Here is a 57,671-nt window from a genome sequence, read left to right as displayed (position 1 = left end):
ACGGAAATGCAAGTTTTTCGTTTCAAGTAGCAGAAGCTGCCAAAAAACATAATGTTAAATTCAATACAATTAGCACAGATATTTATCGGAAGAATCGACTAAATGGGCCTGTATACAGCTTAGCTCATGTATTATCTAAATTTCTTTATTTAGGATACAGCCTTGAAGAAGTAGTAAATGGCGTTACTGTTAATGCGGCAAAGTGGCTTAATAGACCGGAGCTAGGAAGGATACAAGTTGGAGACCGTGCCAATTTAACTCTTTTTACTATAGAAGACAAGCCTGTTCTGTTTGTTGATTCCGAAGGAGAGAAGAGAGAAGGTAAGCAAATAATTAAAGCAAAAGGAGTAGTTGTAAATGGAACGTTCATTGAATGCTAAATATGGCTTGAAACGAGTAATTAACGCGAGCGGTCGAATGAGTATTTTAGGTGTATCAGCACCGACTGATACAGTAATGGATGCAATGAAAAAAGGAGGACAAAATTACGTTGAAATCGCTGATTTAGTTGATAAAGCAGGCGATTATATTGCTGAGATCTTAGGAGCAGAAGCAGGTGTGGTTGTTAACTCAGCTTCAAGTGGAATTGCTCTCTCTGTAGCTGCTCTTGTTACACAGGGAAATCGCCGCAAGAGCGAGCGTCTTCATCAAGAAGAAATTCCTAAAAGAGAAATTATTATTCTGAAAGGTCATAACGTACAATACGGGGCACCAGTTGAAACAATGGTTTATTTAGGTGGAGGAAAGCTTATTGAAGTTGGCTACGCTAATGAAGGAAGAGCAACTCATATTGAAGAAGCGATTTCTGAAAACACAGCCGCCATTCTTTATGTGAAATCTCATCATACAGTTCAAAAAAATATGATCTCTGTGGAAGAAACGTGGGAAATTGCACAGGAAAACAATGTTCCGTTAATTGTGGATGCTGCCGCAGAAGAAAACCTTCAAAAATATGTAAAGTACTCAGACCTTGCAATCTACAGTGGCTCAAAAGCAATTGAAGGACCAACTTCTGGAATTGTTGGAGGTGAACGTAAATATATCGAATGGCTGAAAGTTCAACTACATTGTATTGGAAGAAGTATGAAAGTAGGAAAGGAAACAATATTTGGGTTACTTCAAGCACTTGATGAGTATGGAGAAAAGAAAGATAAAAGTGCAAAAGAAAAAGAGAGTTTACAAGCGCTACTGTCATTAAAAGACATAGAAGGCGTTAACGTAACAATTGTTCAAGATGAGGCAGGCCGAGCTATATTCCGTGCTAGAATTCAAATCATTCCAGAACAGGCTAATATAACTGCAGAAGAAGTTGTAAAAGAGTTGAGTGAAGGTGAAATTGCTATTTATACACGTGATTACGGGATAAGACAAGGATATTTTGACATCGACCCAAGACCTTTAAAGGGCGATGATATACATGTAATTGAGTCTAGAATACGCGAAATTGTAGGAGGAAACTGACATGTCAAACATTACAAAACGTTTTTATAAAGAGCGTGCAGCATTAAACGTATTAGCAAACAGTGTCGAAAATGCCAAAGAAGTATTTGAGGCTGCAGAAGGGCATGTATTAGTAGGCGTGTTATCCAAGGATTATTCTACTGTAGAAGAAGCAGTAAAAGCAATGAAAGAATACGGAAAGGAAATTGATGGAGCAGTATCAATTGGTTTAGGTGCTGGAGACAATCGTCAAGCAGCTGTAGTAGCAGAAATTGCAAAGAATTATGCTGGCAGCCATATTAATCAAGTATTTCCTGCTGTTGGAGCAACACGTGCTAATCTAGGTGAAAAGGATAGCTGGATTAATAGTTTAGTATCCCCAACCGGCAAAGTCGGCTACGTAAATATTTCGACTGGCCCAGTTAGCGCAGCGCATAATGAACAAGCTATTGTACCAGTCAAAACAGCTATTGCCCTAGTACGTGATATGGGAGGAAACGCGCTCAAGTATTTTCCTATGAAAGGGTTAAGCTATGAAGAGGAATTCCGAGCTGTGGCACACGCTTGCGGGGAAGAAGAATTCGCTTTAGAGCCAACTGGAGGAATTGATAAAGAAAACTTTGAAACAATTTTGCGTATTGCTTTGGAAGCCGACGTCCCAAAAATTATTCCGCATGTTTATTCGTCAATCATTGACCAGAAAACAGGAAAAACAAAAGTAAATGATGTACGTGAGCTCCTCGAAAAGATGAAAAAGTTAGTTGATCAGCATGGCTAAGAACTTTGCAGCATTTGGAGAGGTAATGATGCGTTTACAAGTACCAGGATATGAATTACTCTCTCAAGCTCATACATTAAGCTATTCGTTTTCTGGTACAGGGGTAAATGTAGCGGCGGGGTTGGCGAACTTCGGATATACGGGATATTTGATCACTGCTTTACCGGATAATGCTGTGGGAGATGCGGCTGTATCTTATCTTAAAAAGTTAGGTATTTCGCAGTCATTTATTAAACGCAGCGGAAAACATGTCGGTATGTATTTTTTAGAAAACGGATTTGGGTCCCGATCTAGCCGAGTTACATATACCAACCGTTCAGAAAGCAGCTTCAACAGAGCTCCTGAAGGCATATATGATTTTGAGAATATTGCGGAGAAAGTAGATGTGGTGCATTTTTGTGGAATCTCTCTAGCAATGAATGATTCCGTCCGATCCTATATGAAATCATTTGCCAAAGCGGTAAAAGAACGCGGTGGTATGGTCGTATTTGACTGTAACTACCGCCCGTCTCTATGGGGAGATGAAGGATATGAAAGCGCAAAACCTCATTATGAAGATATGCTGTACCTTGCAGATATCGTAATGATGAATGAACAAGATGCTATGCACATTCTTAAGATGGAAACAGAAGAAATAAGCAGAAGAAAGCAGCTGATGAAACTAATTCCAAAGGTAGCAAAGAAGTACGGTCTTTCTGTCGTAGCCGGTACGCACCGATCTATTAATAAGAACAATAAGCACTCTTTATGCGGTTTTATATATAAAAATCATACATTTACATTTTCTGATACGATTACTTTTTCTGTCTATGATAGAATAGGCGCAGGAGACGCCTATACAAGCGGCATTTTATATGGCGAGTTAGAGAGCTTTTCAGCAGAAAAGACTGTGGCATTCGCTGTAACAGCGGGAATGCTTGCTCATACAATCGTAGGCGATACTCCTATGTCATCCCAGTACGATATACAAAAAGCGATGACAGAATCAGTAGGCGATGTAGAAAGGTAGAGGATGTAATAGTGAACGTATCTCGAAAAAAAGGACCACTGTATTTACAAATAAAAAATATCTTAAAAGATCGAATTTTGCATGGCGTGTATCCCATTCAAACAAATATTCCTTCTGAGCCGCAGCTGGAAGAGGAATTTCAAGTAAGTAAAATTACGGTTCGAAATGCTATTAAAGAACTTGTGAAAGATGGATATTTAGAAACAAAAAGCGGTAAAGGAACAAGAGTTATTCGAAATACATCTATTTCAAGGCTCTCAAAAGGAAAACGCTTTACCGAAGTGTTGGTGGAAAAAGGGCATATCATTCAGAAAAAGTTGCTTGGGGCGGAGACAATTGAAAATGCACCAGAAACAACTTTATATACGCTGTTTGGTGAGCAATGTATTCAAATAGAACGTCTTTACTATTTAGATAATGAACCTTATATTCATTACACGCATTATTTAACCATGCAACGTATGGAAGGGATAGAATTAACACACTTAAATGCACAGTCGTTATACGATTTGATTGAAGAACAAGATATTACATTGGAGAAATTTCGAGATCAGTTTGCTGTTGCAAAAGCTGATTCTTATGTAGGCGAAAGACTGAATGTGCAGGCCGGAGAAGCGCTATTAAAGAGATCACGGTATTCATATGATGAAGAAGGAAATATCATCGAATACAGTGAGGGCTATTATAATACAGAGATGCAGCAATACATTGTGAATTACGATATTTAAGAAGTGCGAGAAGAATACATATTCTTTTCGTCTGAAAAATGAGAGCGTTTACTAAATGGGGGAAAAGAGGAATTTAGTATGGATATGTATCTATTGCTTGTGACATGCCTAGCAATTGTTATTGTTGTATTAGGAGTCTCTTGGTGGAAGTGGCATGCTTTTATTAGCTTAACCGTTGCCAGTTTATTTCTGGCTATTATGTCAGGGCTTTCGATGGACAAAATTGTGGGGGCTTATGAAACAGGAGTCGGCAGTGTTTTAGGTCACCTTGTTGGAATCTTGGCGCTTGGAACGATTTTAGGGAAAATGATGTCAGACTCAGGGGCTGGCATGCAGGTGGCGGAGTTTTTCATTAGGTTTTTTGGAATCAAAAAGTTGCCATGGGCGATGCTCTTTGCTGGTTTTATAATAGGTATTCCAGTTTTTTTTGAAGTTGGAATTGTTATTTTACTGCCGTTAGTGATTTCTATTCATAAAACAACAAGACAAAATATTCTATTAATTGCACTGCCTGTAATTGCAGGCCTATCGATTGTACATGGTCTTGTGCCCCCCCACCCGGGAGCGATGACAGCCATTGGAATATATAATGCAGACTTAGGAAAAGTTTTGCTCTATTCATTGATTATTGCTCTTCCAGCAGCAATAGTAGCAGGGCCTGTATTCGCAAAATGGGTGCATAAACGTGTGATTCCTGAAGGGGAACCTGAATTAATTCGTATCAGCACTTCATCTGAAAAATTACCTAACACAGGTATTTCATTTTTCATTATCTTATTACCTGTGTTATTAATGGTGTTATCTGTTATGGCTCCGTATATACCGCTTTCTAGCTTTTTAACTAAATTTTTTGTATTTATCGGCAGCCCTGTCATCGCACTTTTAATTTCTTGCTTTGCCGCATTTTATCTTTTGGGCATGCGTCAGGGAATGAAGAAAGATATAATTAAAAGATTAGTAGAAGAATCATTGCTTCCGGTTGGATCTATTATTTTAATTATTGGAGCTGGAGGGGGATTTAAACAAATTTTAATTGATAGCGGTGTAGGTACATCAATTGCTCAAATGTCTGAGCAAATATCGCTTTCTCCTATTGTCTTAGCATTTATGGTAGCAGGATTAATTCGTATTGCTACCGGATCGGCAACCGTTGCATTAACAACAGCTGCCGGCATTGTTTCACCAATCATTGTGCATATGTCTGGAGTCAATCTGGAACTGCTGGTTATTGCGACAGGAGCAGGATCACTAATGTTCTCTCATGTAAATGATGCAGGCTTTTGGCTAGTAAAAGAATATCTAGGTCTAACAGTAAAAGAGACGTTTAAAACATGGACGGTACTAGAAACACTGCTTTCGTTTATTGCTTTTGGAGGCGTTCTATTATTTGATGTTTTTATTTGAAAATTTCCTCCTTCTGATTATTTTGGAAGGAGGTTTACTAGTTGACTTGATATATAGTATTTGTAGAATAAGGAGGCAATGTATATGACCTGGTTAAAAGAAATACTTGGAACAGAAAAAGCTATTATTGCTATGTGTCACTTGTTACCGCTGCCTGGAGATCCATATTTTAATAGTGAAAAAGGTATGGACTATGTAGTAGAAATGGCAAGAAAGGATTTGCATGCTCTTCAAGAAGGCGAAGTAGATGCTATTATGTTTTCAAATGAGTTTAGCATGCCGTATTTAACGGATGTTAAAACAGAAACTGTAGCTGCGATGGCACGAATTATAGGTGAATTGATGTCGGAAATTAAAGTGCCCTTTGGAGTAAATGTATTGTGGGATGCTAAGAAATCTTTGGATTTAGCGGCTGCTACTGGTGCTAAGTTTGTTAGAGAAATTTTTACAGGCGTATATGCAAGTGATTTTGGTACTTGGAATACCAACGTTGGAGAAACAATTAGACATCAGCATCGAATTGGGGCCAAAAACGTTAAATTATTATATAATGTTGTTCCTGAATCTGCTGCGTATTTGGCTGAGCGGGAAATTGAAAGTATTGCTGCATCTACGGTATTTAACAATCGACCAGATGCACTATGTGTATCTGGATTAACAGCAGGGGCCAAGACGGATGTGCAGTTATTAATGCGCGTAAAGGAGGCTGTTCCTAATACAATTTTACTTGCTAATACAGGAGTTAATTTCACTAATTTCAAAGAACAGTTATCTATTGCTGATGGGGCAGTTGTAGGTACAACATTTAAATACGACGGTAAATTTGAAAACCATGTGGATGTTGACCGTGTAAAAAGATTTATGGACAAAGTAAAATTTTTTCGTGACAATCTTTAAACGACAAAAAGGGTAAAGGTGAATCAGTTAGCTTTTAGTTTTGATACGGATGCTGTAATTGTCCACAGTGCACCTGTATACCTCATCTGTAATAAAGACATATTTAAAAAGAGATAGCAATAGATGAGAATATACAGCTTAGTTTCATTGGAGTAATAGCTAAAAGAAAATGGACAATATTAAAAGAGAAATTTTCATTGATCCCGCCCAATCTGAAGAATACAAATTCTCTGTTTAATTAATTTTTATTATAGTGGTGATCTAATGAAAAATGAGCCTTTTCATATTAATTAGTATCTTAACTGTGCAAATCAAACGTAAGAAGCAGTTCTGTAATTAGAGCTGTTTTTTTATTGCCCAAAAGCTATAGGTCAGGGGGGAAATAAAAAACAGAATGTTGGATAGCATAATGATAAGTAAATGTACAATGAGTATGCTCTATTTTCAAAGAAACAGACGTACTCAACAAAGCTGAAGAAGCGGAGGGAAGTAACAGTGCCTGACAAACCTAGTATTACCTCAAGCGAAATTGGGACGCTGTGGATGACATATCAGCAGAAAACGTTAATTATTTGCTTGTTAGATTATATGATTGAACATGCGGATGATGAAGATGCTAAAACAATTATGACGGACTTGCGTGAGCAGCTCATTATATACATACGAAAAATAAAAACAATATTTGAAAAAGAAGGAGCGGTAGTGCCAACGGGGCTTTCATCTCAAGACGTAAATGTACAGGCTCCAAAACTATTTACTAACGGATTTGATATTATGTTTCTTCGTGTCATCAAAGAAATTAGTATGGGGATGTATACATTAAGTTTAGGCAAGGCCTACAGAGAAGATGTGGTGAAATTTTATCAAGATTTAACAAAAATTACGCAAGAGTGCTACGATTCCTGTACGCAGTACTTATTGAGAAAAGGAATTTTATCACGCCCACCCTATATTCCGATGCCAACTACCGTTGAGTTTGTTTCGGATAGAAAATATCTGAGCGGCTTAAATGTATTTGCGGACAAAAGAGTACTAAATACGATGGAGCTAGCGCAGATTTATCATGGAGTCGAAACAAACATTGTCGGGATGAAGTTAATGAAGGCTTTTTCTCAAACGGCTAAAGATACCGAAGTGAAAAAGCATTTTTTGAAAGGAAAAGAGCTTAGTAAAAAAATTATTACGCGACTTGAAGAAATAGTTATACAAGACGATATTTCACCTTCTGTTGCCTCAACAGGAAGCATAACGACTTCTGAAACGCCTGCTTTTTCGGATCGTTTGATGCTGACATGCGATATTTTACTAAGTAACTTCAGTATCGGAAGTCAGGCGTTTGGAGCAGCATTTAGTTTTCGAAGAGATATTGTGGCTAAAATGATGCTGATAGGAGAAGATGCGTTTCAATATGCAAGCGAAGCAACAGAAATTATGATCAAAAAAGGCTGGCTTGAAGTTCCGCCAAGTATTGATTAGCTAAAAGGAAAGCCTCTTTCATGCATTGTAAATGGAAGTTTATATATCTTTACACACCTTTAACCTTTTATTTAAGTTGATTTAACAGACTGCGTGTACAGTTAAGTTATGTCAATAATAAACAGTAAAGGGTGTAAACAATGAAAAAACGTGCAATTGGAGCGGCAGTATTATCAGCGGTAACTGTAGCAGCGCTGGCATTTGGAACAAATTCACCAACAGATGCTAAAGCAGCTAAAGGCGTAAATAACCAAAAAGCTAAAAATGTTATTCTTTTTGTTGGAGACGGTATGGGTACCGATCATCGTGATGCGATCCGACTGGCCGCCGTAGGAGCAAATGGAAAGTTAGCAATGGATGATATGCCGGCAGTAGGGAGAGTCCATACATCTTCAGGAAATTCATTTGTTACGGATTCTGCTGCAGCTGCTACAGCCATGGCTTCAGGAGTTAAAAGTTATAATGGCGCTATTGGCGTAAATATGAAAGGAAAGCCTGTTCAAACAGTTTTAGAAAAAGCAAAATTAGCTGGGAAAACGACGGGGCTTGTGACAACAAGTCAAGTAACAGACGCAACTCCAGCTGCTTTTGGCGCACATGTTAAAGATCGAAGTGCTCAAAGTGACATCGCGAAGCAGTATCTTGAAAACAGTAAGATAGATGTGATTCTAGGTGGCGGAGAAGATTATTGGTACACAAAAGGAAATGAAGGTGCACATCCAGATGCCCCGCCAGAAGATAAAACTGAAGGAAGCAAAGGAACGCAAGGAAACTTAGTAAACAAAGCACAAAAACTTGGGTATACATACGTTAATAACGAAAATGAATTAAAATATGCTAAAGGAACAAAATTGCTTGGTCTGCTTGCTAATGAAGAAATGTTTCAACAAGCTCCTGAAGGCCAAGATGATGTGTACAACCCTCAAGTATCTCTAAAAGACATGACAAAAAAAGCAATCAATACGCTATCACAAAATAAAAAAGGGTTCTTTCTTGTAGTAGAAGAGGAAGCCATTGATGAAATGGCTCATAATAATAATGCTGAACTCATGATTAAAGCAGGTAAGCAGCTTGATGATACGGTGAAGATGGCTAAAGCTTATGCTAAAACACACCCAGACACTCTCGTATTAGTAACAGCTGACCATGCAACCGGAGGTTTAGCACTTGAAAAAGTAGACAATAAAGATAACGGTGGAGATGAAGTATCAAAAGAAGATGGGCCATTTGCAATCGCTCATTCAAAAGAGCAGTTCGTTGCGGATTGGACAACTGAAGAGCATACGTCATCAGACGTTCCTTTAAGTGCAATGGGTGCCGGCTCAGAAAGATTTACTGGAGTATACGAAAATACGTATTTACATGATGCTCTTCTAAAAGCAATGAATTTAAAATAAGTGAGATAAAAGTACGGTGTTGATTTAATATACTTAGTATGTAAATCAACACCGTATTTTTTGCTTTGTGTGAGCAAGTTATGATGGAGTTTCTTCAAAGGTATGCTACGATAAGAATTATCTTGAATTGAAGAGGTGTCACGATGAAAATAGAAGTATGGTCAGATTTTGTCTGTCCTTTTTGTTATATTGGAAAGCGCCGATTAGAGCAAGCGCTTCAGCAATTTGCACACAAAGATGATGTGCAGGTTGAATTTAAAAGTTTCGAGCTAGATCCAAACGCCCCAGTTAATACTGGCAAAACAATTAATGAAGCTCTTGCTGCTAAATATGGAATGACGATTGAACAAGCGAAGCAAGCAAATGAAGGAATCGGACAGCAGGCAGCTAGTGTGGGCTTATCCTTTAATTTTGACGATATGAAGCCAACTAATACATTTGATGCTCACCGCTTAGCTAAATTTGCAAAAGCTCAAGGAAAAGAAGCAGCTATTACAGAAAAACTCTTATATGCATACTTTACTGAATCAAAACATCTAGGTGAAGAAGAGACGCTGGTTGCTGTTGCAGAAGATGCAGGTCTTGACCGAGAAGAAGCACGTCAAATTCTCGCGGATAAAAACGCATACGCAAATGAAGTGCGCAGTGATGAAGCAACGGCTCAGCAATATGGCATTAGCGGTGTTCCATATTTTGTTGTTAATCAAAAATATGCGATTTCAGGTGCACAGCCAGTCGAAACATTTGTAGGAGCTCTCCAACAAGTATGGAAAGAAGAAAATCCGACTCCGGCTTTGAAGAGCCTTTCTCCAGAAGGCGCAGATGATGCCTTTTGTGCAGATGGTCAATGTGCCGTTCCTGATTCCTCTAAAAACCAACAATAAATAAAAAGCAGAAGCGGAAATTCCGCTTCTGCTTTTTATTTATTTGCAAAAAAATTCACAAAAATACAAACATGTGTTCTATTTTTGTGTTATAATAAGTTTAGAAGCAACAAACCTCGATGAGTAAGCTCCAAAAATAAGCGATTAAAAGTGATCCCACCATGAACTAGCTTCCATTTAATCCTGCAGGGGGAATCTGAATGAAGAGCAAAGTGCGCATTATCCCATTTCAAGTAGTTGAACAATTGAATCAATTTAATGAAGTCCCAGAAGGAGTCGCTCTAATTGGAGCAGAGCAAGTATGGAAGCAAACAAAGGGACGGGGAATAACCATAGCGGTTTTGGATACCGGCTGTGATGTTACACATCCAGATTTGCAGGAGCGGATTATTGGAGGAAAAAACTTTACACAAGATGATCAACAAAATCCAGATATTTTTCAAGATTATAATGGTCACGGCACTCACGTAGCAGGCACAATTGCAGCAGCGCATAATGGAACGGGTGTTGTAGGAGTGGCTCCTGAAGTGGGCTTACTTATCCTAAAAGTACTTAATGGAAATGGTTCAGGTCAATACGAGTGGATTATTCAAGGTATTAACTACGCCATCGAGCAAAAAGTAGATATCATTTCGATGTCGCTTGGAGGTCCGTCGGATGTGCCTGAGCTACATGAAGCGATTCAAGATGCTGTTGATCAGAATATTTTAGTTGTCTGCGCAGCGGGAAATGAAGGAGATGGAGAAGGCTCCACAGATGAGTTTGCGTACCCAGGCTCATATAATGAAGTGATTAGCGTAGGAGCTGTTGATTCAGAGAAACGATCTTCGGTATTTTCCAACTCAAACAACGAAGTAGATGTAGTAGCTCCGGGAGAGAAGATCGTATCAACTTACTTGAATGGAAAGTATGCCGCACTGAGCGGAACCTCTATGGCAACACCTCACGTAGCAGGGGCCTTAGGATTGATAAAAGTTCTTTCAAATGAAATGTTTGGAAGAGAACTTACAGAACCAGAGCTTTATGCACAGTTAATCAGAAGAACCCTTCCATTAAATGAATCACCAAGAGAAGTAGGAAACGGATTTGTGCACTTGACCGTTGTTGAAAAGCTGTTGCGTGAAATTCAACGTCAAATGACTTCAGAGGTGATTGGATGAGAAGCAGTTTAGATATGCTAATGATGGAAAAGCAGCAGGCAAAAGCTCTTTATCACGAATACGCAAACAATCGAAGTTATTATGATGAAAAGACAGATGAAGAAAATAAAAATCTTTATTATCAAGATACGCTCTTTGAAAGAGAAACCATGCAAACGTTGTTAAAGGAAACGCATCAGCATTTGCTAAGTTATTCGCCGCATAAATATGTATATCCCTGGGTGGATCTACAGGAGAATGGGGAGCTGAAAAGTCTGTACTCAGGGAAAGGGATGGATCCGTTAGAAACTATACAGCAAGATATTGATCAACTTCAGTCGCTTAGTAACTCCTCTCTTTCAAGCAATGATATACTGCTAAACTGTGAGCACGTTGTCCCGCAATCTTGGTTTGGGAAACAAGAGCCTATGAGAGGCGATTTGCATCATTTATTTGCGTGTGAACCTTCTTGTAACAGTCGAAGAGGTAATTCTTCTTATATTGACTTCGCGGATTATACGCCCGAAGTAAAGCAATCAGATGTGAAAGAAGGATGTGGCAAAGCAGAAAAAGGTAAGTTTGAACCTGAATATGGAAAAGGAATTGTGGCTCGATCAACTCTTTATTTTTTAATTCGCTATCATAATAAAATTGACTCTTCGCGAGTAGATCTTCCTCTTTTACTAAAATGGCATGAGGAATTTACTGTTTCACTTTATGAAAAACATCGCAATGAAGCAATCTTTGAGTTGCAAGGCAACCGAAATCCTTTTATCGATTTTCCTGACAAAGCAGGTGCGTTAATGAGTTCTGCTTTCTAAAATAGCGAAGAGCTCCGCTTCAATTCGAAGCGGAGCTCTTTTGGATAATCTAATATGAAAATCCATATTTATCACTTAAAAGGGTGTCCATTTTATTTAATAAGCGAAAATATTCTTCTTGTTCTTCTACACTTAGAGCTGCTAGCATATCTTTTAAAAATCCATTTCGCTTCTCTGTAATCATTGAAACAAGTTTCTTTGATTCATCGGTCAGTGAAACCCACACGACTCTCCGGTCTTTTTCGTCTCGCACGCGCTGAATGAGAGATTCTTCTTCCAATTGATTTAATAAGCTAGTTGTAGCGCCTGAGGTTAAGTGAAGTTTATTTGAAATATCTGCTACCATATACTTTGTGCCGCTGGCAATGTAGTTTAAGATATAAAATTTAGTGGGTGTTAAGTGATAAGGCTGTGTTTTTAATGTTTCTTCGACTAAATGCCGCATATATTGAAAAAAAGATGTGTTAATTTGGTAAAGGTGTTCAATTTTTGAATCTAAATTGTTATCCATGCTAGCTTCCATCTCCTTGTACACTACGAACGTATATAAACTAACTCTAAAATAAAATGAAACAATTGTAAAGGATGGCAATGATTATCTTTAACCACCATTATTATTTTTAAATTAATATCTTTACGAAAAAATATCTTTATGATAAAGTTATTTAGGTGGTTAACCAAATAGATGATTGTAAAGAAACATATCTCATAATAGATGGAGATAATATCTTTATGAAAAAGCTATATAAAAAAGTAATTTTATTAGTGAAGTATTAAGGAGGAGTAATGAATGTCTAGAAGTCGCTTAATGGTAACAAATTTTATTGGAATTATCGTTATTTTAGCTTTATTAATTGGAGGAGGATATTATTACGTTCAAAAATCGAACTATATTACAACGGATAACGCTAAAGTATCCGGAGATGTATACAATGTAGTTGCACCTGCAGCAGGTAAAGTAGCAAGCTGGACAGTAGAAGAAGGAAATGATGTATCAAAAGATGCTGAAATTGCTAAAATTCAAGCTGAAAAAGGGTCTGTAGCTGCTAAAGTGCCAGCAGATGGAAAAATTATTCAAACAAACGTAAAAGAAAATCAAATGGTTCAAGCTGGACAGCAAATTGCAACGGAAGTAGATATGAAAGACCTATTTATCGTAGCAAATATTAAAGAAGATCAGCTTAAGGATATTAAAGAAGGCGACGATGTAGATGTAACGGTAGACGGAGACAGCAGTGCAAAAATCGACGGCAAAGTCGAAGAAATTGGATATGCAACCAATTCACTTTCATCTTTAACATCGAACTCAAGCTCAGATGGAAACTACACAAAAGTGTCTCAAACGGTTCCTGTGAAAATTTCTATTTCTAATTATTCAGAGCATGTACTGCCAGGTATGAACGCAGAAGTGAAAATTTCGAAAGACTAATTCTTACTACAACAGTTCAAGAAGGGAGGAAATATGATGACAGCCAGTATAGAAAACACAAGTGATGGATCCATCAAAAAGCATATTCCGCTATTGATTGTTTTAATGCTTGGTTTGTTTCTTGCGATATTAAACCAAACGTTACTGAACGTAGCCATCCCGCATTTGATTACTGAGTTTGGCGTAACGGCAAATACAGCTCAGTGGTTGTTAACTGGATATATGCTTGTGAACGGGGCATTAATTCCGCTTTCAGCTTTTTTAATTGAACGATTTGGTGTGCGTCGCTTGTTCTTATTTGCAATGTTTTGTTTTACAGTAGGGTCATTGATTTGCGGAATTGCACCTACGTTTTCGATTATGCTTACCGGCCGTTTAATTCAAGCTATTGGCGGAGGTGTCTTATCGCCTCTTGTTATGACCATTATTGTGTTTATTTTCCCTCCTCACATGCGAGGAAAAGGGATGGGGATTTTTGGTTTGGCCATGATGTTCGCACCGGCTATTGGACCAACGTTATCTGGATGGGTTATTCAAAACTATGATTGGCACATCCTTTTTAACGGCATGGTGCCATTAGGTGCCATTGTATTAATTATTGCTTTCTTTCAATTAAAAGACATTCAGCCTCCAAAAGATGTAAAAGTTCACATGCCTTCTGTTGTGACATCACTTGCAGGTATGGGATTATTGCTTTATGGATTCAGTGAAGCTGGAAATGACGGCTGGACGGATTCAGTTGTTCTTTCTACAATCATTGGCGGGGCAGTTCTTTTGATTATATTTGTTCTTCAACAAATTAAATCTGAAAAGCCGCTATTGGATATGCGTGTGTTTAAATATAATATTTTTTCACTATCAAATATTATTAGTATTGCGATTACAATCAGTATGTACGCAGGCATGTTCTTGCTTCCAATTTACTTGCAAAATATCCGCGGATATTCTGCTTTTGATTCAGGACTGCTGTTGCTTCCTGGCGCACTTGTTATGCTGGTTATGTCGCCGATTTCAGGTACATTGTTTGATAAAGTGGGACCTCGTCCGCTAGCAATCGTTGGTATGCTCATTACATCTATTTCAACGTTTGAATTTACGAAGCTGACGATGGATACACCGTTTAATCATATTTTAGCGATTTATATTATCCGTTCGTTCGGTATGTCACTCTTAATGATGCCGATTATGACAGCCGGTTTGAATCAGCTTCCGCAGCGACTAAGCAGTCACGGAACGTCAATGTCTAATACGCTTCGTCAAGTAAGTGGTTCAATTGGTATTAGTTTAATGACGACCATTTTTACGAACCGTACAACGTATCATGTAAATGAAATCAGCAGTTCCATGAATACGTCTGATCCATTCTTTATGAACAGCTTTCATTTATTTGTACAAAAAGTAGCTGCTACTTTGCATTTATCACAAGATCAGGCTCAGCAGCAAGCGCTGAAGGTTTTATCTGGAAAAATGACGCAGCAAGGTACGATCCAAGGTATTAACGATGCCTTTTACTGGGCAACAGCAATTTCTGTTATTGGTTTAATTTTAAGTTTCTTCCTTCGTGACGTACGTAAAGATAAAGTAGTCGAAGAAAAGAAATCAAAAGCTCAAGAGGAAGATATTCGTATGCTTCCAGCTCCGAAAAGTATAAATTCATAAGGAGCTATAGAAATCTAAAGTTCATCATAAAAATGTTGGAGAGAAAGGGGCAGTGAGGTGGATGGATCCATTGATATTTGGTGAAGAAATTCAAAGAATTTCAATATCTTTAAACAAAAAAGTAATGACAAATGTAAAAAGCCTTTTACAGCATTACGGAATTACCCCTTTTCAATATCATATTTTACTGATTGTTGAACGTGCAGATACAATGCCTGTCACCAAAGTGGCAGACGAGATAAAGGCGAGCCCAAGCGTTATTACAGCATCGATTACACGTTTGTATGAACTGAATCTTGTGGAGCGCTACCATTCAAAAAGAGATCGGCGTAAAGTTATGGTCGAGCTTACAAACAAAGGGAAGCAAGTGATTCAAGCTGCTGAAAAAGACATGCAGCAAGGGGTTGAAAAACTGTTTGCTTGCTATAAAGAAGAAGAACAGCAGCAATTTCTCACGCTCTGTCGACAGCTAGATGAACATGTGACTTGAACTTGAGTAGAAAAAAGTATATTGAGTTAAGCGGAGTGAGTGTAAATGAATAAAGAAACGGTAAAAAACATTCGAAAAAACTACAATATGAATCAGCGAAACTTCGCTCAAGCAGTAAACTGCAGTTTTTCTTTAATTGCACTGGTTGAAGTGGGGAAGCGAAGAGTAACAAAAAACTTGGAAGACAAAATTAAGCAAGCATTTCAATTGAACGATCACGATTTAAAAACACTGCAAGGGTAATACAAAAAGTAGGTGTGAAACGAGCGCACCTACTTTTTTTCGTCTTGTTTTTTTGTAAGCGGATCTACCGTATGTTTGTAATCGTAAGCTTTCGAAGTAGTAACTATGCATAGCAGTAAAATAACAAATACAATGATAATAGAGAGCGTAATAATGATGATCATATAAAACTTCCTTTCTTTTTCTTATTACGTATGCTTTCGGTCTTATTGGTGAAATTCCTTCTTTCTCCACATAGTGCAGAAACGACAAACGCATACTAGTAACAGCCTAAAATAAAGGAGTGTTTATAATGAATGAAAAAGAGTTGAAAAAACAATTAAAAAAGGTAGCGGATTATCCTGCATCTAAAGCAGATGGAGTAGACGAAGAGTTTTCTCGTGAATTAGCAGACCAAGACGATTTAGAAGCTCAGGCTAGAGCGAACGCTGCAGATGAAAGACAAAAAAAGCAAAACTAAAGCTGAGATAAAAGTATTTTAGCCCAAGTGAAAAACGAACCACTAATCGAAATGTTTGATTAGTGGTTCGTTATTTCTCAGCCTCATTTATTATTTTTTCAAAAGTAAATAAACAAAGTAAGGAGCACCGATTACGGCGGCAATAATTCCTGCTGGTACACCGTTAGGATCGGCAATGTTATGTCCTATTGTATCTGCAATCAGCAAGAGCCAGCCGCCAAGTAAAATGGCAACGGGAATAAAAAGCTGGTTTCTCGGTCCGACTAAGCCTTTGGCAATATGAGGAGCAAGAAGCCCAATAAAGGCCACGCCGCCTGTAACTGAAACTGCGGCTGCCGCTAATGCAACCGCGGCTAGAAGCAATGTGATACGCTCTTTCTCCATAGCGATACCGACTCCAATAGCTGCAGCTTCATTTAAGTTAAAAATGTTTAATGAATTTGCTTTGTACAATATAAAAGGAATCAAGACAAGCAGCCAAGGTAGAAGTGCCCATATAAAAGGCCAGTCTGTCCCCCAAATGTTTCCTGCAATCCATTTAGCAATAAAATCAACTTTAGCACGATCAGCTGATGACATAATCACCACCATCATTCCAGAAAGAGCCATCGAAAAACCTACGCCTGTTAAAATAAGTTTTACAGGCTGCAGTCCTTGGCTTTTACTATATGCACAAAGGTAGATAAGACTAGCTGTAAACAAGGCACCGATGAACCCTACTAACGGAAGAGCATACACGAAAGAGCCAGCTTCAATTGGAAAAAATAAAAAGAATACGGCAATTGCGACGCCTGCTCCTGAATTAATTCCTATAATTCCAGGTTCCGCTAAGTCATTGCGCGTAACCCCTTGTAAGATAGCGCCTGATAAAGCTAGAGCCATTCCTGCTAAAAGAGTAATGATAATTCGCGGAAGTCGAATTGAAAAAAGAACAAACTCATCTGCAAAATTCCCTTTGCCAAACAGAGTAGGAAATACTTTATTATAAGGAAGGGAGGCATCCCCAAGCCCCATCCCTATTACAATCGTTCCAAGAATCAAAACAGTGAGCAGCATCATAATTATTCGTTGTTTTCTAATAAGCGCTGGGTGGATCATGAGAATGCTTTTCCTCCTTTACGAACAATGACTAAAAAGAAAGGTAAACCAATCATGGATACAACTGCTGCTATCGGTGTTTCATAAGGCGCACTTACGGTTCGGCCCAACGTATCAGCGAGCAGCATAAACGCTGCGCCAGTGACAGCGGACATAGGGATAATATAACGATAGTCGGTTCCTACAATTCCTCGTACAATATGAGGAATCATCAAGCCGATAAACACCATGTTTCCGACTAGCGCAACAGAAGCACCTGCAAGAAGAATCATGACAACAAATAAAATGGTTTTGACCTTTGTTGTTTGCTGACCTACCCCCACAGCGACTTCTTCATTTAAGCTTAAAATAGTAAGCTGCCGAGAAAGCAAAAGGGCAATGAATATACCTCCCACAATAAAAGGAACAATGATTTGAAGCTGTTCCCAAGAAGTGCCTACCATTCCGCCAGCAGTCCACATCGATACATCTTTTGAAATTTTAAAATAAATACCGACGCCTTCTCCGATCGCATAAAGAAACGCTGAAACGGCAGCCCCGGCTAGTACAATTCGAAGCGGAGAAAAACCGCCTCTTTTTATAGCAGCAATTCCAAATACCAAAATTGCGCCAACTGCAGCTCCGATAAAGCAAGCAATCGTAATACCTAAATAATTTACAGAAGGGATAAAGGCAATGGTTACAGCTAAAGCTGCATTTGCGCCAGAAGTTAAGCCTAAAAGTCCTGGATCTGCAAGAGGATTTCTTGTCATACCTTGCATAATCGCCCCTGATACTGATAAAGCAGCGCCAACAAAAACAGCGGCGATTTCACGAGGTAAACGAATATCTCGGATGATCGAAACCTGTTCGTTTACACTGCTTGATGAAAGTGCTAGCCACACATCTTTTATCGATATATCAGCAGCGCCAAAAATCATTGAATAACCAAACATTATGATGAATACGAGCAAGGCACCTATTAATTTATATAAAAAAGGAATGAAACGCTGATTGTCTATTTTCATAAAACACCCATCTTTTCATGTAAGAATAAATTTAGTAAAACAAAGCAAGAGGAATTCTAAAAAGAATTCCTCTTGAATGAGTTACTTGCCAAGAAATTTTTGAGTAAAGAAATCTAGTTGATAATCTAATGTGATTGGATCATTAAAATAAAATTCTTTTGCATTTGCTTCAAATACGTGATTATTCTTTACAGCAGGAATATTTTTGTACGTATCTGTTTTCTCAAATGATGTATCTCCATCTTGGTTTTTACTGAAGATTAAATAATCTCCGGCATATTCAGGAAGAACTTCTGGTGAAATTGCATAGTAACCATCTTTCAAAGCCATGTCTTTTACTTTCTCTGGCATTTTTAATTTCATTTCTTGATAAAGAATCTCCGTTCCGCGTCCCCAGTTATCGCCAAATACATAAAGCTGCTTGTCAAAGTTCTCAATAACTGAAACCGTGGTATCGTCGCCAATTTTAGCTTTGATGTCAGAACCAGCTTTTGCCGCACGCTTTTTAAAATCGTTTACCCATGACTGTGCTTCTTTTTCTTTATTTAATAGTTTTCCGATTTCTACATGCTGAGTAAGGTAGTCTACTTTATCGTATGTATACGTGACGGTAGGAGCAATTTTTTTCAATTTATCAACGTTTTTTGTAGTAGATAAGCCAATAATTAGGTCAGGCTTTAATTTAATAATCTTTTCTAAATTTTCATCTGATACTTCTTCAACGCCTTTTAATTTCTTTTCAAAGCGGGGATTCATTTTAGACCATGAATCAACTCCGACAATATTGACACCTAATGACATGACGTTACCTGCGTAGGAGCCTAACACTACAACACGTTTCGGGTTAGCCGGAACTTTTACAGGGCCGTCTTCAGATTGATATATGATTGTCTCGGATCCGCTGTTTCCTTTACTAGAATCGTTTTTGCTTTCAGTTGAACTGCTACTGCAGGCACTAATAAGTAGTACGAATATGAGCATGAATGGAAGCAGTAATTTTTTCATTTAGTTATCTCCTCTTAATAAGTTATACGTGATGCACATTGGTTTATTGGTTCTCGGGTCTCGTCCGATTTCAGCGTCGATATGAAACACTTTTTTTAAAACGTCATGCGTGATGACTTCGTCACACGTTCCGGCTTTAACAATTTCTCCATCTTTTAAAGCGATAATATAATCTGCAAAACGAGCGGCTTGATTTAAATCGTGAAGTACCATTACGACGGTACGTTCTTGCTCTTTGTTTAGCTTTTGAAGCAGCTCAAGCACTTCTAACTGATGAGCCATATCCAAGTAGGTAGTCGGCTCATCGAGGAATATAATATCTGTTTCTTGAGCTAAAGCCATTGCAATCCACACTCGCTGACGCTGACCGCCTGAAAGAGAGTCAACGAGACGAAATTTGTAATCTTTTGTTCCGGTTACTTCAAGCGCCCAGTCAATCGTTTGATAGTCTTGTTTCGACAGACGCCCAAACCCTTTTTGATAGGGAAATCGCCCATAAGATACAAGTTCTCCAACAGTTAAGCCGCTGGCACTTTCAGGGGTTTGAGGGAGAATGGCCATTTTTTTAGCGAGTGCTTTTGTATGTTCTGTTGAAATATTTTCGCCATCTAAAATGACGGAACCGGATTGATGAGAAATAATGCGGGTGATGGCTTTTAAAAGCGTTGATTTGCCGCATCCGTTTGAACCAATAATCGTGGTAATCTTTTTGTCTGGAATGTTAACGCTTAAATTCTTTACTATTAGACGTTCACCATAACTAATATGTAATTTCTCTGTATATAGGCGAACCATATCTGACCCTCCGTTTACGTTTAATACAACAAATGCTTGATAATGATTATCAATATCGTTTACTTTACATACTATAATTCGAACGTTTCCGGATGTCAATAGTTATTTTTATTGTCAAAACGGTGAAGAAGATGTATATTCAAATGAGAATGATAATCAATAACAATTAATTGCAAGGAGCGGGTGTTCATGACACATAACGAACTGTTTGACGTGACGATTATAGGCGGGGGACCGGCCGGCCTTTATTCTGCCTTTTATAGTGGACTAAGAGAAATGAAAACAAAGCTGATTGAATATCAGCCAAAATTAGGCGGAAAACTTCACGTTTATCCTGAAAAAATGATTTGGGATGTAGGAGGGCAAACGCCTATTTCTGGTGCGAAGCTTATTGAACAGCTTGTTGAACAAGGGCTGACGTTTGATCCAACTGTTGTTTTAAATGAGAAGATTGAATCGATTTCTCGCTTAGAAGATGGTATTTTCCAGCTGACGAGTTCTTCAGGTGAACATCATTACTCTAAAACCATTATCCTTGCTGTCGGAGGAGGTATTTTAAATCCGCAAAAGCTCAAAATTGAAGGGGCAGAACGATTTGAAATATCAAACTTAAACTATACGGTTAAATCTTTGCAGCATTTTAAAAATAAAACGGTGATTGTTTCCGGGGGAGGAAATTCAGCCATTGATTGGGCAAATGAGCTAGAGTCCGTTGCTAAAAAAGTATATATTACGTACCGAAACAGTGAACTAAACGGTCATGAAGCACAAGTGAGACAATTAATAAACAGTTCAGCTCGGTGTCTGCTTAACACATCTATTACAAAATTAGTGGCTGATGGGACGCATGAATTTATTGAAAAAGTTGAGCTGACTAATCATCAAACCGGTGAAATTTCTTATTTACCGATTGACGAAGTCATTATTAATCACGGTTATGAAAGAGATACAGAGCTGTTAAAAAACAGTGAATTATATATTAAAACCATTGATGACTGCTATGTTGCAGGTAACGCAGCAAGCGAAACGTCGGTAGAAGGCGTGTATGCAGCGGGAGACATTCTCATGCACGAAGGAAAAGTCCATTTGATTACAGGTGCTTTTCAAGACGCTGCTAATGCCGTAAACAAAGCAAAACAATTCGTTCAGCCCTCTGCTGCTAAGGCGGCTATGGTTTCTTCTCATAATGAAGTATTCAAAAAACGTAATTCAGCACTAATTAAACAAATGATGAAGTAAAGCGAGGTGCAGGGTGCATGTCGCTTCTTTCTCTACGATGGAATTATCTACATGGAGAGGCAGGGAACGAAAAAAGAAAAGAGAAATACAATAAAAGAAAACGCTTACATTTTTTTAAAAATGACATAGTGCTTGTGTGCATAAGGGGGAAGCCGTATGAACGAAAAAGAGAAATATCAGTTTGAAACAAAAGCCATTCACGCAGGGTATGAATCAAAACATCATTTTGATAGCTTAGCTCCGCCTATCTATCAAACGTCTACATTTACATTTTCATCTATAGAACAAGGTGCAAACCGGTTTAGCGGAGCAGAAGATGGTTATGTATATTCCCGGTTATCGAATCCAACGGTCACCATTTTAGAAGAGCGTATGGCACAGCTTGAAGAAGGAGAAGCCGCTTTGGCATTTGGATCGGGAATGGCTGCAGTATCGGCTGTATTGATTGGACTTACAAAAGCAGGCGATCATATTTTATGTTCTAAAGGAGTGTATGGATGCACATTTGGTCTCTTAGAAATGCTTGAGGAAAAATATCAAATCCATCATTCTTTCTCCAACTTGGAAACTGAGGAAGAAATTCTTGCTGCTATCAGAAAAGATACAGCATGTATTTATATTGAAACACCGATTAACCCGACTATGACTTTAGTAGATTTAGAGTTAGTTGCTTCTATCGCCAAACAAAAAGGAATTCCTGTGGTAGTAGACAATACCTTTTCAACTCCTTATTTGCAACAGCCGCTGAAGCTTGGGTGCGACTTAGTCATTCATAGCGCAACAAAATTTATTGGTGGACACGGAGATGTTGTCGCAGGAATTGTAGTAGGGAACAAAGAGGTTATTTCCGTACTGCGCAAAACGACGCAAAAAGATATCGGAGGCATTCTTTCACCGTTTGATGCTTGGCTGTTACTCAGAGGCTTAAAAACGCTGGCCGTTCGAATGGATCGTCACTGTGAAAATGCTGAACATATCGCAAAACAATTAAGTCTCCATCCCAAGGTGAAAGCCGTTTATTATCCAGGTGATAAAAAAAGCACTGCTTATTCTCTCATGCAAAAGCAAATGAGAAAAGGAGGGGGGCTTCTCTCTTTTGAAGTGAAAGGAGGTTATGAAGAAACCGTAAAAGTGGTTAATCAGCTTAAGCTCATTTCCATTGCGGTGAGTCTTGGAGATGCTGAAACACTTATTCAGCATCCTGCCTCGATGACGCATGCAGTTGTGCCGGAAGAAGCTCGAAAAGAAATGGGAATCTCAAATGAACTCCTTCGCTTATCAGTTGGCCTGGAAGCTTGGGAAGATATTATGAGAGATTTACAGCAGGCATTAGATAGTATATAAAAAAACAACGCTTGAAGTATCTTAAGGATATTTCAAGCGTTGTTTTTTGAATATCAACTGTATGTCATCAGTCATACATCCTTTTTTGCGAATGGAACTTTACCTACATCTTTAGACAAATGTCCTAGACAGAAGAGATGCCTTTCAATAGACTAAAGGTTATCTGTGAAAATACAATATTTAGGTAAGGAAGGTGCTCTGCTATTATGCTTCATAACCCAACTGGAAAAAAACGTCTAGGATTGGCGTTTCTTCTCAGCACGCTTGCGATATTAGGTCCGCTTAATATCGATATGTATTTGCCAAGTTTCCCTGCTATTGCTGATCATTTAGATGCGCGAGCTTCACTTGTTCAGCTTAGTTTAACATCGTGTTTACTAGGCCTTGCCATTGGTCAAATCGTGATCGGTCCAATCAGTGATGCGAAGGGACGAAAACGACCTTTACTCATTTCCATCTCTTTATTTATGATATCGTCCTTGCTCTGTGCTTTGGCTCCTACTATTACAGCTTTAGTCATCGCACGCTTTTTACAAGGGTTTACAGCTTCGGCAGGAGTTGTTCTTTCTCGAGCCATTGTCAGAGACGTTTTTAGTGGAAGGGAGCTTACGAAGTTTTTTGCTCTGTTAATGGTTATCAATGCCTTTGCACCAATGATAGCACCAATGGCCGGAGGTGCTATTTTACTTCTTCCTTTTGCAAGCTGGCATACTATTTTCTTGTTTTTAAGTTTAATAGGCCTTTTAATTGTTTTAACAATTTCAATGCGTTTAAAAGAAACTTTGCCAATTGAAAATAGAACGCCAAGTTCAATTAGTCATTCCATTCGCACGATGGGCAGTTTATTACAAGACCGTTCTTTTATTGGGTATGCCTTAATTGTCGGACTGGTCCACGGAGGAAGCTTTGCTTATGTATCAGGCACTCCATTTGTCTATCAAGGGATCTACCATGTTTCTCCGCAAGTTTTTAGCATTTTGTTTGGCATTAACGGCTTAGCCATTGTGACTGGAAGCTTTATTATTGGGCGCTTTAGCGGAATTCTTCATGAAAGAAGCCTGCTTCGCATTGCCGTGATTACGGCTGTAAGTGCTACTAGCGTACTTCTTATCATGACCATGCTTAAAGGGCCGCTGGCTACGATTGTTATTCCCATTTTTATTTACATGATCTCTATAGGAATGACGATCACAGGTTCGGTGACATTGGCAATGAAAAATCAAGGACATAGAGCAGGAAGTGCGAGTGCCGTGTTAGGCATGCTTCCACTAACTTTAGGATCAATTGTTTCTCCTTTAGTGGGTATTAACGAAACCACAGCGATTCCGATGGCTGCTATTTTATTTAGTACGGCGCTTTTAGGTTTTGTAGCTTTCTTTACGTTAACTAAAAACAAGAAAGAAACAGAAAAGTGCGAAGTTAATGAGTTTAAAACGGAGGTTTCTCCTTAATCACTTTTTTGATTGTTTGAAAGCACCACTCCTTTGTGAAAATGAGTGGTGCAAATTTATTCAAGTATTGGATAATATATGCCAATCTTAGAGCAGGATCGAAAGGAGTGGATAATAATGAGTAAAGTAATTCCTGAAATAACCCTTAATGACGGGGTAACCTAGCCTGCTATAGGTTTTGGTACATATAAGCTTAACGGAAATGAAGGAGTCAACGCTATAACGAGTGCGATTGATGATGAATAGCCCACAATTTAAAGGGAATATCCTCATATCGCCAATAAGCCACTCCTGTTGGGCTATTCTTAGCCTCATGGTCTAAGCTTACCTTCGCCAGTAAGAGATTAGGGCCTATGCCTGCCGTAGCTGTCAGGCGTGTCTTATGATAAATTTCGTCGATAATCTTGTGGGCTAATTCTTCTGGTGTACGAGCGAATAGATGCAACGAAGCTGTCGCATCAATAAACAGCTCATCAATACTATAGGCATGAAAATCCTCAGGAGCCACATACTGTAACACCAAGCTCGAAATATAGGTCGAAGCCTTGATATACTTCTCCATGGATGGATTCACCACATGGATATCTTTCCTTTTAGGAATGTCGAAAAGACGACTTCCTGTTTTAACCCCTTCTTTCTTTAATAAGGGTGTGGCAGCTAATACAACGGATCCCGACCGTTTGATATCTCCGACTACCGCAAGCTTTGTTTTCAACGGGTTAAATCCTCTTATGACAGAAGAAACGGACGCATAGAACGCCTTCATGTCGATACATATAATGATTCGGTTTGGTAACTGTTCATCCTCCATTGAAAATACTCCTAAAATAAAAACTTTACATTTTTCCTAACTATTGCTATCACTTGCGTAGAATTTATTGTTACATTAACAGAAGTAACTACTACATAACGTAATGGTAAGAGTTCAAAAAGACTAAACCCTAAAGGGGGATAAATGTTGAAAAAAGAATATTTTGTGCAATATTCAGACCAAAGTATAATTGATAGTTTTGACTTTCCAGAAGATAAATTTGTATCTATTACTGTAGGGATTAGGGACATTAATCATGATCTGATCATCTCTTTAGTTCGAAAAATGTTTGGTTTACCTGTTTTTTTGTTTTAGACTCAATGCTCTCTGGACATGAAAAAGAAACATTGATTAAAAATAAAACTCCTTTTTATGAGCATTCATCAGATGGTGCTATTATTAAAGTTGATTCTGAAGAAAAATTGAGCCATGTTAGTGGATTAGCAGAAGAATTAGTTAATAATGGGCTGAGTATATTCATTTTCTACGGAGAAGGTATTGTAGAGCAGGATTTAATTCCTTCGAGACAATGGAATAAACCTATAGAATTTAAAAATGTCGATATAGATAAAGTCGATACATTTGTGGATGTGGAAGAGGTTGGATTTACGATATTCAGTAAGAGTGATCTATTTAACTCACCTGGAAAAGTCAAAAATTATATACCTCGTAGCTACTCACTTGATATTAATAGCAGCAATATTTAACATTTCTAAATTAAAAGGAGGAGGGTTTGTAGTCAATGAAGTATAAAAATAATAAGAGTATACTAAAAATGTTAGCTATCATCCTTCTTTCTATAGATCTATTCTTTTATCTTTTAGCACTAAAGAGCCTATACGTTTTCTCTTCAAAGGTTTCGATATATTTTCTGATATTTGTTCTACACTTTATCTATTTATACATAGTCCTTATAACCGTTAGCAAAACAAAAGAGTCTAAAGTTTTTTGGGGAGTAATTGGGCCGTTTTTTATTGTACCTATAGCAATCGTTGGGTGGTTCACGTTCTTTTATACTAATAAAGTTGACTATTATGATCTAACTTCCCCTAAGAATACCCAAAAACTTATTATTGGTTATTCCAATTGGAGTCTTGGAGAAACTAACCATTACTATGATTTTTATAAACAAACGGAATTCCCTTTGGTGAAAAAACGAATAAATCAAGAACCTCTTCATGTCATGACACGAAATACGGATATGAGCGATTTAAATGTTTTAGGAGCTCATGATGCACAATGGGAAAATGAACAAACAGTAACTTTTACATCTCCATATCTAAATAAGGAAGTAACCTTGAATTTAAAGTAAGTACTTTTTTCTACTTAAACAACAGAGTTGAGAAAAAGCCTGTATCTAAGGAGATTCAGGCTTTTTATTTTCTAGTTTAGTTACCATAAGTTTGATTATAGGAACCATACAAAAATATGAGCTCTTGATATACAAGGGCTCTTTAACCTTCCATATTTTTCGTCACACAGTTATTTTTGTTATTGCGTTATCTTCCCAAGTAACATATATTTTAAATCTTTGTAAAACGCAATTTTATCACTTTCAATTGCTACTATATCTTTATTCACAAGTGAAGCCTCTTCTTACTGCTCAATGAAACCTGCCTTAAATCATATAATTAATTCTACAATAATTGGATTAATTTAATTAAAATAGAAAAAAAAGATATTATTGGACATTAGGAGGTATTTATGTACAAATTTTTGATTTTTATTATAGTAGCGTTTTATATCGCTCATTATGTTGAAAAATACTTAAGAAAAAAGATGCACTTAGAAACCGATCCAGAGATTTACAGAAAAAAAGTAAACAGGTGGCACTCAAGAATAGAAGTTGTACTATACATAATATTTTTATTTTCCCTAAGCTATTATAATCAAGTCCCTATGTGGATTATTTTAGCTGCTTTTTGTATTGTTTATCAGGGATTTAATATATTTATGGAATGGAAATTTGCAAGAGAAACGAGGGAACACCTTTTAGCCGTTATTTTCTTCTTCTTTTATTTAGCTTCTATAGGAGTTGGCACTTTATTAAATGTATTTTAAATAGGAGTTGAATATTATTGCTAAAAACATTTTTATACCTCTTGCTATTATTGTTAGTAGCATCTCTTATTACAAAGTATCTTGCTATAAAATTAAATGTTAAAGATGACCTCGACACTGAAAAAATTATGTGAACAAGGGGCATAAATGGGTAGAAAAAAGTTTTTATTATACTCTTTATTGCTTTTGAACAGGTTCCTATGTGGGTCATGTTAATTATTTTCTGTTTATGTTATTTAAGTTTCCGAATCTTTATGGAGTGGAGATATAACAGAGAAACGAGGGAATATTTACTGTCATTTAGTCTCCTGATATATTTTTTAATAGCAATTATTATTGGAGCAATATTGAATGTTTTCTAATGGTTTATTTATTACATACACAAAGAGCTATGTACGTTATAAAAAGCATAGAAAATAAATACACTATAATACATAAAAGCAGGTGGAAATAATTTTTATACCTATATTAGTTTTACTAGTTGGTTTGTATCTATTAATCTCGGGAATTTTAATCATTGTAAAAGATAAAAACACAAAAGGAAAGACTAAAAAAACTTTAGCTTTTTTAGCAGTAGCATCCGATATAGTTACTGATCCAGTGTCGTCTTCTGGGTTCCGTATTATGCTTGGTGCTGTTCTTATAATAGGTGGATTAATTTTATTATAAGAAATACCTATTGGTATATAACTATGTTTCAAAAGAACTCATATCGATTAACTGGTATGAATCCTTTTTTATTACTAAAAACGTTCGTAAAAGTGCATGGATTCCAGAAGACGTTCGTAATTGTTTTTATAACTTAAGCGAACGATAAAGATGATAGATTTCTCATGAAAAAGAAAAGTTCGTAAAGGTATACTTTTGTGGACACAATATTAAAATTGATTACAAAGTGTTAAAGGAATTGAGCCTTTTATACATATTTCTATTGCGAAAATAGTGATTATTTAAATGAAGAGTAAATAAAGAAAAGCCTTCTTTTAAACAAAGAGGGCCTTTAAGTTTAATTTTGTGGAAATAAAAATGCTTGTTTAAATTTTCGTGCAGGATATTTCTTTCCGCCCTTCATAACACTAAAGGGTTCTTCTTTCCACGTCACAACTACTTCAATCTTTTTTGAGTCAACCGAAATAGGTTGATTTTGATGATGGAAGAAATTCTGTGAATCAGGTATTTTATATGTAATTAATTCAGCTTTAGTATTTGTATTTGGCTCATCCCTATAGATCTCTACTGTAGCATCATAAACCTGTGCACCTAAGTTTCTTACATCGATACTATAGGTATTAAACTCATCATTATCCTTCAAGTTCTTAACATCAGGTTTGTCTATTTTTACTTTCCAATGGTCTGATGATTGAGACGTGGGAAGCTTTTCTGGTGTATAAGCGTAAGTATTAACAGAGCCAAAAATGATGGAACATAAACAACTACCAACAAGTAAGATATGTGCTTTCTTCATTATAGATTCCTCCAAACTAAAAGATAAGAGTATTATTCTTCCAATTGCAGCTAATATGCGTGAATTTTATTGTGCTTTTGAATTACTTGTACCAAATGTTAGTTAAAAAGGATTTGTTTTATGAGTTATAGAAAGTCATATCAGGGAGGAATATTTATATGACAAACACTTTGTATACAAAGGGAGGGATCGTTTTGAAAAAAACTGTTATACTAATCGGACCTATTTGCTCAGGAAAAACAACTGTGGCAGAAAGAATATCTAATAAGTTAGATATTCCTCAGTGCTCAATTGATGATGTACGTTTTGACTATTATAAAGAAATAGGATTTAGTAAAGAGCAACAAGAGAGAATACGACAAAAAGATGGTTTTCAGGGTGTATATACCTATTGGAAACCATTTGAAGTTCATGCGGTGAAACGAGTATTAGAAGACTACCCTAACTATATACATGATTTTGGGGCTGGCCATTCTGTTTATGAAGATGAATCTTTACTACAAAAGGCACAGGTTGTTCTAGAGGAATACGAAAATATCTTTCTATTGCTTCCAAGTTTAGATATAAATCAATCTGTAAACACTTTAGCAGAAAGAATAAGTAAATTTACAGATGATCAAAGTATATTTAAACTAAATGAACACTTTATTAAGCATAAATCAAACAGAATATTGTCTAAACATGTAATTTATACAAATGGGAAATCTGCCGAAGAAGTTGCTCAACAAATAATTGGTAACATTAATTAATATGTGTATGTACATATTCAAGCAAAGGGAACAAGCCTAGAAAATTGTCATTCTAGACTTGTTCTTTTTGATTCCTACAAGCAGTTTTATGTTAATTAAAGTTGCTTAGCAATATAGGAGTTTTCTTTTAGCTGAAGAAATAAGAATTTATGTAATTGTGGCTACAGGGAGGCAAATAAATGAACAAAACACAAGAACAGCTTATTGTTAAGGCTTTTTTTGAAAAACGAATACAGGAAAGAATCCTACATGAATTGGCTTCTCCAAAGAAGCGTTTAGATGCTCTAAGTCGACTTTGTCATAACTATACTACTACTCTAAGAAAGAAATACCTAATTGAACTTCCAAAGGCTAACTTTAATAAAGAAGGTTTAGAAACCTTATTGAGGAAATATGGACCTATTAAGCAGTGTTATGTGATTTCTTGGCATGAAGATATAGATGGAAAAGAGATGCCATTATCATCTGCTTTGGAGCATATAGTAGGTCTTGGTATGCCTTCGATTATCTCCTGTATTCCAGGGGAACTTGCATACTTTGAGTCCGAACAAGGGTATGGTGCACCGCCTAGATATGTCTTAAAAAGAAATGCCTAGGTAATTTATCTTTCTGATACTAAGGGGGAATTGTAATGTTAGGACTAGAACGTGGTTTAGTAAAACTCGAACCTTATAATAATAAATGGAGTAAGTTATTTGACGAAGAGAGGGAATTGTTATCTTCTCAACTAAAGGAACTTATTATCGCAATTGAACATGTGGGAAGTACGTCTATTGAGGGCCTTTTTGCTAAACCAATTATTGATATTGCAATTGGTGTTAGCTCTTTGGATGTAATTATAGAATTAAAAGAAATAGTAAAGGCACTTGGGTATGTTGAAGTACCAGTAAGTATAAAAGGTAAACATGTTTTTGCAAGGTACAAAGAAAAGAAAATCACTCATTTTTTACATGTAATGATATATAATCAGAATCTATGGATAGATCAAATTTCCTTTAGAGATTATTTACGATCAGATCTTGATGCAAAGATAGAGTATATAAAACTAAAAGAAAAACTTGCAAATAAATATCCTAATGATGTTGTTTCATACACAAATGAAAAGAAGAAGTTTGTGGACAACATATTAAAAAGGACAAAGGAATCGAAATGAAGGAAATTAATTCTATTAGGATTGATCCAGCAATAAAAAGACTATTATCTTATGCGACTTCAGAAGAGAAGGTTCATGAAGAATACAATAAATACATTTGTTCGCCAAACCGAAAATTATATAGTGATGGAATTAATGAAGAAATAATTAGTTGTATAGGAATTGAGATTCATAATTCCAGCGATGGTGTAATAAAACACATTGCTGTTTTGCCAAAAGAAAGAGGAAGTGGAATAGGAAGTAGCATGATTAGATTTATTTGTAAGGAACATGATCTAAATTCGATTTCGGCTGAGACTGATAAAGATGCAGTATTGTTTTATGCTAACTTTGGTTTTCGCATAACTAGCTTGGGTGAAAAGTATCCTGGAGTGGAACGCTTTTTATGTAAGCTTGATTTGAAATAAATTCTTTAAGGTGACTTAGCGCCAGTAATGTTTGTTATGGTAACTTATAAATAATGATGGTAGTAAAACTAGGCATAATGATTTTTTAAAGGAGAGGTCCTTCTTGTTAGAAAATTATCTTGGTAAAGAGGTAGTTGTAGAAGTAGACAGACCTTTGGGGTCAAAGCATCCTACGTATAATTATATTTATCCTTTGAATTATGGTTACATCCCTGGAACAAAGGCTGCCGATGGCGAAGAGGTTGATGCTTATATATTAGGGGAATCTCATTCTTTAGACCAATATAAAGGCATTGTAATAGGAATAGTACGCAGAAAAAACGATATAGAAGATAAGCTTATTGTATCTAATAAAAGCTTTTCTTTAGAAGAGATTAAACAAGCCGTACATTTTCAGGAGCAGTACTTTAATCCTGAAATTATTATGAACAGAGGCTTCTTATAAGGAGTCTTTTTTTATTAATACCGATAAAATTATATAAGTAAACAAGAACTTACTTTTGTTCTTTTTACTGTTTTATCATTTACACTTAGTGACTGTACGCATGTACATATATAAAATATAGTGCTGAGTTATAATTTATCCAATCAAAAGGTAAGCAAAATAAAAAGCCACCCAGTATTTGCAGGACAGGTGGCTTTTTACTATAAAATGCATGTGCAGATACATAATATCACATTTTTGCCATATGGACTATATCCGTACGAGCATATGTATAAAGGGTGCGCTTTTTATACACGTTGGTTTCTTTCAACTGTTTAGAAAGTCCCGTCAAATCAAGGATGTATAAAAAGCTGCATAATTCATAATAGGAATCTTTTCTAAACCCCCTTGTGCCAGAAGGGGTTCTTTTTGGTGATGTCTTCCGGAAAGAGTGATTATGTAAATTTAATTCGAAAATGATGTAATATATATATTGAATAATGTAATGTATATGTTACACTTAAATTAGGAAGGAATTGGTTTATATTGAAAAATAACGTAAAAATATTTCGTGTACAGGCTGATTTAACTCAGCATCAATTAGCTGAAAAAGTTGGTGTTACTCGTCAAACCATTAGTTTAATTGAAAAAGGAAAATATAATCCTACATTAAAACTTTGCTTAGAAATATGTTATGCAGTCAATAAAACCTTAGATGAAATTTTTTGGGTTGACCAGGAGGAGATTTAAATGAAAGTAATAACAGACGAAAGACTTGTTATCAAAAACTTAAAAAATATTCGTTTTGCGTTTACTTTTCAAACTTTAGCACTTGTGGGAATTGTACTATACGACGGTATTACGAAAGGATTCAATAATATTACCAATAATCCTATATGGCTAGTTTTGATACTTACCAGTGTCATATTAGGGTATTTGAACTTAAGTATTTCTGTTGACTCCTATGAAAATGAGAGACGAATTAGAAAAATGCCCTATTACTTATTAGTATTATGTTGTTTAGCTGCCGGAGTTATTTTTGGTTTACTAACAAAGATAACATCTAATAGTAGCTTGGCTGATAGTATAATAATTGGTTCAGTTATATTTTTATGTTTTTTAGGAACTTTTTCGTTTGGTTATTTTTTAATAAAAAAACGTTCTAAAGACGATGAAGAATAAATTATAAATACTTTCTAGAAAAAACATTATGTTAACTATTGTTTACGCCCAATTACGAAGCGTTTATAGCTGTTTTTACAGATTTGTTATAAAGTGGTTTATAGAGGTGAGTTAGTTGAGATTGGGTAATCAATTACAGAGATTAAGAGAAGCAAAAAATATGTCTAGAGAAGAACTTGCTCAACAGATTAATGTATCTAGACAAGCCGTTTATAAATGGGAAAATAATAAAGGGTATCCTGACATTCAAAATCTTTTAAGATTGAGCGAGATATATGAAACGACAATTGATGAACTTATTAAGAATGATCCTACGTTACAAAGAAAAATCGATAATAACCAAGATGAAAGCAAAGAGCTTGACGATGAGGAAATGTTAAATCTAGGTTTTTATATAGGTATAGTCATTATCTTTCTTGGTATTTTTCTTGGTATTGCTTTAGGAAATTTAATTGTTTCTACTTTCTTAAATATTATTGGAACGCTAATTATCTGTTTCTATAAAGATATATTAAAGTTTTTGAAAAGCATAAAGAAAGATTTTAATGAACAGTAGTAAAAAGCTTTGGTTTTGATAATCAAAGCTTTTTTAGTGCCTAGAATACGTTTTATGGTAACTAAGGATATGCATCACATACATTTAAAGAAGAAAACCCCACCTAATTTGAGAGGTGGGTTTTTCTTCTAGTTAAATATTAAGGGTGTAATTGCTTGTTACTTACATATCATTTAATATTTTTGTAGGTATTTATTATAACCTATCAAATCATTTTGAGAAAGAAAAAAATGAAAACGGTTACTTTGCATTAAAACTAAAAGGTTTATTTTCTATTTTATACCGATAAAATCCATTATGAGAACTTAACATGTATAAAATATAAGGACACAGACAGTAAGATAATACAGAATAGAACACATGTATAAATTCAGGAAGGGTCTGTTTTTTCCATTAACATTAATGAGTATTCCTTTAAAAAGTTATAGAAAAAAAACGCCCCTCATTTGGGGCGTACTTTATTATCATTATAAAACATAACCTAAAAACAGTCTACAATTTCATTTTTTTTTAGGTTATAGTTTGATTACTGAATTCAGTAATACCCATGGGTACATTTAAAATTGAAAGGAAAATTTCTATGATACACAAACATGTTCCTGTTTTAATAGTAGGTGGAGGTCTTAGTGGACTTACCTCTGCTCTATTTTTGGCACGTCATAACGTTGATTATTTACTGATTGAAAAACACACTGGTACAGCTATCCATCCAAAAGCCGGAGGGATTACATTTCGTACGATGGAAATATTTCGACAACTTGGATTGGAGGCAGCTATCCGGACTGCTAGCGAACCATTAGATAATATTCGTGGAAGGATTGCTGTAGAGACAATCAAAAGCATAGACCCTGAGAAATTAGAAACGGCGGAGAACTCCCAAAAAGCTCTTGAGAAAGAGAGAATAGAAAATTTTGAAAAGGTGAGCCCTTCAAAGCCAGCATCTTGTTATCAAATGGAACTAGAACCTATCCTTCTACAAGCTGCTAAAGAAGGAAAAGGGCATATAAGCTATAATACTGAACTTATAGAGTATCAACAAGACGATTTAGGAGTAACAGCCACTATAATAAATCGAGAGACAGGAACGAAAGAAAAGATTCGAAGTGATTATTTAGTTGCGGCAGATGGCGCTAAAAGTACAATTCGTCAACATACAAAAATTCCAACTACAGGAAGAGGAGTCATCGGCGGACATTATATTAACATCTATTTTCAAGCTGATCTAAGTCGCTTTCTAAAAGCTAGCCAGTTTGGCTGGATTCAAATCCTAAATCCGGAAGTATTTGGTGCGCTCATCACCGTTAACAATTGCAATGAATGGATTTACCACGTGGCCTATAATCCCTCAAATGGAGAAAGCCCGGAAGATTTTTCTGAAGAGCGATGCTGTGAGATTATAAAAAAAGCTATAGGAGTTTCAAATCTTGATATTGTCATCTTCAGTATTTTACCTTGGGCAGCTGCAGAACAGACAGCCACTCGTTTTCAAGATAATCGAATCTTTCTAATTGGAGACGCAGCTCATCTTATGCCACCTACCGGAGGATTTGGTTCGAATACAGGTATTCAAGATGCTCATAATTTAGCTTGGAAGCTGGCTGCAGTGATACACAAACAAGCTCATCCACGATTGCTCCAAACTTATCATGATGAGAGACACTATGCTGTAGAATTAACAACGAAATATGCCAGTGATTTGTTATTTAGTGTTATAAAGAAAGGTGTAAGCACCCTCAATAGTATGAACCATACTGCAGTTACTGTAGGGTATAAATATAACTCAACAGCAATTATTAAGGAAAACTCCGATACACCACATAGAATGGATCAATTAGAACTAAACGGAAGACCAGGTACTCGTGCTCCACATATGTGGTTGAAGTACCAAGGTAAGCGTATATCTACCTTAGATCTAATAGGTGAAAATTTCATCTTATTTACGGGAAAAGATAATAGCCTTTGGCGCACTGCTGCCCGGAATGTATCTTCTCACTTAGGTGTTCCTATTAATGTTTATAGTATCGGTTTACAAGGAGATTGTGTTGAGTGTGAGAATAGCTGGGAAGCAGTGTACGATGTTACCTCTCGAGGAGCTGTATTGATAAGGCCAGACGGTTTTGTAGCATGGCGTACAAAAGAGGAGGAATCAAATCCTCATCTAATTCTTAAGAAGGTCATGAATAGCATACTATGGTAAATAAACTGATACGCATGCTTCTGACTTAAAATTAGTTAGAAATTAAATAATATAACATCTTAAAAGGCATACGTGTTAAAACGTATGCCCTTTTAGTGAGCTTTCATAAAAATCATAAAGTATCAATATCAGATAATGTAGATAGATAACACGTTCTACCTCTTACCTTTTAAGCAATTTTTATATTAACTATGAATTAACATTAAATTTAAAAGTATTTAACTTTAGTATACTTTTAATAAGATATATTCAATTGAAAATAAAAAAATAAAACTATTTATATAGAGAAGTAAATGTATAAACTACATCATTAAAATAATATTACTCTTACTGACGACAAAATAGTTCTTTTTCTAAAATGTATCGCGCTTCTAACTCATAGAATATCAACTATTATTTAATAAAAGAGCTTAAATCAATCTCTTAATAAAAATAATATATAATAGAAAAAGCGCGTCAAAAAAAAAGCTTTTCTCTATAGAAGAAGACTCTTTTTTAACGAGCTTCTTATTCGGAAAGAAAATTTATGTCCTAATTTATGTCCTACTGTATTATTGATTTGTTTTTATTGGTACTGTCTCATTTATTTCAATGCTAAAATAATTTACTGCATTGTTATAACAAATATCTTTGACTATTTTCCCTATAAATTCGTAATCTCTTGGAAGCTCACCATTTTCTATCCAAGTTCCAAATAAATTACATAAAATTCTTCTGAAATATTCATGGCGAGGGAACGATAAAAAGCTTCTTGAGTCTGTAAGCATACCTACAAAGGTGCTAAGCAAACCTACATTAGATAATGTTTTCATTTGATCTAGCATGCCATCTTTTTGATCGTTAAACCACCACCCTGATCCAAACTGAATTTTTGCTCTGACATCAGAAGATTGAAAATTACCTATAGTAGAAGCTACAATCGCATTATGAACAGGATTTAAGTTATAGACAATTGTTTTAGGTAAAAGATTATCTTTGTCTAGTTCATTAAAAAAACCATTTAAATGTCTAGCTAAGTGAAAGTCAGACATAGAGTCGTACCCACTATCTTTTCCCGTTAACTTGAACATTCGCGTGTTGTTATTCCGTAAAGCTCCTATATGTAATTGCATTGTCCAATTAAGAGAATGATATTTTTTACCCAAATGAATAAGGGTAATTGTTTTAAATTTATTTACCTCCTCTAGAGACAATATTTTCCCTTGCAGAGCACGTAAAAATATAGAAGACACCTCTTGTTCACTAGCTGGTGAAAATGGAAAAATTTCAAAACCATGATCGGAAATTCTACATCCATTTGAGTGAAAATAATCAATTCGTGAATGTAATGAAGCGATAAAGTTTTCATATGTTAAGACAATGCTGTTCGTTGAATCACCTAATTTTTCTACATAATTTACAAAACTTGATTGTTCAATATTTAAAGCATGATCTGGTCTAAATGTAGGTAGGACCCTAGTTGTAATTCCTGTATCTTTACGTATAGTTTGATGACTTTTTAAACTGTCGATTGGGTCATCAGTAGTACATACAACTTTTACATTAAAATTTTCTAAAATTCCATTTGTAGACATGGTACTTTGATTTAATCTCTCATTACAGATATCCCAAACTTCATGTGCATTTTTTTCTGAGAATACCTCATTTATATTAAAATAACGACTTAATTCTAAATGTGACCAATGATAAAGAGGATTTCCTATTGTATATGGAACAGTCTGAGCCCAAGCTAAGAATTTTTCCTTATCACTTGCATTCCCTGTGATGAATTTTTCTTCTACGCCTAACCATCGCATAGCCCTCCATTTATAGTGATCCCCATTAAGCCAAATATCAGTCATATTTTCATATTTTTTGTTAGTAGCAATTTCATCAGCTATTAGATGCGTATGAAAATCATAAATTGGCATATCTTTTGCATAATCATGATAAAGAATTTTTGAACTTTCGTGATTAAGCATCATATCTTCGCTTAAGAATGTAGACAATATAGTCACCTCTATACATTTTATAGTTTCTTTATCTTTCAAACTTGTGTTTAGAAAATCTAAATTAAATAAGGTGTTATTAACAAAAATAACACCTCACTTTTTTAACTCTTACTTAATTCAAATTCATTATTTACATAGATTGCGTCTCTTTGTGCAATTAAGCATAGTTCTGCGGCTTTAAAAGTATGTTCTTGAGTCATCGCATTTTCAGTATCGTTTAAACAATCTAAAATAAGTTCACCAAAGTAAGGGAAACCCACTTCTCCATTTAGAGAAAAATGTTGCTCTGTATGTTGATTTACTAAGTATAAATGGTCACCTATTTTATCTCTCGCTATGTCTACGTATTTGCGAATTTCAATATACCCATCTGTTCCAAGAATAAATGTGCGTCCATCTCCCCAAGTACTGAGGCCATCAGGAGTGAGCCAGTCTACTCTAAAATAGTTTGTAGCCCCATTGTCAGCAATCAAAGTAGCATCCCCAAAGTCTTCTAATTCAGGATATTGATGATGCTTATAATTGCCTACTTTACTATGTACAACTTTTGCATCTTTTGCGCCAGAATAGAAAAGGAATTGTTCAATTTGATGACTACCAATATCACATAGAATACCTCCATAATATTTCTTTTCAAAAAACCAGCTTGGTCTGCTTTCTACGTTACTACGATGTGGACCAGTCCCAAGAACTTGTACTACTTTTCCAATCGCTCCTTGCTCAATCAATTGACCAGCAAATACAGCACTCTCGACGTGCAAACGTTCACTATAATAAACAGCCCATTTAAGCCCAGTTTCAGCTGTTTTTTTACGAGCGAGCTCCAACTGTTCTAACGTCGTAAAAGGTGATTTATCTGTGAAATAGTGCTTACCATGATCTAAAACACGCATTCCTAAATCACAGCGTTCAGATGTAATGGCCGCACCTGCCACAAGCCTTACATCTGGATCTTCGAAAATTTCTCTTTCACTTTTGGCTATCTGTACTTCAGGATAGATTTTACGAAATTCTTGTACTTTTTTCTGATCCTTATCATAAACCCATTTTAATGTGGCCCCAGCCTCAGTTAATCCATTGCACATCGCATAGATGTGTCCATGATCAAGACCTATAGCTGCAATTACGAATTGTCCTTTTGTAACGACAGGGGCACTTTTTCCCTTAGGAGCATAATTCATTCCATCACTTTTCTGCATGATCTTTCCTCCTCAAGCTAGCTTCCAGTTTATTTTTGATACCTATAACTTAATAGCGTTAGACTCATATTTTCTCGTAATTTCCTCCAACGGTTATTGTATCGTCTGAAAAATTTTCTACACTGCTTTGTTTTTCATAAAAATGCTTAACATTTACGAGCATTCCTTCGCGTGTATAAAAAGGATCGTCTGCTAAAAGAGGCAGCTTCACATTAACACCTAGGTTTGCAGATTTATAGATGGCTGTAATAAGTTCTAGTGTTTTTCTTCCTTCTGTTCCATCAATTAAAAGCTTCTGGTTACCATTGATAGCCATTAAAAAGTTATTTATTTGTCCTTTATGTCCTTCAAATAGTAACTCTGGATATTGATTAAAAGCTTCCTGAATACGATGTTCTAAACTTTCATCATTTTTCTCTTGAGGAAACCCGTTTTCTTTAGCTAATTGAGCATTTACTTTCCATGGGACAGATACTCTAGCTTTTTCACCTTGGAAAATGAGTTGTTGTTCTTCTCCATGATGAACAACAGAACTGGTTACTTGTGCTAAGCTACCATTTCCATAGCGAAGTACAGCGATAGAAAGGTCTTCAACCTCTGCATTATCATGCAACGTATTACTAGTTGCTGCAAAAATGTCAGTTGGCAACCCTAACATCCATTGCAACATATCAATATGATGAACAGCATGATTAAGTGTACAACCCCCACCTTCTTTTTCCCATGTACCGCGCCACCATAGATCATAATAGCTATGACCACGCCACCAAAAAGAATCAACTTGAGTATGAGCAATTTTTCCAATTAGGTTTTGATCAAGTACATGTTTTAATCTCATAATGGGAGTCATAAATCTGTTTTGAGCAACAACGGATAAAAGTTTCTGACTTTCAATAGATGCTTTTATCATTTCGTCACATTCTTTTAAGGAAGAAGCCATAGGTTTTTCTACTAAGACATGTTTTCCTGCTTTAAGAAAATCTATGGCAATGGTTGCGTGCATATAAGGGGGTGTACAAATAGAAACGGCATCAATATTAGGATCATTCAATAACTCTTGGTAGTTAGCGACAACTCGTGCTTCTAAGTTATATTTTGTTACTGTGGACGTTGCTTTTTCAGGATAAATATCAGCTAAAGCTACAATTTTACTAATTTCAGGCATTGCAAGATAAGCCTCGATATGGGCAGTTGCAATGGATCCAGTTCCTATGATTGCGATATTGGACATATAAATCTTTCCCTTCTGTAAGAAAATAAATTTTCACTTCTAATAGCAAGATAGCGTTTTCAAAAAGTTTAACAATTCAACTAACTTACAAAGCAGATTAACATTAGTTCTATTAATATTCTAGTTATACTAGTATGGTAGTTCAAAAACATTATAACCTAATATTTTTGAATTTTGTACATTTTTTTGAATTTTCTTTTTGTAACCTCGACTTTTATTATTGAAAATGGCTTTACATAGTAGAAATCATCAAAAGTTATAAATGCTCACGGTAAAAATATTCAGAAAAATTAAATTAATATCTACCATTCTAATGTACTTGTATGGTAGTATGTTAGTGAAAGGAGATTAGAACAATGAATATTGATTTAAAAAACCAAAACCTCTCTACTAGGGAACAGGTTTACAATATGTTAAAAGATCAAATATTAAGCCTAAAACTTCCACCTGGAACAAATATTTCCGAAAAAGAAATATCAGTTCAATTTAATGTTAGTCGAACTCCTGTAAGAGAAAGCTTTTTAAAATTATCTCAGGAAGGATTATTAAGTATCTATCCTCAAAGAGGTACATTTGTTTCTTTAATTGATTTGAACCTTGTAGAAGAAGCACGGTTTATGCGAGAACATCTTGAGAAGGCAGTTATTAGACTAGCCTGTCAGGAATTTTCTGATGAGTTGATTATTGATTTAGATATGAATTTAAGTATGCAAAAAATTTGTATTAAGAAAAAAGACTATAAAAAAATGTTTGAATTAGATGAGGAGTTTCATAGAACTATTTTCAAACGGTGTAAAAAAGAAAAAACATGGTTAGTTATTCAACAGATGAATGTACACTTTAATAGGAGTCGCATGTTACGGTTAGTAGCAGATTATAATTGGGATAATATTTTTTCTCAACATGTAAATATCTTTAAAGCTATACAAGGTCAAGATGCTAATAGAGCTGAAAAAATCATGGAAGAGCATTTGAAAATTGCACTTGTTGATAAAGAATTATTGAAAAAGGAATATCCAAATTATTTTAAATAAAAAAGAGTTTGTACTTATATTTTTAGGGGTGATGGTAGATGAGGATGACATTTAGATGGTTTGGAGAAGGAAATGACACTATAACACTGGAACAAATAAAGCAGATTCCAGGAGTAGAAGGAATTGTTTGGGCACTACATGATGTGCCCGTAGGAGAAGAGTGGCCAATAGAAAGAATTTTAGAAATGAAAAAATTAGCTGATAAACATAACCTTCATATTGAAGTGGTTGAAAGCGTGAATGTTCATGAAGACATTAAGCTCGGACTTCCAACTAGAGATCAATACATAGAAAATTATAAGAAAACAATTCAGAAGCTAGCAAAGGTGGGCGTTAAAGTCATATGTTATAACTTTATGCCTGTATTTGATTGGATACGTACAGATTTAAATAAAACACTTTCTGATGGATCTACAGCTCTATTTTATGAACATAGTCGAATTAAAAATATTGATCCGAAAGATTTAGTGAATAAAATTAGTGAGAATTCTAGTTTAACCATGCCCGGTTGGGAGCCAGAAAGGTTAAATCACCTTCATCAACTTTTTGAAGCCTACAAAAATATCACAGAAGAGGATTTATGGGCCAACTTGAAATATTTTCTAGACCAGGTTATTCCAATTGCAGAACTTAATGATATTAAAATGGCTATTCATCCTGACGACCCACCTTGGCCTGTCTTTGGCCTACCTCGAATAGTAACTAACAAAAAAAACATCAGAAAGATTTTACAACTAAATAGCAGCCCATACAATTGTATAACACTCTGTACAGGGTCTCTAGGAGCTAACTTAGAAAATGATTTGGTTTCTATGATTCACGAATTTATTGATAGAATACCATTTACTCATATAAGAAATGTACGTGTATATGATAACGGAGACTTTGTTGAAACATCGCATCGATCAGAAGATGGATCAGTAAACATTTCAGACATCATTCACGCTTATAATGAAAGCGAATTCAAAGGTTATTGTAGACCCGATCATGGAAGACACATTTGGGATGAACAATGTAGGCCTGGGTATGGTCTTTATGATAGAGCACTTGGAATCATGTATTTGTGGGGCGCTTGGGATGCTTTAAAAAGTAAAAAGTCATTATCAAAAGAAGCAAAGGTGGAAACTACATGGTAAGCATACAAAAAAATAAAAATTTAGACGGGAAAGTAGCTGTAATAACAGGAGGAAGTGGGATACTTTGCAGCGCCATGGCAAAGGAACTTGCTAGACATGGCGCGTCTGTGGCTATTTTAAATAGAACAGTAGAAAAGGGTGAAAAGGTAGCTGAAGAAATTAACCTTATGGGTGGGAAAGCGATTGCTGTTAAATGCGATGTTATGAATAAAGATAGTGTTGAACAAGCCGAGAAGATTGTAACAGAGGAATTAGGCGCATGTACAATATTGATAAATGGAGCTGGTGGTAACCACTCAAGTGCAAATACAACCAACGAAATATTTCAAACAGAAGACCTTACTAATCCTAAGTTAAATACTTTTTTTCATTTAAGTACAGATAGTGTGCAAAATGTATTTGATTTGAATTTTATGGGAACTTTCATTCCTACACAAATTTTCACTAAAAATATGGTTAATCAAAAGGGAGCAGTTGTAATCAACATGTCATCTATGAGTGCCCCTTCTCCAATGACTAAAGTACCTGCTTATAGCGCAGCAAAAGCAGCAATCGAAAATTTCACCAAATGGTTAGCTGTTCATATGGCTGAGGCAGGAATTAGAGTAAATGCAATTGCACCGGGCTTCTTTTTGACCTCACAAAATAAAAACCTTCTTCTAAATGAGGAAGGTGGTTATACGGAAAGGTCTCATAAAATTATTTCGAACACACCAATGAGAAGATTTGGTACACCTGAAGACCTTCTTGGCACTCTATTATGGCTTGTTGATGACAATATGTCAGCGTTTGTTACTGGAGTTACAATTCCTGTTGATGGAGGTTTTATGGCATATTCAGGTGTTTAATATTTTCACATTCTTCCTTGTCATACATCATTATTTTATATATTTCTTTTAATTTATAAGTAGGCTTGGAAAGGAGAAATAAGAATGCAGACTGAGAACAGGAAACTAACAATTAAAAATTATATTGGTTACGGAACAATGGATTTATTTGGAGGAGGAGCCTTCGCTATAATAGGTGCATGGATGTTATATTTTTTCATTACATATTGTGGTCTTACTCCTGTTGAAGCAGGATCTATTATTGCGATTGCTCGTATTATTGATGCCATAGCAAGCCCACTTATGGGGCATATTACTGATAATTTTGGTCGCACAAGGCTTGGGAAAAAGTTTGGAAGACGAAGATTCTTTTTGTTAATTGGAAGCCCCTTGATGGTTATTTATTCTTTACTTTGGATTTCTGATATGAATTACTGGTACTATTTAACTGTTTACATTTTGTTAGAATTCCTTGCAGCAATGGTATTAATTCCATTTGAAACACTTGGAGCTGAAATGACTAACGATTTTAATGCGAGAACTAAGCTTTCAACAATAAGATTAATATATTCAGGGTTAGGAACATTTTTAGCTACTTTTATTCCAGGTAGATTATTCGAAATATTCGGAAAAGATTCACCTCAAGTTTTTCTTTACAATGGGATTATCTTCACGTTTATTTTTATGGCTGCATTATTAATTACACATAAAACAACTTGGGAACGTAAAATAGAAGAAGATATTGTAGAACCTGATGGTATAGAAAAAGTACCGGCTATAGAATCCATAAATAAATTCATCGTTGACTTATCATCTACTTTTAGGATTAGAAGTTTCCGTCAGCACCTCACTATGTATATTTGTTCCTTTACAGCTATGGATATTTTAAATGCTGTCTTTGTCTACTTTGTTGTGTTTTCTTTAAATAAAGATGCGGTGTTAGCATCCGATTTATTATCTGTTGGTTCATTACTTCAAATGTTATGTACATTATTATTTGGTTGGCTCGTTATTAAAATAGGTCCTGCACCTTCTTTGAAAATTTCTTATGTTGCTATTATTACATGTATAAGTGGTTATATGTTCTTATACTTCACACAGCCAACTTATATGATTACAGCGATGTATGCTTGCTCTGTTATTTTAGGGATCGGGAAAAGTGGATTATATTATATACCATGGAATATTTACACTTTCATCCCCGATGTAGATGAAATGGTAACCCGTAAAAGAAGAGAAGGAATATTTGCAGGTATTATGACTTTTACACGCAAAAGTACTACAGCTTTAGCTACATTCTTGGTAGGAGTTATCTTACAAGAAAGTGGATTTGTTGCAAGTGCAACGACACAGTCTACTACAGCAATAAATGGGATTGTAGGTATTCTATTTTTTGGAACTGTAGGGCTAGTCGCTATCAGTTTAGTTGTTTCATTTAGATTTAAATTATCTAAGAAAACTCATTCTATTATGATTAGTGAAATTAATAGGTTGAAGAATAACGGTTCAATGAAACAGGCTGATGAAGAAACAAGAAGTGTTTTGAAAGCGCTAACAGGTTGGGAATACGAGAAACTCTGGGGTAATAATAACGTAGGATATCAGCATAAGCCCCAAAATTTTGAGCAATCAGATTTTAAACAGCGTGACATTAACTAACTCTTGATGTTAGTTGAAAATTAACATTCAATTAAATAGTACTTCCATAGATACTGCAACTTTTATTATGATTTTGTAAAATAACAGAGAAAAAGCCTCCATTTATACTAAATAATAATTTCAGTTCAAACCATTACAGAAGGAGTAATTAGCATGAATTCTCCTAATAACTTGGTTTTAAAAGATATGTGCAAATTATTTTTCATTTAAGTTTTTTCTTTTCACGTACTGTTATATTAAATATAGTTTTCACTATGCTCTAACTAAGTATTGTTTCCTCAATTGTTTAATGACTGGGACATCTTTTCTAGTTCGAGATTCAAGATGGTATAAAGAAAAAAAGCATCTATAAAGGAAAAAGAAACTTGTTAAAAGGAAATAAAACCTTTTAACAAGTTTTTTAGTTTTGATAAACAAGAAAACAAAGTATATATTTTGTTCGTTAATAGTAGTTAATTTAAATAACAAACTTTATACATTTACTTATTAATCAGAATATAATTTAATGCTTAATTAAGTTGTTAATTACTTTATTCAAATATTATTAAAATAAGCTTTTGTGAACTTTACATTTGATTATTATCCTTTTAATAAGTTGTTTAAATGGAATCATTGATTCATCTTTCATCTGTTTTTTATGCCTTATGCATTTATGGTATTATATATTAGCATGGAGGTGAACCAGTGGAGTTAGAAATCGAACGCAAGATATCCAAGGTGGGAAACTCTTTAGGAATTACACTGCCTGCAGAGATAGTAAAGGTAGCAGAAGTAGAGTTGGGGGAAACTGTATATTTTACAGTGAACTCTATTTCAAAGGAAATTACAATAAGAAAGAACCCTCAAAAAGAGGATTCCTTCAAAGAGATGGTAAGAGATATAGTTGAAAGTTATCTAAGGGAGAGAAACCTTTAACTTTCACGTGGGTCAATCAATAACACGTAAGTACACTGCACCTGCAGGATGTTAAGAGATAACATAGAAGACGAAGAGAAACGAATACTTGAAGATTAAAATATAATTAAATGTACATACTGTACGCTTATTTTGAGTAAACTACCTAAGAATTCTTATGAGGCTTCACCCACAACTTAATTTATCAGTAGAAAACAACTATCTTCTCCCGAGGATAGTTGTTTTCTTTTTAGATTATGTAAAAGAAACATTCTTAGTTAACATAAAACGGCTTATAGGTAGTTTATTAAAAAAGAGGGAACTCACAAAACTTATGAGTTCCCTCTTTTTATAGCAAGTAAAGAGAATTAAGGTTATTTAATCAGCAGCAACTAGCTTGAAGCCTTTTCTATTTTCAAAACGCTTTCCAGAAAGCCACTTTTTCTCTCCTGATTGGGTGTAACCCAAATGCCTTTCTTCTCTTTTTAATCCAGATTCACTCAATTTAAGTAGACCTGCTCCAAAATTATCATCTACAGTCCAATTAGTTGCATTTGCTTTACTATCTAGATAAACCCAACCTTTACTCGACATAGTAAGGTAGTTATAATCGCCCCAATGACCACCATCAACACGAATTTTATAGTGATATTCGTTTTCTACTTCTTCGAAAGTGAATACTGAACCCTTATTATTGTCTTGAGCAACTTCTCTTATATAATCATAACTAGCGTAAACCTCATAACCTAATCCTTTTCCTGTATGACTATCAATTAGATGAAATCCTTTGTTTGGCTCAAAACTCATTCTCTCTCCACATCCCTTACTAAGAATAAATTAACAATATCACAAAATATTACATTAAATACATTATTATTATATAAATTAAAAAAATGGTATTTTTGTATGGTTTTAATACATTTTTTTACATTTTAAATACCGACAATTTTACATAATACCAATTATCGGCACAAAAAAAGAGGAGAGCTTAAGCTTTCCTCTTTTTTGTATTTTGGAAGATAAAACTAGCTATAAATAAAAGTCCAAACAATATGGTCAAAATAAAGATCACAGGATCTCCAGCTAGGTTTGCTTCATCTACAATTATTCCTTGTTGAAATAATAACATTGCTCCAATTATTACAAAAAAGAAAGAATTGAATAATATATAGCTATTAGCTTTGATTTTATTGCTTAAAAAAACTACATATACAAAATTACATACTAAAAAGATAGTTATCAAATAATAAACTGGTCTAAAGAGTGTAAAGGTTTCCCCAAGCATTTGTATAGTCCTCTCTTTTTGTTATTTCAATTTCTATAAATCAATATATTTCCATTTTATCAAATAATTGAGTTTCTTTCACCTTGTATATGATATACAGATCTAGTTGACATAATGTCTCTTTCCGGTACAAACTCACAAACGTTATTGGCTTTGGATTTGAAGTTGAATTCTTGTAATTGAATTCTCAATTCCATTCGCCATTACCTCATCAATCACATATTCTTCATATGCATACTCGCCTATTTTTAGCCCTTTTTCTTCAACAAATTGAATCATTCGATTGTAAGCATGTTCAGTTTCATCACCTTTTTGATATCCAACAACATATAGTCCTTGGGGACGTACGTGATAATGTACGTTTTCTATCCCTTCTGGAATTTTGACATATAAGTGTCTGTAATTATAAAACTCTTTTTTTTGGATTTGTTCTCTTGCAAGCAGCGCTCCAATTGGATATCCTCGATCTAATTTATGGAGTTGAATGTAATGAATGAGCTCCGGGGTAATTGTAGTATATTTTTGTTCGGCCTCTTCTAGTATATTTTCACTTATCATAAATGTTTCCTCATCTAAAGACTGCAATGAAATAGAGGAGAAGTCAGTTTTTAAGGTATATTCTGCTAACTGTAAACGCGTTTGAATAATTGCTTGTAAGTGATCAAGACTTCTAATTTTTTCTTCAATTTCAAAAGACTTTTCCTTTAAAAGTGTAATCATATTTTTTGGTTTTTTATCTGTTAAGAGAGTTTTTATCTCTTTTAATGGGACACCAAATTCTTTAAATAAGGCAATTACTTGAAAGACTTCAAATTGTTCATACGAATAGTACCTATATCCATTCTCTTTTTTTATTTTAGGTGAAAGTAACCCTATCTCATCATAGTGAAACAGAGTTTGTTTTTTTACACGACAGAGATTCGCGAATTCACCAGTAGTAAAGTACTTTCCTAACTCTTCACTCATAAAATCCCCCTTGACTATACGGTAACCATATACTTTATGATGTTCATTGTACTGGAAAGGAGATATAAACAGCAATGATAAGTTCTTTACTCTTTTTATGTAGGTAAAAAGAGTAATTGATGATGAATGTGAAGATAAAGTGATAAATAGAATTAAAATTTGTTTAACTAAAGAAAAGGAAGAGTTGAAAAGATGCAAATGATAAAAAAGACAAAATCCCCTGTGAGTCAACTCCTTCAAGGTATATGGTCAAAAAATCGTAAAGGAATTAGCCTTACGTATATGCTCACTCTTGTTGAGAATGTTTGTGATCTCCTTTACGCTGCAACAACTGGTTTTGCAATCGATGGCTTGCTTAAAGGGAATCCTTCTAGTCTTATACCACTTGCTTTACTATGGGTCCTTCATCTAGGAGTTGGGTTGTTCAGACACGTTTACGATACAAAAGTATTTGTTGGGATTTATTCTAATGTTGCTGGAGATATGGTGGAGCGTCAGCGTGCTGATGGAGTAAAAGGAACTCGAATTGTAGGACGCGTCTCACTGTCTCGGGAGGTAGTAGATTTCTTTCAAATGGAGCTACCGGCAGTTGTAACAACGGTTATTCGATTTTTAGGAGCTATTATCATGTTATTTCTCTATGACCGGTTCATTGGGGTCTTAAGTTTATTGGCAATAATTCCAATACTGATCATAAACCATTGGTTCGGTCGACGATCTTATCGTCTTAATCATGCACTTAACAATCGGATTGAAGAAGAGGCAGACATAGTTGTTCATCGGCCACTTACCATTGTTCAAAAACATTTTGCACGATTGCGTTTGTGGCGCATTGCTATTTCTAATGCTGAGGCTAAAACATGGGGGATGATGGAGATTGTTGTCATTCTCTTAACTCTAGCCACACTCCTTAGACTTACAGGTGTTGAGGGTATTACGGCTGGTGCTATTTATGCAGTCCTGGCTTATATTTGGATGTTCCAAGAGGCAGTAGTAGGCCTTCCTGAAATTGTGCAAAATATTTCGCGTGTACTTGATATTGGTGAACGCGTTGCTGAAGACGTTAACAGCTGAAATCAAAAAACGTAGTCAACCATTATTGTTACGTTATACCATATATTCTTATTATTATCTTTTGAGAGAAATTAGGAGGATTTCTAATGAAGAAAATTGAAACTGATCGACTAATATTGAGAAGATTTTCTAAATCAGACTCTCAAGGTCTTTTGGAATACTTGGCTAATCCAAGGGTAAACTGCTTTCTTGAAGACAAAGTTCACACAATAGAAGAAGCTGTCTTAAAAGTTCAAAAAAGAAAAAAAGACGACTCTTTTGTTGCAGTCTGCTTAAAAGACAGTGATTATCTAATAGGAGAAATATTCTACTTAAAGGAAGATCCAGATACTTATTCCATTGGTTGGCATTTTAATGCTCAATATGAAGGAAAAGGGTACGCAAGCGAAAGTGTGAAGGTGTTCCTTAAGTATCTGTTTACTCAAAAGGATGCAAGAAGAGTCTATGCATACGTTGAGGAGGATAACTACAAATCACAAAAACTATGTGAAAAATTAGAGATGCGTAAAGAAGGGTATTTTGTTGAGTTTATTTCGTTTACTCAATACGAAGATGGAACTCCTAAGTACGAAAATACTCTTCAGTATGCATTATTAAAAAAAGAATGGATGAAAAATATTTCTTCTAATGGACTCTGAGGAAAAGGTATCTCCTTACTTCATCTGGATAAACGGAATCAGTGTTAAATCCATTGATATTTAGTGATATAAGGTTAGGACAATTTGTAGAAAAGGTGATTATTTGCCGTCATTAATAGTAAAACGAATTATTTGTATGAAACACTTTATAATTTACTTAACATAAAATATATTGTCGGCGCTAAACCACTAAGAAGAACTTTTCAAAGCATATATGTATATCAATCTATAAAACTGTGCAGACTAATAACATATTCCCCCTATTCCGATAAATTTGAAACCCCTTTGCCTATATGGGCAAGGGGTCTTTTTTATTAAGCACAATTTATTACAAGTAATTTTGCGTGATGTACCTTATAGATAGTGAAATTAAATATTAATAGCTATACCTAGCACTAGAGGTGGCGCCAATTTCTAAAAATATTCAAATGTTTATTTGATTATTTTTAGAAATTAGACCTAAATTCATATTGGACAAACATATGCTGGGTAACAGAGGATAGTATACGGTTGATACAAAAGGGGGAAATGCATGACATATCTTAAAGTATTGAAAGTATTTTATGTGCTTTTGGCTGTAGTGGGAGCCATTCTAGCTATCGTTTCTTACTTTCAACATTCACTTTACTTGAAGTCATTTGGCCTTGTTTTGTTAGGATCATCGCTCGTTTTTAATAGTTACACTACCCATTTAGAGTGGAAAGGAAGGGGCCCCTTTCTTTACATGGCCATAGGTCTAATAGTGATTGCCATAGCTATAGGTGGTTTTACTAATGCATGGTAACTATTTTTGTTAATGAAGAAAAATCTATATAGCTAATATTATGGATTGGACATTTTAGCTTCTAGCATCTAAGAACAACCAAACTATCCTCATTTCTAATAAAGTTGGCTTTTTAGGAGCAATTTTAGTTAACATAAAACGGCTTATTAGAAGTAAAATAAGTTTTATCAAAATAATCATATTTCATGTTTCATTTTCAATCAAAGGGGTAAAGTATAAAGGGGTAAAGTATTATGTTGGATTGGAATTTTACAAGAAACAGTCTTTTTAGATCTGTTTCTTTTTTTTATTTAAGAATATAAAACGAATAATAAATAGCAAATTGAGCAAACTACTCAAGGCACTGTAAGGTGTCAAATACATCTATTTAGAACATTCATCAGAAGAACTATCTTACTCGCATTAAGATAGTTCTTTCTGTTTTCAGCCTATATATGATATACAAAGGTAGTTAACATAATACCTTTTTCAGAAAGGCGATTTTTCTGAACATAAACATAACCCTAATGTAAAAAAAGGTCAATTTTATACATATGTTGTAACTTATTTGAAATAGTTCTGTCATAAAGATATGTTATGATTTAGGGGCAACATACAACTAAATAAAGAATATAAGTAACTTACCATTTCATTAATCTTAATACACTTTTCAATATGCTTAGTCCTCTAATCCTCATCTATTAGAGGACTATTTGCTTTTTAAGATAAAAGGAGGAACACCTTTGCACTATGTACACAAAAAAAAATTATATGATATTAGAGAGACCATTCTACAAAGGAAAGAAGAGTTAGCTGAAAATAAAAGACAAGATCTTGCAACGTCTCATAATATCTATACAGAGTTGACTACTTTTCGCTTGGACCTTCTTACCACTTATGCCGATTCTCTTTTGATGGAAAAAGAAACAGCAAATGAAGTCATGGAACAATGGGGAAACAATATGGCTAATTTATTAGTTGATCACGGACTTCCTTTAAACCTAGCCTTAGAGGAAATTAGTCATTATCGAGATGTTATTGGAGAAATAATAAAAGAGGAAGCAAAGAATAATGATTTTTCCCTCGATGCTTTTTACCAAATCATTTCTCACTTTAATAGCATTGTAGATTATGCCATTCAATTCGTAAGTAAGTCGTATGTAAAAGATTACACTGAAAAAATAAATTATGCTCAATATGCCATTGATGAATTATCTATTCCCGTTGTTCGTATGACAGAAGAAATAGGGATCCTTCCTTTAGTAGGTGATTTAGATACCAAACGAGCACAATATTTGATGGAGAGTGCCTTAGAGAAAGGAAGTCAATATAAATTAAAATGGCTTATTATTGATTTATCAGCAGTTCCTATTATTGATACGATGGTAGCAGATCAACTTTTTAAAGTAATAGCTGGGCTACAGTTATTAGGAATTGAAGTCGTCATTAGTGGGATACGTCCGGAAATCGCTCAAACCATGGTAAGCTTAGGAATAAAGGTTGAGAAAGTTAGAAGTTTTTCTAGCTTACATCAAGCTGTTCAGTATACGAATTCATTTACAGAATCTTTAATTTGAATATTTCTATATATCCTGAGCAAACTACTCAAGATGCCGTAAGGCATTCTTCCTTTGATAAGATATGTGTAACAGAAAAAACCTACCTCTTTTGACTGGGAAGAGATAGGTTTTTTTGTTTTTAATCTGTATATTTTATACATTTTTAGTTACCGCAATGTGATTTATCAGAAGCAACTTTTAAAATAAAAAGGCAGGCTTAAGCCTGCTTTTTTATTTCACCTTTACTCTTTGAAACATCTTTTATAAACAGCTGATATAAGTAATTGATAAAGCAAACAACTGAAAACGAGTCATGTTTACCATTCTACAAACCTTTAATTTTTCTGCAAGTGTAGTTAAAGGATACGCGAACATATAATCGAATAAGCCATAACAAAATAACCCTAGAGTTATTTTAGTAAGGAGTACTCAGATAGAACACACTTTATGTTCTCTTTCAAAAAAATATTTTCAATTACGGAAATTACTGGAATATTCACAACTAGAGAATCTTCTATATTTGGTTAAGCTCTAGATATTCTTTTAAAGTTTGCTGTAAAGTCCCTTTTGCTTCTGCTTTATCCTCAAAGGAGATTCCTGAGTGAATCATTGTGCGCACTAAGTCAGCACGTAAACCTGTAAGAATAACTTTACTTCCCATCATTGAAATGCCAGTTAATATTTTTTGAAAATGGTCAATAACATGCATCTCCATGTTAGCAATTCCGGACAAATCTATAATTAATGTTTGAATCTTTAAATCCGAAATGGCTATCAAAACTTTCTCCTCAATCGTTTGGATACGATTGAGGTCAATCATTCCAATCAACGGTAATACAGCTACAGATTGACTAAGTGGTATAACAGGCACTGATAGATGTTCAACTAAGTCCCTCTGAGAAGCAATTAATTCATCTTTATACTTGGAATAACTAATGAGAAAAGTGTTAAGAAACTGATCAATCCTATCATTAATTCGTTTCTCTAAGGCATAAAATTCTTCACGCCCATTAAAATGGTTATTTATTTGATCGTATTGATGGAGAAAATGCCATAATGTTCGCCTAATGGCTTGTACCCATTCTAGTTTAAAAGCAAGAGTTAAGGCGTGCTCTGCCCATGCTACCCCTTCTTGTTGAGCGAAAGCAATGAGTTGTTCTTCTTTTTGTTCTACGACGTATAGAGATAACCTTTGAGCATTCTTTAAAAGATCAATATTTCCAGTTTCTAAAATGTCATTAATTTTAGAAGCTACGTTAACCGCCTCTGATAAGAGTTTATCCTGGAAATTCTGTTTGTTATCTTTAATAAAGTCGGTCATGTTCTCTCTCTGTTTGTAATTAATATCCATTTTGATACGCCCCTTATTCGACTTTAGTTATCTTTGATTAATCAATACCTTTAAATGAATTAATATCTATTTTTGTTTTCATTTTTGTATATAAAGAAAGTTCCGCCTTCCTGGTACCTATCCACAATAGGCATGTTGTTACATAAAAAACAACAAAGCTTTTATAATGAATCTTTAAACCTAGATATACCTATAATCATGCACATCTTTTTGCATGATTATAGGTTAATTGGGATTATTTTCACTAGCCGATATCCATTTAGATAGCCCGTAAAGGATAGTCCGAGCATATTTTAACTCATCAACTTTTTCTTAAGCGATAGAGATATAACTTTCTAAAGAATCAAGGTAAGAAGTAGAGTCAAGAGTAAGTGCTTTATAGATTATAAGGATGACCACTTGATCTAGGATTATAAATACACATTTTACTTATAGCTGTACTACTCATTCGCAAATATTTCTTATCCTCTCTTGGCACTACTCTTTCTTCAGTAAGCTTATTTTCTATTTTACCTCAAAAAACATATATTTCATATACATCTTAAATAAGTTAATTTATTCCTTAATATTATAAATTAGAAATTATATAAACCTTGTTACAGTAATAAAGATTATATACATTTTTTCAATTTTAAATAACAGATGAGTGTATTTCTAGTCTCATGCTTGGTGCTGTAAAAGCATCAGCACCTATGAAAACGATGGCTGCTCTTGAAACAACGAATCCCGTTGTCTGACGTGTGTTAGCTGATTCTGTTCCAAATTGCATTGAGATGGCTTATGAAATTTCTCTTTATCAAAACAAACATCATTATTATCAAGTACCACAGCTTGCCCAACAAGACATGCAACAAATAATCAATACATTTGCACCCGCTCAAGCTCAACCGCAGATGCCAAATAACAATAACACTCATTAATTAAAAGAAAGCTCCTGATTGGCCCCAGGAATTTTTCTGTTTTAAATTGTATACTTCATACATATCGAGTCTATATAACGTTGTTTACCAAAAATTAAGTGTCAGTATATGTCGAAGGGGTAATATAAAAGAAATAACATCAGGAGGGGAGGACATGCTAGATAATTATGAACGGTCTCTATTCTATAGGGAGATGAAAGGTTTAATTACAGATTACAATAGGTGTAAAGATTTAGCTATTAAAAATGAATTATATCATCAGATAGTACTTCTCAAAAAAGCACTTAAATATAAACGAAATAAGATCTTAAGATAAAATAGGCTATCTATTCATTGGGAAAAACGATTTATCTCTCCGAATTAAATTGTTTTTCTCTTTTTTTATGTAAATATTGTGAATGTTAATTATTCGCATAATCAATCGATGGATCGCTGGTTTAATTATAGGGAATGATGTTTCCTTTTTAGTTTGTTATAATGAAAGTACATATAATACGGGGAAGGCAGAGGGTTTAAATATGATACTTATTAAAAACAGCGAAGAAGTAATAAGAGAAGCAAAGTATCAACTTCACCTGACTATGGATGATTATCAAACTAAAATTATCTCTATTTTTGATAAACAACGTATTCTTGTGAATCAACGAATTAAATTGATGATTCTCCTATCGGATATAAAAGAGCAGGCTGTATTGATTGGAAAACACTCTGCAGCCAAAGGGAGATTAGAATATGAAGGACCGGATCAACTAATTACAGAAGTTATAGATGAAGTTCCTTTTCAATACAGTAAAGAGACAGTATCTGATTTGGAAAATAACATACAAATTAGTAAAGGCGAAATTGAAGAGCTAGCAAAAGAGTGCGGATTAGATACGGAAGAAATCATTAACCTCAAAGCTCTTTTACTTAATTTAAAAGTATCTAGTTACATAAATGGGCATTATGAAATGTATGTAAAAGATAATACTTTATCCTGCAAAAGAACCTAGAATGTTAGAATAAAAAGAGTAAAGCTTTACATATAAGTAGAACTAATCAAAACATGGAGAGACATTAGTACTCACACATAAGTTATATGTGTAACAGAAGAATTACTATACGAAAGCAGTATTTTTCTATATTTAAGCTTCATACTTCATACATTTTTAGTTACCATAATGAATTTTATCGGAATACGCAATTAAAGAAAAAGCTCTATTATTAGATTATCGAATAAGAAAAGAGATAAATTATAACAGATTTATTAGAGGAAATTTCAAACTAATAAATTCAAGTGAAGTTTGTTATTGGAAGTGTGATACATTAAATAAGAAACAAGAAATGAAAGGAGTTTTTTTAATGAATAATTATGAAGCACAAAATGAATTACCACCAAAAACATGTACAATCGATCGACTTGTAACGATGCCGGATGATGTAAAAAAAGTACTCAAGGGCAGAAAAACAGCAACTCGCCGAAATGGAAGGTATGCTGATATAGGAGAGATAATGGTTTTAGGGGATAAAAAGTTTATAGTGGAACGGGTTTATTCTCAATCACTAGGTGAATTAACGGATGAAAATGCTCGCCAGGAGGGCTATGATACGGTAGAGGAATATAAGCAATCTATTTTATCTTATCATCCTGGAATGCCCTGGCTTTCTCAAATGAGGGTATGGGTGCATGAGTTCAGATCAGTTAACGATTGATAGGTAAAAGAAATGGATTTGTTGTACCGTATATTAGTATATATTCATGTTTCTAGTGTCATTTTATCTATTGGTCCTTTCTTTATTCTCTTGCCACTCGTTAAAAAACTACATAATTCAAGAGAAGAAGAAACGAATGCCTATTTGAGCACGTTTCAATCTGTCGTTAGGCTCGCAAAACATACAGGCCATGTTCTCGTTATAACAGGGATACTCCTTGTTATGAGTGGTCCATGGACGTGGACCACTCCGTGGATTATAATGACACTGATTTTCCTCTTTTGCTCATTGTTCTTTCTGGCCCGTGCATTTTCCCCCACTCTTCGAAAGTACAAAGAGGAAGGGCATAATAAAAAAGAACTGGCAACTAAACTAAAGCGATCTATTTGGATTTACATCATTCTATTAATGACTATGCTTTGGTTTATGGTCGGTAAGCCGACCTTTTGGTAAATATATAAATATATCCATTTGTCGTCACTAAGAGTAAACAGTTAAACTGATTACTTTTATGAAATAACCTACTATTTACTTAATATAACAGACATTATTGAACCCAGCATGCTAAAAAGCCCTTTCATCAAGGGCTTTTTGAAGCATTTTTATATAACGAATTTTTAGAGTGTTATTCAACATTCTCAAGTAGAATCTTCTTATTAATTAACTTACTTTCCTTTTAAAGCCTTTCTATTTGGTGCTTGAGGAGGTTGTTCTAGCCATTCCCGGTTGACCATAATATTAAAGCCCTTTTCAGCATAAATTAATATTTCTCCAATTAATTTACTGTAATAAGTAGCTAAATCTGTCCTCATGGATAAAGATAAAGCATGTCCAATAAGTGTCACATCAATGGAATTTAAAAAATGAAAAAGCGCAACAATAAGCTTGTCGGAAAAAGGAGAAACGGTTGAATTTGTTACTTCTATACTAACAGGAACTGTACCAAGAAGTTCTTCTTCCTTTAAAAGGTCATTCAAGAAATTGATTTGTTTTTCTGATATATCCATTCCATCTTCTATATAATCTTTAATTTCCTTGTCCTTAATCACTTGTAATAAGCCCATACAGAGTAGTACCGAGAAATAGTTACGCTCAATATTGAAGAACATTTCAGTAAGTTCAACAGCATTTAAAGGTCTTTTTTTTCCTATGGCTGCTACTATATAAGATTGTTTTTTTATATATTCAACTTTCTCAGGATAGGTAATCATAGGTGGTCGATCGTAAATTCCTTTAGATAACATTAGAGTAGTGGATTCTGCATAGAGCTCTGTAGCTTGATTCAAAGCCTGAGTGAAGAAATCAAGAACATCTGCCCGAGCAACAGTAGAAGTAGCAAACCCTAGGTTAACCATTGACATGCGACTCATTGAGTAGACAAAACTCAGAGCAAAAAGGTCATAAAAAAGGGGCGGCGCTGACAAATTAATATCTTTGTCCGTAAACCCATCTGGTAAAGGGATATTCTCCTCAGAAAAAATATCCTTAATTTGCTTTAGATGTGATTGAGAGATAAGTAAAGATTTTTGTAAAATAGGCTTTATTTCGTTGTCTTGTAGGTGATGAAGAAAATATTTCAACAAACAAGTAGACATTGTTTCTTGTATATAAACTCCCCATAAACCACCAATTTCAGGACTTGATAATCTTACATTATGCTTAACCATTAAAGCCTCCTAATTATATGTATTTATCTTGATTATGTCATTTATCTTTCTAATTTATTCTTTTTTTAATTTCCCGAAAAAAAAACAGCCTATATCAGCTTTTATTTACCATAATGTCATTTATCGGAAATCATGTGTTAGAAGAAAGTGTTGAAGGGGTACATATAAAAGATAGGGATAGCATCAGGAGGAGAAAATATGCTCGATAACTATGAACATTTCCTATTCTATAGGGAGGTTAAATGTCTAATTGCAGATTATGATAACTGTAGACATTTACCTACTAAGAACGAGTTGCATAATCAGATAGTACTTCTAACAAAAGTACTTAAAAATGAATAAGTTATTATTATTCGAGCAAACTACTCAAGATGCCCTCCGACTAGGCATCCACAACCTATTTTCTTTAGTTACTTCAGAAAAAACTACCTTCCCAACTGAACTGAACCCAAAAAGTTAGACACATTATTTAGGCAGCTAATGAGGATTGAATTCTGTATTCTACAGGGGTCAATCCTTTTAATTTTTCTTTTATTCGTAGATGGTTGTAATAGAGGATATAGGCCTCTAATTCCTGTTTGAACTGT

Annotated in this window: 63 protein-coding genes and 3 pseudogenes (1 of these 66 running past the window's edge); 49 read left to right on the top strand and 17 right to left on the bottom strand. The window is 34.9% G+C overall.

Annotated features, from left to right (window positions below; translation table 11 throughout):
* From AC1DEF_RS15890 to AC1DEF_RS15835, 12 genes are all read left to right on the top strand, one after another.
* Positions 1-380, top strand: partial view of an amidohydrolase/deacetylase family metallohydrolase gene (locus tag AC1DEF_RS15890; RefSeq protein ID WP_097823928.1) — the end only. The gene continues 721 nt to the left of window position 1, outside the view; the window shows 380 of its 1,101 coding nt (coding positions 722-1,101); the start codon falls outside the window, past its left edge; the stop codon is at positions 378-380.
* Positions 358-1,461 carry a DgaE family pyridoxal phosphate-dependent ammonia lyase gene (locus AC1DEF_RS15885; RefSeq protein ID WP_097823927.1) on the top strand — a complete coding sequence of 368 codons (1,104 nt, stop codon included), beginning with the start codon at positions 358-360 and terminating at the stop codon, positions 1,459-1,461. Before AC1DEF_RS15890 ends, AC1DEF_RS15885 begins: the two co-directional genes overlap by 23 nt.
* 1 nt (position 1,462) lies before the next feature.
* Complete coding sequence (gene dagF / locus AC1DEF_RS15880; protein WP_043979334.1) at positions 1,463-2,218, top strand: 2-dehydro-3-deoxy-phosphogluconate aldolase; 756 nt, start codon at positions 1,463-1,465, stop codon at positions 2,216-2,218.
* Positions 2,211-3,227: a sugar kinase gene (locus AC1DEF_RS15875; protein WP_097824376.1), complete on the top strand. Its 1,017-nt coding sequence runs from the start codon at positions 2,211-2,213 to the stop codon at positions 3,225-3,227. The genes dagF and AC1DEF_RS15875 overlap by 8 nt, the downstream gene beginning before the upstream one ends.
* Positions 3,228-3,238: 11 nt before the next feature.
* A complete protein-coding gene (locus AC1DEF_RS15870; protein ID WP_043979332.1) occupies positions 3,239-3,955 on the top strand; it encodes a GntR family transcriptional regulator in 717 nt (238 codons plus the stop codon).
* Positions 3,956-4,033: 78 nt separating this feature from the next.
* Complete coding sequence (locus AC1DEF_RS15865) at positions 4,034-5,359, top strand: GntP family permease (protein ID WP_043979330.1); 1,326 nt, start codon at positions 4,034-4,036, stop codon at positions 5,357-5,359.
* An 84-nt stretch (positions 5,360-5,443) separates the two neighbouring features.
* Positions 5,444-6,256 carry a BtpA/SgcQ family protein gene (locus tag AC1DEF_RS15860; RefSeq protein ID WP_097823924.1) on the top strand — a complete coding sequence of 271 codons (813 nt, stop codon included), beginning with the start codon at positions 5,444-5,446 and terminating at the stop codon, positions 6,254-6,256.
* Positions 6,257-6,751: 495 nt separating this feature from the next.
* Positions 6,752-7,732, top strand: coding sequence for a DUF3231 family protein (locus AC1DEF_RS15855; RefSeq protein WP_097823923.1), 981 nt, complete (start codon positions 6,752-6,754; stop codon positions 7,730-7,732).
* A gap of 140 nt (positions 7,733-7,872) precedes the next feature.
* Positions 7,873-9,129 (top strand): alkaline phosphatase, encoded by a 1,257-nt coding sequence (locus AC1DEF_RS15850; RefSeq protein WP_097823922.1) that lies wholly within the window; start codon positions 7,873-7,875, stop codon positions 9,127-9,129.
* Between the two features lie 143 nt (positions 9,130-9,272).
* Entirely contained in the window at positions 9,273-10,013 is a 741-nt protein-coding gene (locus AC1DEF_RS15845) for a DsbA family oxidoreductase (RefSeq protein ID WP_097823921.1), read from the top strand.
* Between the two features lie 200 nt (positions 10,014-10,213).
* Complete coding sequence (locus tag AC1DEF_RS15840; RefSeq protein ID WP_097823920.1) at positions 10,214-11,173, top strand: S8 family peptidase; 960 nt, start codon at positions 10,214-10,216, stop codon at positions 11,171-11,173.
* Complete coding sequence (locus tag AC1DEF_RS15835) at positions 11,170-11,973, top strand: endonuclease I family protein (protein ID WP_097823919.1); 804 nt, start codon at positions 11,170-11,172, stop codon at positions 11,971-11,973. The genes AC1DEF_RS15840 and AC1DEF_RS15835 overlap by 4 nt, the downstream gene beginning before the upstream one ends.
* A gap of 49 nt (positions 11,974-12,022) precedes the next feature.
* Here AC1DEF_RS15835 and AC1DEF_RS15830 read toward each other — a convergent pair whose 3' ends face one another.
* A complete protein-coding gene (locus AC1DEF_RS15830) occupies positions 12,023-12,484 on the bottom strand; it encodes a MarR family winged helix-turn-helix transcriptional regulator (protein WP_097823918.1) in 462 nt (153 codons plus the stop codon).
* Between the two features lie 279 nt (positions 12,485-12,763).
* Here AC1DEF_RS15830 and AC1DEF_RS15825 point away from each other — a divergent pair, with 279 nt between their 5' ends.
* From AC1DEF_RS15825 to AC1DEF_RS15810, 4 genes are all read left to right on the top strand, one after another.
* Positions 12,764-13,402, top strand: a complete 639-nt coding sequence (locus AC1DEF_RS15825; RefSeq protein WP_013082429.1) for a biotin/lipoyl-containing protein — start codon at positions 12,764-12,766, stop codon at positions 13,400-13,402.
* 33 nt (positions 13,403-13,435) lie between these two features.
* Positions 13,436-15,061, top strand: a complete 1,626-nt coding sequence (locus tag AC1DEF_RS15820) for a DHA2 family efflux MFS transporter permease subunit (protein WP_034275603.1) — start codon at positions 13,436-13,438, stop codon at positions 15,059-15,061.
* Positions 15,062-15,122: 61 nt separating this feature from the next.
* Entirely contained in the window at positions 15,123-15,551 is a 429-nt protein-coding gene (locus AC1DEF_RS15815) for a MarR family winged helix-turn-helix transcriptional regulator (protein WP_043979311.1), read from the top strand.
* Between the two features lie 45 nt (positions 15,552-15,596).
* On the top strand, positions 15,597-15,794 hold the full coding sequence (locus AC1DEF_RS15810; RefSeq protein WP_013082432.1) for a helix-turn-helix domain-containing protein: 198 nt from the start codon (positions 15,597-15,599) through the stop codon (positions 15,792-15,794).
* Between the two features lie 29 nt (positions 15,795-15,823).
* On the opposite strand, the gene ytzI is transcribed toward AC1DEF_RS15810, so the two are convergent.
* Positions 15,824-15,958: a YtzI protein gene (gene ytzI / locus AC1DEF_RS15805; protein WP_016763550.1), complete on the bottom strand. Its 135-nt coding sequence runs from the start codon at positions 15,956-15,958 to the stop codon at positions 15,824-15,826.
* A gap of 128 nt (positions 15,959-16,086) precedes the next feature.
* On the opposite strand from ytzI, the gene AC1DEF_RS15800 reads away from it, so the two are divergent.
* A complete protein-coding gene (locus tag AC1DEF_RS15800; protein ID WP_075420553.1) occupies positions 16,087-16,254 on the top strand; it encodes a YfhD family protein in 168 nt (55 codons plus the stop codon).
* 90 nt (positions 16,255-16,344) lie between these two features.
* On the opposite strand, the gene AC1DEF_RS15795 is transcribed toward AC1DEF_RS15800, so the two are convergent.
* From AC1DEF_RS15795 to AC1DEF_RS15780, 4 genes are all read right to left on the bottom strand, one after another.
* Positions 16,345-17,352, bottom strand: coding sequence for a FecCD family ABC transporter permease (locus tag AC1DEF_RS15795; protein WP_060746751.1), 1,008 nt, complete (start codon positions 17,350-17,352; stop codon positions 16,345-16,347).
* Positions 17,349-18,359, bottom strand: coding sequence for a FecCD family ABC transporter permease (locus AC1DEF_RS15790; protein ID WP_097823917.1), 1,011 nt, complete (start codon positions 18,357-18,359; stop codon positions 17,349-17,351). The genes AC1DEF_RS15795 and AC1DEF_RS15790 overlap by 4 nt, the downstream gene beginning before the upstream one ends.
* Positions 18,360-18,440: 81 nt before the next feature.
* Entirely contained in the window at positions 18,441-19,364 is a 924-nt protein-coding gene (locus tag AC1DEF_RS15785) for an iron-hydroxamate ABC transporter substrate-binding protein (RefSeq protein WP_097823916.1), read from the bottom strand.
* Positions 19,365-20,159, bottom strand: coding sequence for an ABC transporter ATP-binding protein (locus AC1DEF_RS15780; protein ID WP_043979302.1), 795 nt, complete (start codon positions 20,157-20,159; stop codon positions 19,365-19,367).
* Positions 20,160-20,348: 189 nt separating this feature from the next.
* Here AC1DEF_RS15780 and AC1DEF_RS15775 point away from each other — a divergent pair, with 189 nt between their 5' ends.
* From AC1DEF_RS15775 to AC1DEF_RS15760, 4 genes and pseudogenes are all read left to right on the top strand, one after another.
* Entirely contained in the window at positions 20,349-21,398 is a 1,050-nt protein-coding gene (locus tag AC1DEF_RS15775) for an NAD(P)/FAD-dependent oxidoreductase (RefSeq protein WP_043979299.1), read from the top strand.
* A gap of 156 nt (positions 21,399-21,554) precedes the next feature.
* A complete protein-coding gene (megL, locus tag AC1DEF_RS15770; protein WP_043979296.1) occupies positions 21,555-22,742 on the top strand; it encodes a methionine gamma-lyase in 1,188 nt (395 codons plus the stop codon).
* A 206-nt stretch (positions 22,743-22,948) separates the two neighbouring features.
* Positions 22,949-24,193: a Bcr/CflA family efflux MFS transporter gene (locus AC1DEF_RS15765; RefSeq protein WP_097823914.1), complete on the top strand. Its 1,245-nt coding sequence runs from the start codon at positions 22,949-22,951 to the stop codon at positions 24,191-24,193.
* Between the two features lie 117 nt (positions 24,194-24,310).
* Positions 24,311-24,430: pseudogene (locus AC1DEF_RS15760) on the top strand (aldo/keto reductase); the annotation flags it as partial.
* 4 nt (positions 24,431-24,434) lie between these two features.
* Here AC1DEF_RS15760 and AC1DEF_RS15755 read toward each other — a convergent pair.
* Positions 24,435-25,004: pseudogene (locus tag AC1DEF_RS15755) on the bottom strand (Y-family DNA polymerase); the annotation flags it as partial.
* Positions 25,005-25,148: 144 nt separating this feature from the next.
* Here AC1DEF_RS15755 and AC1DEF_RS15750 point away from each other — a divergent pair.
* The 6 genes from AC1DEF_RS15750 to AC1DEF_RS15725 all read left to right on the top strand — a co-directional run bounded on the left by AC1DEF_RS15750 (position 25,149) and on the right by AC1DEF_RS15725 (position 27,734).
* Positions 25,149-25,319 carry a hypothetical protein gene (locus AC1DEF_RS15750; RefSeq protein ID WP_238939913.1) on the top strand — a complete coding sequence of 57 codons (171 nt, stop codon included), beginning with the start codon at positions 25,149-25,151 and terminating at the stop codon, positions 25,317-25,319.
* A gap of 5 nt (positions 25,320-25,324) precedes the next feature.
* A complete protein-coding gene (locus tag AC1DEF_RS15745; RefSeq protein ID WP_477727430.1) occupies positions 25,325-25,711 on the top strand; it encodes a hypothetical protein in 387 nt (128 codons plus the stop codon).
* A 35-nt stretch (positions 25,712-25,746) separates the two neighbouring features.
* Positions 25,747-26,316 carry a hypothetical protein gene (locus tag AC1DEF_RS15740; protein WP_097823913.1) on the top strand — a complete coding sequence of 190 codons (570 nt, stop codon included), beginning with the start codon at positions 25,747-25,749 and terminating at the stop codon, positions 26,314-26,316.
* 392 nt (positions 26,317-26,708) lie between these two features.
* Positions 26,709-27,065 (top strand): DUF4181 domain-containing protein, encoded by a 357-nt coding sequence (locus AC1DEF_RS15735; RefSeq protein WP_060746757.1) that lies wholly within the window; start codon positions 26,709-26,711, stop codon positions 27,063-27,065.
* Between the two features lie 167 nt (positions 27,066-27,232).
* Complete coding sequence (locus tag AC1DEF_RS15730) at positions 27,233-27,427, top strand: DUF4181 domain-containing protein (protein ID WP_368484542.1); 195 nt, start codon at positions 27,233-27,235, stop codon at positions 27,425-27,427.
* A gap of 82 nt (positions 27,428-27,509) precedes the next feature.
* On the top strand, positions 27,510-27,734 hold the full coding sequence (locus tag AC1DEF_RS15725) for a hypothetical protein (protein ID WP_477727429.1): 225 nt from the start codon (positions 27,510-27,512) through the stop codon (positions 27,732-27,734).
* 337 nt (positions 27,735-28,071) lie between these two features.
* Here the strand turns inward: AC1DEF_RS15725 and AC1DEF_RS15720 are convergent, their stop codons facing one another.
* On the bottom strand, positions 28,072-28,530 hold the full coding sequence (locus AC1DEF_RS15720) for a hypothetical protein (RefSeq protein WP_097823911.1): 459 nt from the start codon (positions 28,528-28,530) through the stop codon (positions 28,072-28,074).
* A gap of 194 nt (positions 28,531-28,724) precedes the next feature.
* Between AC1DEF_RS15720 and AC1DEF_RS15715 the strand changes: the two genes are divergently transcribed.
* From AC1DEF_RS15715 to AC1DEF_RS15675, 9 genes are all read left to right on the top strand, one after another.
* On the top strand, positions 28,725-29,279 hold the full coding sequence (locus tag AC1DEF_RS15715) for a shikimate kinase (protein WP_097824374.1): 555 nt from the start codon (positions 28,725-28,727) through the stop codon (positions 29,277-29,279).
* A 179-nt stretch (positions 29,280-29,458) separates the two neighbouring features.
* Complete coding sequence (locus AC1DEF_RS15710) at positions 29,459-29,875, top strand: hypothetical protein (RefSeq protein WP_097823910.1); 417 nt, start codon at positions 29,459-29,461, stop codon at positions 29,873-29,875.
* 35 nt (positions 29,876-29,910) lie between these two features.
* The gene (locus AC1DEF_RS15705) at positions 29,911-30,432 is read left to right on the top strand and encodes a GrpB family protein (RefSeq protein ID WP_097823909.1); all 522 of its coding nucleotides are present in this window, start codon (positions 29,911-29,913) and stop codon (positions 30,430-30,432) included.
* Positions 30,429-30,839, top strand: a complete 411-nt coding sequence (locus AC1DEF_RS15700) for a GNAT family N-acetyltransferase (protein ID WP_097823908.1) — start codon at positions 30,429-30,431, stop codon at positions 30,837-30,839. Before AC1DEF_RS15705 ends, AC1DEF_RS15700 begins: the two co-directional genes overlap by 4 nt.
* A gap of 103 nt (positions 30,840-30,942) precedes the next feature.
* Positions 30,943-31,284: an inorganic diphosphatase gene (locus tag AC1DEF_RS15695; RefSeq protein WP_097823907.1), complete on the top strand. Its 342-nt coding sequence runs from the start codon at positions 30,943-30,945 to the stop codon at positions 31,282-31,284.
* Between the two features lie 525 nt (positions 31,285-31,809).
* Positions 31,810-32,013: a helix-turn-helix transcriptional regulator gene (locus AC1DEF_RS15690; protein WP_033580110.1), complete on the top strand. Its 204-nt coding sequence runs from the start codon at positions 31,810-31,812 to the stop codon at positions 32,011-32,013.
* Positions 32,014-32,445, top strand: a complete 432-nt coding sequence (locus AC1DEF_RS15685; RefSeq protein WP_097823906.1) for a branched-chain amino acid ABC transporter substrate-binding protein — start codon at positions 32,014-32,016, stop codon at positions 32,443-32,445. It begins immediately after the preceding gene.
* A gap of 115 nt (positions 32,446-32,560) precedes the next feature.
* Positions 32,561-33,001, top strand: coding sequence for a helix-turn-helix domain-containing protein (locus AC1DEF_RS15680; RefSeq protein WP_411970485.1), 441 nt, complete (start codon positions 32,561-32,563; stop codon positions 32,999-33,001).
* 580 nt (positions 33,002-33,581) lie between these two features.
* Positions 33,582-35,198: an FAD-dependent monooxygenase gene (locus AC1DEF_RS15675; protein WP_318331126.1), complete on the top strand. Its 1,617-nt coding sequence runs from the start codon at positions 33,582-33,584 to the stop codon at positions 35,196-35,198.
* Between the two features lie 551 nt (positions 35,199-35,749).
* Here the strand turns inward: AC1DEF_RS15675 and uxaC are convergent.
* From uxaC to AC1DEF_RS15660, 3 genes are all read right to left on the bottom strand, one after another.
* A complete protein-coding gene (gene uxaC, locus AC1DEF_RS15670; RefSeq protein ID WP_097823904.1) occupies positions 35,750-37,186 on the bottom strand; it encodes a glucuronate isomerase in 1,437 nt (478 codons plus the stop codon).
* A gap of 104 nt (positions 37,187-37,290) precedes the next feature.
* Positions 37,291-38,388 carry a Gfo/Idh/MocA family protein gene (locus tag AC1DEF_RS15665; RefSeq protein ID WP_097823903.1) on the bottom strand — a complete coding sequence of 366 codons (1,098 nt, stop codon included), beginning with the start codon at positions 38,386-38,388 and terminating at the stop codon, positions 37,291-37,293.
* Positions 38,389-38,452: 64 nt separating this feature from the next.
* Positions 38,453-39,619 (bottom strand): Gfo/Idh/MocA family protein, encoded by a 1,167-nt coding sequence (locus AC1DEF_RS15660; protein WP_097823902.1) that lies wholly within the window; start codon positions 39,617-39,619, stop codon positions 38,453-38,455.
* Positions 39,620-39,975: 356 nt separating this feature from the next.
* Here AC1DEF_RS15660 and AC1DEF_RS15655 point away from each other — a divergent pair, with 356 nt between their 5' ends.
* The 5 genes from AC1DEF_RS15655 to AC1DEF_RS15635 all read left to right on the top strand — a co-directional run bounded on the left by AC1DEF_RS15655 (position 39,976) and on the right by AC1DEF_RS15635 (position 45,190).
* Positions 39,976-40,653, top strand: a complete 678-nt coding sequence (locus AC1DEF_RS15655) for a GntR family transcriptional regulator (RefSeq protein ID WP_097823901.1) — start codon at positions 39,976-39,978, stop codon at positions 40,651-40,653.
* Positions 40,654-40,691: 38 nt separating this feature from the next.
* On the top strand, positions 40,692-41,789 hold the full coding sequence (gene uxuA, locus AC1DEF_RS15650; protein ID WP_097823900.1) for a mannonate dehydratase: 1,098 nt from the start codon (positions 40,692-40,694) through the stop codon (positions 41,787-41,789).
* Complete coding sequence (locus AC1DEF_RS15645) at positions 41,783-42,637, top strand: SDR family oxidoreductase (protein ID WP_097823899.1); 855 nt, start codon at positions 41,783-41,785, stop codon at positions 42,635-42,637. The genes uxuA and AC1DEF_RS15645 overlap by 7 nt, the downstream gene beginning before the upstream one ends.
* Before the next feature lie 84 nt (positions 42,638-42,721).
* The gene (locus tag AC1DEF_RS15640; RefSeq protein WP_097823898.1) at positions 42,722-44,275 is read left to right on the top strand and encodes an MFS transporter; all 1,554 of its coding nucleotides are present in this window, start codon (positions 42,722-42,724) and stop codon (positions 44,273-44,275) included.
* A gap of 684 nt (positions 44,276-44,959) precedes the next feature.
* Positions 44,960-45,190, top strand: a complete 231-nt coding sequence (locus tag AC1DEF_RS15635) for an AbrB/MazE/SpoVT family DNA-binding domain-containing protein (protein WP_097823897.1) — start codon at positions 44,960-44,962, stop codon at positions 45,188-45,190.
* A gap of 357 nt (positions 45,191-45,547) precedes the next feature.
* On the opposite strand, the gene AC1DEF_RS15630 is transcribed toward AC1DEF_RS15635, so the two are convergent.
* From AC1DEF_RS15630 to AC1DEF_RS15620, 3 genes are all read right to left on the bottom strand, one after another.
* Positions 45,548-45,976 (bottom strand): hypothetical protein, encoded by a 429-nt coding sequence (locus tag AC1DEF_RS15630; protein ID WP_097823896.1) that lies wholly within the window; start codon positions 45,974-45,976, stop codon positions 45,548-45,550.
* Positions 45,977-46,157: 181 nt separating this feature from the next.
* Complete coding sequence (locus AC1DEF_RS15625; protein ID WP_097823895.1) at positions 46,158-46,454, bottom strand: hypothetical protein; 297 nt, start codon at positions 46,452-46,454, stop codon at positions 46,158-46,160.
* 144 nt (positions 46,455-46,598) lie between these two features.
* On the bottom strand, positions 46,599-47,420 hold the full coding sequence (locus tag AC1DEF_RS15620; protein WP_477727428.1) for a MerR family transcriptional regulator: 822 nt from the start codon (positions 47,418-47,420) through the stop codon (positions 46,599-46,601).
* A 192-nt stretch (positions 47,421-47,612) separates the two neighbouring features.
* Here AC1DEF_RS15620 and AC1DEF_RS15615 point away from each other — a divergent pair, with 192 nt between their 5' ends.
* The 4 genes from AC1DEF_RS15615 (at position 47,613) to AC1DEF_RS15600 (ending at position 51,472) form a co-directional block, all read left to right on the top strand.
* Positions 47,613-48,494, top strand: coding sequence for an ABC transporter six-transmembrane domain-containing protein (locus AC1DEF_RS15615; protein ID WP_318331128.1), 882 nt, complete (start codon positions 47,613-47,615; stop codon positions 48,492-48,494).
* Between the two features lie 86 nt (positions 48,495-48,580).
* Complete coding sequence (locus tag AC1DEF_RS15610) at positions 48,581-49,132, top strand: GNAT family N-acetyltransferase (RefSeq protein WP_097823892.1); 552 nt, start codon at positions 48,581-48,583, stop codon at positions 49,130-49,132.
* Between the two features lie 532 nt (positions 49,133-49,664).
* Positions 49,665-49,916, top strand: coding sequence for a hypothetical protein (locus AC1DEF_RS15605; RefSeq protein WP_025601579.1), 252 nt, complete (start codon positions 49,665-49,667; stop codon positions 49,914-49,916).
* A 722-nt stretch (positions 49,917-50,638) separates the two neighbouring features.
* The gene (locus tag AC1DEF_RS15600; RefSeq protein ID WP_097823890.1) at positions 50,639-51,472 is read left to right on the top strand and encodes an STAS domain-containing protein; all 834 of its coding nucleotides are present in this window, start codon (positions 50,639-50,641) and stop codon (positions 51,470-51,472) included.
* 496 nt (positions 51,473-51,968) lie between these two features.
* On the opposite strand, the gene AC1DEF_RS15595 is transcribed toward AC1DEF_RS15600, so the two are convergent.
* Complete coding sequence (locus tag AC1DEF_RS15595; RefSeq protein ID WP_097823889.1) at positions 51,969-52,805, bottom strand: STAS domain-containing protein; 837 nt, start codon at positions 52,803-52,805, stop codon at positions 51,969-51,971.
* A 635-nt stretch (positions 52,806-53,440) separates the two neighbouring features.
* Between AC1DEF_RS15595 and AC1DEF_RS15590 the strand changes: the two are divergent.
* From AC1DEF_RS15590 to AC1DEF_RS15575, 4 genes and pseudogenes are all read left to right on the top strand, one after another.
* A pseudogene (locus tag AC1DEF_RS15590) lies at positions 53,441-53,725 on the top strand (spore coat protein); the annotation flags it as partial.
* A 398-nt stretch (positions 53,726-54,123) separates the two neighbouring features.
* Complete coding sequence (locus AC1DEF_RS15585) at positions 54,124-54,717, top strand: hypothetical protein (RefSeq protein WP_477727427.1); 594 nt, start codon at positions 54,124-54,126, stop codon at positions 54,715-54,717.
* A 349-nt stretch (positions 54,718-55,066) separates the two neighbouring features.
* Positions 55,067-55,417, top strand: a complete 351-nt coding sequence (locus AC1DEF_RS15580) for an ASCH domain-containing protein (protein ID WP_097823887.1) — start codon at positions 55,067-55,069, stop codon at positions 55,415-55,417.
* An 18-nt stretch (positions 55,418-55,435) separates the two neighbouring features.
* Entirely contained in the window at positions 55,436-55,870 is a 435-nt protein-coding gene (locus tag AC1DEF_RS15575; protein ID WP_318331136.1) for a DUF2269 family protein, read from the top strand.
* 212 nt (positions 55,871-56,082) lie between these two features.
* Here AC1DEF_RS15575 and AC1DEF_RS15570 read toward each other — a convergent pair whose 3' ends face one another.
* The gene (locus AC1DEF_RS15570) at positions 56,083-57,084 is read right to left on the bottom strand and encodes a DUF3231 family protein (protein WP_097823886.1); all 1,002 of its coding nucleotides are present in this window, start codon (positions 57,082-57,084) and stop codon (positions 56,083-56,085) included.
* Positions 57,085-57,553: 469 nt separating this feature from the next.
* A partial coding sequence (locus tag AC1DEF_RS15565; protein ID WP_477727317.1) for an IS3 family transposase occupies positions 57,554-57,671 on the bottom strand: 118 nt, incomplete at its 5' end.

The organism is Priestia sp. 10L35, from assembly GCF_056395685.1.
Note: the sequence above shows the minus strand (reverse complement) of the source record. Positions and strands in the feature narration are given on the sequence as shown.

What these genes read in the sequence shown, in the direction of transcription:
- AC1DEF_RS15865 (WP_043979330.1), top strand. Translation starts at nt 4,034, where the DNA reads ATGGATATGTATCTATTGCTTGTGACATGCCTAGCAATTGTTATTGTT.
- AC1DEF_RS15615 (WP_318331128.1), top strand. Translation starts at nt 47,613, where the DNA reads ATGCAAATGATAAAAAAGACAAAATCCCCTGTGAGTCAACTCCTTCAA.
- AC1DEF_RS15630 (WP_097823896.1), bottom strand. Translation starts at nt 45,976, where the DNA reads ATGAGTTTTGAGCCAAACAAAGGATTTCATCTAATTGATAGTCATACA.
- AC1DEF_RS15710 (WP_097823910.1), top strand. Translation starts at nt 29,459, where the DNA reads ATGAACAAAACACAAGAACAGCTTATTGTTAAGGCTTTTTTTGAAAAA.
- AC1DEF_RS15705 (WP_097823909.1), top strand. Translation starts at nt 29,911, where the DNA reads ATGTTAGGACTAGAACGTGGTTTAGTAAAACTCGAACCTTATAATAAT.
- AC1DEF_RS15800 (WP_075420553.1), top strand. Translation starts at nt 16,087, where the DNA reads ATGAATGAAAAAGAGTTGAAAAAACAATTAAAAAAGGTAGCGGATTAT.
- AC1DEF_RS15795 (WP_060746751.1), bottom strand. Translation starts at nt 17,352, where the DNA reads ATGATCCACCCAGCGCTTATTAGAAAACAACGAATAATTATGATGCTG.
- AC1DEF_RS15750 (WP_238939913.1), top strand. Translation starts at nt 25,149, where the DNA reads ATGTTGAAAAAAGAATATTTTGTGCAATATTCAGACCAAAGTATAATT.
- AC1DEF_RS15780 (WP_043979302.1), bottom strand. Translation starts at nt 20,159, where the DNA reads ATGGTTCGCCTATATACAGAGAAATTACATATTAGTTATGGTGAACGT.
- AC1DEF_RS15665 (WP_097823903.1), bottom strand. Translation starts at nt 38,388, where the DNA reads ATGCAGAAAAGTGATGGAATGAATTATGCTCCTAAGGGAAAAAGTGCC.
- AC1DEF_RS15620 (WP_477727428.1), bottom strand. Translation starts at nt 47,420, where the DNA reads ATGAGTGAAGAGTTAGGAAAGTACTTTACTACTGGTGAATTCGCGAAT.
- AC1DEF_RS15675 (WP_318331126.1), top strand. Translation starts at nt 33,582, where the DNA reads ATGATACACAAACATGTTCCTGTTTTAATAGTAGGTGGAGGTCTTAGT.
- AC1DEF_RS15625 (WP_097823895.1), bottom strand. Translation starts at nt 46,454, where the DNA reads ATGCTTGGGGAAACCTTTACACTCTTTAGACCAGTTTATTATTTGATA.
- AC1DEF_RS15860 (WP_097823924.1), top strand. Translation starts at nt 5,444, where the DNA reads ATGACCTGGTTAAAAGAAATACTTGGAACAGAAAAAGCTATTATTGCT.
- AC1DEF_RS15640 (WP_097823898.1), top strand. Translation starts at nt 42,722, where the DNA reads ATGCAGACTGAGAACAGGAAACTAACAATTAAAAATTATATTGGTTAC.
- AC1DEF_RS15645 (WP_097823899.1), top strand. Translation starts at nt 41,783, where the DNA reads ATGGTAAGCATACAAAAAAATAAAAATTTAGACGGGAAAGTAGCTGTA.
- AC1DEF_RS15610 (WP_097823892.1), top strand. Translation starts at nt 48,581, where the DNA reads ATGAAGAAAATTGAAACTGATCGACTAATATTGAGAAGATTTTCTAAA.
- AC1DEF_RS15595 (WP_097823889.1), bottom strand. Translation starts at nt 52,805, where the DNA reads ATGGATATTAATTACAAACAGAGAGAGAACATGACCGACTTTATTAAA.
- AC1DEF_RS15885 (WP_097823927.1), top strand. Translation starts at nt 358, where the DNA reads ATGGAACGTTCATTGAATGCTAAATATGGCTTGAAACGAGTAATTAAC.
- AC1DEF_RS15655 (WP_097823901.1), top strand. Translation starts at nt 39,976, where the DNA reads ATGAATATTGATTTAAAAAACCAAAACCTCTCTACTAGGGAACAGGTT.
- AC1DEF_RS15850 (WP_097823922.1), top strand. Translation starts at nt 7,873, where the DNA reads ATGAAAAAACGTGCAATTGGAGCGGCAGTATTATCAGCGGTAACTGTA.
- AC1DEF_RS15660 (WP_097823902.1), bottom strand. Translation starts at nt 39,619, where the DNA reads ATGTCCAATATCGCAATCATAGGAACTGGATCCATTGCAACTGCCCAT.
- AC1DEF_RS15790 (WP_097823917.1), bottom strand. Translation starts at nt 18,359, where the DNA reads ATGAAAATAGACAATCAGCGTTTCATTCCTTTTTTATATAAATTAATA.
- AC1DEF_RS15685 (WP_097823906.1), top strand. Translation starts at nt 32,014, where the DNA reads ATGAAAGTAATAACAGACGAAAGACTTGTTATCAAAAACTTAAAAAAT.
- AC1DEF_RS15765 (WP_097823914.1), top strand. Translation starts at nt 22,949, where the DNA reads ATGCTTCATAACCCAACTGGAAAAAAACGTCTAGGATTGGCGTTTCTT.
- AC1DEF_RS15605 (WP_025601579.1), top strand. Translation starts at nt 49,665, where the DNA reads ATGACATATCTTAAAGTATTGAAAGTATTTTATGTGCTTTTGGCTGTA.
- AC1DEF_RS15585 (WP_477727427.1), top strand. Translation starts at nt 54,124, where the DNA reads ATGTTAATTATTCGCATAATCAATCGATGGATCGCTGGTTTAATTATA.
- dagF (WP_043979334.1), top strand. Translation starts at nt 1,463, where the DNA reads ATGTCAAACATTACAAAACGTTTTTATAAAGAGCGTGCAGCATTAAAC.
- megL (WP_043979296.1), top strand. Translation starts at nt 21,555, where the DNA reads ATGAACGAAAAAGAGAAATATCAGTTTGAAACAAAAGCCATTCACGCA.
- ytzI (WP_016763550.1), bottom strand. Translation starts at nt 15,958, where the DNA reads ATGATCATCATTATTACGCTCTCTATTATCATTGTATTTGTTATTTTA.
- AC1DEF_RS15735 (WP_060746757.1), top strand. Translation starts at nt 26,709, where the DNA reads ATGTACAAATTTTTGATTTTTATTATAGTAGCGTTTTATATCGCTCAT.
- AC1DEF_RS15745 (WP_477727430.1), top strand. Translation starts at nt 25,325, where the DNA reads ATGCTCTCTGGACATGAAAAAGAAACATTGATTAAAAATAAAACTCCT.
- AC1DEF_RS15720 (WP_097823911.1), bottom strand. Translation starts at nt 28,530, where the DNA reads ATGAAGAAAGCACATATCTTACTTGTTGGTAGTTGTTTATGTTCCATC.
- AC1DEF_RS15825 (WP_013082429.1), top strand. Translation starts at nt 12,764, where the DNA reads ATGTCTAGAAGTCGCTTAATGGTAACAAATTTTATTGGAATTATCGTT.
- AC1DEF_RS15820 (WP_034275603.1), top strand. Translation starts at nt 13,436, where the DNA reads ATGATGACAGCCAGTATAGAAAACACAAGTGATGGATCCATCAAAAAG.
- AC1DEF_RS15830 (WP_097823918.1), bottom strand. Translation starts at nt 12,484, where the DNA reads ATGGATAACAATTTAGATTCAAAAATTGAACACCTTTACCAAATTAAC.
- AC1DEF_RS15580 (WP_097823887.1), top strand. Translation starts at nt 55,067, where the DNA reads ATGAATAATTATGAAGCACAAAATGAATTACCACCAAAAACATGTACA.
- uxuA (WP_097823900.1), top strand. Translation starts at nt 40,692, where the DNA reads ATGAGGATGACATTTAGATGGTTTGGAGAAGGAAATGACACTATAACA.
- AC1DEF_RS15845 (WP_097823921.1), top strand. Translation starts at nt 9,273, where the DNA reads ATGAAAATAGAAGTATGGTCAGATTTTGTCTGTCCTTTTTGTTATATT.
- AC1DEF_RS15840 (WP_097823920.1), top strand. Translation starts at nt 10,214, where the DNA reads ATGAAGAGCAAAGTGCGCATTATCCCATTTCAAGTAGTTGAACAATTG.
- AC1DEF_RS15740 (WP_097823913.1), top strand. Translation starts at nt 25,747, where the DNA reads ATGAAGTATAAAAATAATAAGAGTATACTAAAAATGTTAGCTATCATC.
- AC1DEF_RS15815 (WP_043979311.1), top strand. Translation starts at nt 15,123, where the DNA reads ATGGATCCATTGATATTTGGTGAAGAAATTCAAAGAATTTCAATATCT.
- AC1DEF_RS15810 (WP_013082432.1), top strand. Translation starts at nt 15,597, where the DNA reads ATGAATAAAGAAACGGTAAAAAACATTCGAAAAAACTACAATATGAAT.
- AC1DEF_RS15835 (WP_097823919.1), top strand. Translation starts at nt 11,170, where the DNA reads ATGAGAAGCAGTTTAGATATGCTAATGATGGAAAAGCAGCAGGCAAAA.
- AC1DEF_RS15875 (WP_097824376.1), top strand. Translation starts at nt 2,211, where the DNA reads ATGGCTAAGAACTTTGCAGCATTTGGAGAGGTAATGATGCGTTTACAA.
- AC1DEF_RS15785 (WP_097823916.1), bottom strand. Translation starts at nt 19,364, where the DNA reads ATGAAAAAATTACTGCTTCCATTCATGCTCATATTCGTACTACTTATT.
- AC1DEF_RS15570 (WP_097823886.1), bottom strand. Translation starts at nt 57,084, where the DNA reads ATGGTTAAGCATAATGTAAGATTATCAAGTCCTGAAATTGGTGGTTTA.
- AC1DEF_RS15775 (WP_043979299.1), top strand. Translation starts at nt 20,349, where the DNA reads ATGACACATAACGAACTGTTTGACGTGACGATTATAGGCGGGGGACCG.
- AC1DEF_RS15700 (WP_097823908.1), top strand. Translation starts at nt 30,429, where the DNA reads ATGAAGGAAATTAATTCTATTAGGATTGATCCAGCAATAAAAAGACTA.